Below are 56,622 nucleotides of genomic sequence, written 5' to 3'. Positions count from 1 at the left end.
GATGCGGCAGACCCGTCCGGCAAACGTACCGATGCGATGACGCCGTTGTTCAGGTCTCCGTTGATCGGCGTGGCGGACAGAACGGGCACAGTCATGAACGAGTCATGCTCGTGCCTGCCATCGCCGCTGAACAAAAGCAGGCCGGTCAGAATGGCGAACAGGGCTACAACGCCCAGAACGGCCAACCCCTTGGTCTGAAAAAAAACATAGATCGAGACGGCCCGGTGGGGGCCAAAGACAGTTGAAAGAACGTTCAGCATTGCATCCTGCAGATACAGAAAACCCCGGCCTGATCAGGCCGGGGCCAATTCGGGTCAGGGACGGGTTTCGCCATCCTCGTCTTCGTCGTCGCCGCCGCCTTTGGGCAGGTTGAAGAAGCTGTCCGCGTCGATGATCGGATCGCTGTCTTTCTCATCTTCGCCATCATCGGACAACGAGAATGTTTCCAGACCTTCGATTGCCGTCGGAATTTTCGGTGCGGCGTCCATTTCCAGCGACTGTTCGGTCGAGACCAGCTTGCGGCGCTCATCATCGCTCATCACGCCGCCTTCGGCTGCTTTCTTGGCAGCGGCCTTTTGGACCACAGCATCCAGTTCCGACTGTTTGCAGAGGCCCAGAGCGACCGGATCGATCGGCTGCATGTTGGCGATGTTCCAGTGTGTGCGTTCGCGGATCGACTGGATCGTGGGTTTGGTGGTGCCCACCAGTTTGGCGATTTGGCCATCGCTGAGTTCCGGGTGAAACTTGACCAGCCACAGGATCGAGTTCGGACGGTCCTGACGCTTGGACAGCGGTGTATAACGCGGGCCACGGCGTTTTTCCTCGCCGGTAGCGGCGGGGTTGAACTTGAGCTTCAGCTTGTGCAGTGGGTTGCCCTGCGCCGTGTCGATCTCGTCCTGCGTCAGTTGGTTGTTGGCAATCGGGTCGAAACCTTTGACGCCAGCCGCAACATCTCCGTCTGCGATGCCCTGCACCTCAAGCTCGTGCATCCCCACGAAATCCGCGATCTGCTTGAAGCTGATCGTGGTGTTGTCCACCAGCCATACGGCTGTTGCCTTGGCCATAAGCGGTTTTGCCATCAGCCCGTCTCCTATAAATACATCTGTCCCGTCGCCGGAATTCGGCGGCCCCGTGGTGTTGGGGCAGGTTTCCGTTGTCGGGGAACTTGGGCTGTATATAGTCGCGCATGGGCAAGAAGGGAAGAGGCGAATGCGCTGGGTGGTTCTGGGGCCGGTTTTGTGGATGTTCAGTGCGATGGCGGTGCTGGCGGATGGCGAAAAGGCGGGCGAATTCGACTACTATGTCCTGTCTCTCAGTTGGTCGCCCAACTGGTGCGCGCGCGAAGGCGATGCGCGCGGGTCGGACCAATGCGACGCGCGGCATGACCACGGGTGGATTCTGCACGGGCTCTGGCCGCAGTACCATCAGGGCTGGCCAGCTTTCTGCCGGACCACTGAGGCACCCCCATCGCGCGGCATGACCCGTGAAATGGAAGATATTCAGGGCAGTTCCGGTCTGGCCTGGCATCAGTGGAAAAAACACGGCACTTGTTCCGGCCTTTCCGCGCCCGACTATTTCGCCCTTTCACGGCAGGCCTACGACCGAGTCGAGCGCCCCAAGGTGTTCCGCAAGCTGGACGCATCCGTCAAGCTGCCCGCCTCGGTGGTTGAGGAGGCGTTTCTGAAAGCCAATCCGGGTCTGGAAAGAGACATGGTCACGGTGACCTGCCGGGATGGATACATCGAAGAGGTCCGCCTGTGCCTGTCCCGTGATCTTGATCCCGTGCCCTGCGGTCGGGATGTGATCCGTGACTGCACCGCCAAGGACGCCCTGTTCGATCCGATTCGCTAGAGCTTCTTGTTCTGGCAATCCCGTGCGTATTCCAGTGCCTTGGCGGTCCCTTTTAGGTCAATCGCCATCACCCGCTCACCTGATGGGTTATAGACGGTCATGGTCTTGTTCTTCGCAATGGCATTGACGAAATTCCGGTCGGTGAAAAACACCGTTCCTCCCGGCACACGGTCCTGTCTGAACCCGATCGCCGTGGCATCAAAGCTCTTGCCGTCCAGTTCGAACCGGATCGGATAGCTCTGCCCCGGTTCGATATCACCCCAAGCCTTGTTGTAGACGGTAAAATACCCACGATTGCCCAGCGCGTCATAACCCAGGCGAACAACCGAGAGGTCCTGATAAACCGTCTGGATCAGGCACCCGTTGCCAAGGCTGGGGTCCATCATGATGTTCCAGCCTTCGACAAAGCCCTTGTCGATCAGTTCCTGAGACATAGCGGCAGTTGCGGTGAAGGCGGCAAAGGCAAGGGCGAGAAGGCGGGTCATCGAAAAGCTCCCAAAAAAACGCTGAGTTTATCATTCTTTAGCGCAGTATGGCGGCCAGCCATAGAGGCTTGTCAGAAAGCAGGTGCGGCTAATGCAGTCAAATTCTGCCCCAATTGCTGACAGCCGGGTCACATCAGGATGGTTTCGGAGTTTTGGGAGAGGTGAAAAATGCACCCCTGGGTCCTTGGCAGCTGAAGAAGCTGATCCAAATCCAGCCCTAACCAGATACCCCTGAGCACCAGTGAGGTAACACCATGTGTTACTACAATTGCCGGTGCGTCCTGCTCGTCCAGAAAGGATCGGACTCTTATGGCAATGTCCTCAAAGCTTTCACCGCCAGGACTTTGAAAAAACCAATGATGACTTTCGTACGGGGATTCGATCTGGGTTCGGATGAAATCTCTTGTGGCACCTTCCCATTGGCCAAAGGCTATCTCCATCAACCGATTGTCGGATTTTGCTACCAAATGAGGCGCAATTGCCAGCCTCGCCGTGTGTTGAGCCCGCTCCTGCGGGCTGACGAAAACACGTGAAGGCGCGTTTGGAACGCGGTTGAGGATCTCGTACTGCCTCACCGCCTGAGACTTGCCGGTTTCGGTCAGAGGAGAATCCTTGCGGCCCTGGAATTTACCCAGCTTATTCCACTCGGTTTCACCGTGCCTCAGGACAAAAAGATCGGGGTATTTGTTCAAGAGAATACCTGTGAGAATTTGATGTGTTCCGGTAAAATTCGGTCAACTGGAGCTGAAAAGTGCTACTAGTCTAAATTTCCTTCCGCGCCCGCAGCGCTGCCGTAATTGTCCCGTCATCCAGGTAATCCAGCTCTCCGCCAATCGGCACACCTTGCGCCAGTGAGGTCAGGCGCACCTGTCCCTCCAGCTGATCCGCGATGTAGTGGGCCGTGGTCTGGCCGTCGACGGTGGCGTTCAGCGCCAGAATGACCTCGGATATCCCCTCGGCCGTCACCCGATCCTTGAGGCGCGGAATGCGCAATTCGTCCGGGCCGACCCCGTCCAGCGCCGACAGCGTGCCGCCCAGAACGTGATAGCGGCCTTTGAATACCCCTGCGCGCTCCATCGCCCAGAGGTCGGCCACATCCTCGACCACGCACAACTCTCCGGTAGCGCGGACTTCGTTGTCGCAGATATCGCAGATATCGGTGGTGCCTACATTGCCGCAGTTCAGGCATTCGCGGGCGGTGGCGGCCACCTGCTGCATCGCGTCAGACAGAGGTGTCAGCAGCAGGGCGCGTTTGCGGATCAGGTGCAATACCGCGCGGCGGGCCGAGCGCGGCCCGAGGCCCGGCAGCTTGGCCATCAGGTCGATCAGGTTGTCGATATCGCTGTTCGAACTCACCACGCGTTCTCCTGCAAATGGGCCGGGCACCGATGCCCGGCCATTGATCCGTCAGGAGGGTGTATCAGAACGGCAGCTTGATGTCTTTCGGCAGACCCATGCTTTCAGTGAGTTTTGCCATTTCTTCCTGCGAACGCTCGGCCGCCTTGACCTGCGCGTCCTTGATGGCGGCAAGGATCAGGTCCTCGACCACTTCCTTGTCGTCGCCATTGAAGATCGACGGATCAATATCGAGGCCCTTCAAATCGCCTTTGGCGGATGCGGTTGCCTTGACAAGGCCCGCGCCAGATTCGCCTGTGACCACGATGTTGTTCAGCTCTTCCTGCATCTCGGTCATCTTGGTCTGCAGTTCCTGTGCGGATTTCATCATCTTGGCCATATCGCCCAATCCGCCGAGTCCTTTGAGCATTGGTTTTCTCCTGTATGCCGGTTTGACGCCTAGATACGGGGGGTCAGTGCGCGGCACAAGGGGCAGGGTGGCTCAGATGACGCGCACGGAATTCAGACCATCCGCTTCGGTCACCGAGCAGCAGATCGAGCGTAAAACGCGGGGATGATCATAATCCCACGGGCGACCCCGATGCAGTGTTGCGCGTTCATCCCAGATCAGAACGTCGCCGACCTTCCACTCATGAGAATAAACATATTCAGGGCGCGTGCAGAATTCGATTGCCTCTTCAAGGGTTTGCTGGCTTTCGGAATGACCCATGCCTTCTATGGCAAAGGCGTGCGAGGCGATAAACAGCGCTTCTTCCCTGGTCACCGGATTTGTCCAGATCGCGCGCCATGGCCGGTCGGGCCAGCGGGTCATGCGCGGCAAAGCGGCAAGGTCGGCCGAGATCTTCGACCGGGAATGTGAAAGCCTGTGCCAGATTATGGCATCGCGCAAGGCATCTTTCAGATGGTCCGGCATATCGGCCCATGCCGCACGCGTTGAGGCGATCTGGGTTTCGCCGCCGCTTGGCGGTACGACATGCGCCGTCAGAATGTTGATCAATGCAGGGATCGGCAGAAATGTGCTGTCGGTGTGCCACAACATGTTGGCCTGCAGATCCAGAAGCCGCAGATCGTCCCGGGCTCGCATTCCTTTGTCAGTCTGGTTGGATAGTTCCGAGACCTGAAACTCCAGATCCCGCCCGGCGGCCATGGCTTCGCGATTTTCCAGTGGGCCAAACAATGCGCCAAGGCGCGTGTGATCCGAATCGGAGATCGACTGGCCGGGGAACAGCAGTAGGGAATGCGCCTCGAACGCTGCCCGGATTTCGGGATAGAGGTGGCTTTCCGTCACCTCGCGCAAATCCACGTCGTGAATGGTCAGTCCAAACCTTTGATGCAGCGGGGTTGTTCTCATGTCACTCAAACTCGCAGGGTTTTGGTCAGAGTGAGAGGCGCAGGCCCGGGTTTCAAGCCGGTTTGCGACATCGCTGCAGATGTGTGCAAGACGCGTCAGTCTTCTTCGAATGGATCCCACTCATCCTCGACCTCGGGTAGGGCTTCGGTCTCGACCTTGGCGGCCAGTTGCTCAACGGTCTGAATCTTGGTGATGCGTGCCTTGGGGAACTGCGCCAGCACGGCCTGTACCATCGGATGTTCTCCGGCTTCGGCCCTCAGGGCGAGTTCTGCGGCGTCGCGCAATTCGGCAATCGTCGGCGCGTCGCCGTTCGAGGCGACGGACACCGCCCATCTGTTCCCCGTCCAGCGCTGCAGGGATGAACCCAACCGTTGCGCCAGATCCGTCGGGGCCTGTTCGGTTGGCGTGAATTCGATCCGGCCCGGTTGGTATGATACCAGTCGCACACCGCTTTCCACCTCAACCAGCAGCTTTACGTCGCGGTTCGAGCGGATCAGTTCGACCACATGCTCAAAGGTCGGATAACGCGCCAGGGCCGCCTGCAGTTCCTGCGCCAGAGCGGCTGTCGGTGCACCTCCGCTTCCACGCGGTGGCGGCACATGGGCAGGTGCGGCAACGACACCCGCATTTGTGACGGCAGAACTGTTGCCGTTTACCGGGACGCCACCGCCCGGGCCGCCCGGAGGCGGAGGAGGCGTGTCCTGAAGACGCCGGATCAGTTCCTCGGGGCTGGGCAGGTCGGCCACATGCGTCAGGCGGATAACCGCCATTTCCGCCGCCATCATGGCGTTAGGTGCGGCGGCTACTTCTTCCAGCGCCTTCAACAGCATTTGCCACATCCGGGTCAGCACGCGCATCGGCAGGGCCTGCGCCATCTGCTGGCCGCGGGCGCGTTCGTCCGGTGAAACGGTCGGGTCCTCGGCGGCGTCCGGCGTGATTTTGACCACCGATATCCAATGGGTGATTTCGGCCAGATCGCGCAATACCGCCAGCGGGTCGGCCCCTTCGGCATATTGCGCGCCCAGTTCGGTCAGTGCCCCCGCCGCGTCGCCGCGCAGGATCATGTCAGTCAGATCCAGTACGCGCCCTCTGTCCGCCAGCCCCAGCATCGCGCGTACCTGATCGGCCGAGGTTTCCCCCGCCCCATGAGAAATCGCCTGATCCAGCAGCGATGTCGCGTCACGGGCGGAACCTTCCGCGGCGCGGGTGATCAGGGCCAGTGCGTCTTCGGCGATTTCCGCGCTTTCGGCGCTAGCGATTCTGCGCAACAGGCCAAGCATGTCCTCAGGCTCGATCCTGCGCAGATCAAAGCGCTGGCAGCGGGACAGAACCGTCACCGGAACCTTGCGAATCTCGGTGGTGGCGAAGATGAACTTTACATGCTCGGGTGGTTCCTCCAGCGTTTTGAGCAGCGCGTTGAAGGCGCTGGTCGACAGCATGTGCACTTCGTCGATGATGTAGATTTTATAGCGCGCGCTGGCGGCGCGGTAGCGGACCGAGTCGATGATCTCGCGAATATCGTTGACGCCGGTGCGGCTGGCCGCATCCATTTCCATGACATCAACATGGCGGCCTTCCATGATGGCCGTGCAATGTTCACACTTGCCACAGGGTTCCGTCGTTGGACCGCCTTCACCATCCGGGCCGATGCAGTTCATGCCCTTGGCAATGATCCGTGCGGTGGTGGTTTTGCCGGTGCCCCGAATACCGGTCATGATAAAAGCCTGCGCAATCCGATCGGCTTCGAAGGCATTTTTCAGTGTCCGCACCATCGCGTCCTGACCGACAAGATCGGCAAAGGTTTCGGGGCGGTATTTTCGGGCAAGGACCTGATAGGCCGTGGATGCGGTGTCGGTCATGTCTGCTCTGGCGGATTCGTACTGAAGCCGCAGCGTAGAGCCCCCCGCCGCCCGCGTCCACAGCAGGTCGTTGCGAAATTAATTTGGATAATGCCCGATGCGGGGTAAATTACAGCTGTGGGTAACCGGACGGCCATGACTGACAGGGTCTGTTTGGGGGGAGTTAAATGTCTGAACTGGTGATATACGCCTTGCAGGTCGGCGGCGGAACGCTGGCCATTTCCCCGCTGCCGGGACGTGGCGGAAGATATTCCGAAGATTTGAACACGATTGCCGACTGGCAACCAGGCCTTGTGATCTCGATGACCACCGAGGTTGAGATGATTCAGGAGGGCGCGCGGCATTTTGGCACCGACATTCAAAGCCGCGCCAGCCGCTGGGTGCATCTGCCAGTCGAGGATTTCGGAGCGCCGCCTGCCGAAATTCGCGCGCGATGGCGTGATGCTAGCGCCTCTGCCCGGCAGGCGTTGTCGGGTGGTGGACGTGTGCTGGTGCATTGCAAAGGCGGGTGCGGCCGCTCGGGCATGGTTGCCCTGCGGTTGATGGTAGAGTGCGGCGAAACACCCGCAAAGGCGCTGAGCCGCCTGCGTGCCGTGCGCCCTTGCGCGGTCGAGACCGAAGGGCAGTTGGACTGGGCCACAAAGCCCGCGCAGGCGCACGCGCAGCACTGACAGTAACTTGCGGTGACTTAAGCCGAAGCGTGGGTCGGACCACAGGTGGCGGCGTTGGCTGCTCGAGGCGTCGCCTCTAGAATCGCGCAGGGTGGATTGGTGATCCAACCGGACGGCAGGGATGTTGAGGCCGGATTCAACAGGACATCCGCATAGCGGTCCAGCTGAGCGGTTTCGGTTGCTTCATCCACATCGCAGTACACGCGAATCCGGCTTCCATTTGCGTGAAACCGCGCCGTACAGCCGCCAGGGCAATGTGCAAGTTCAATGTTACCCTCGATCTCGAAGCCGTCCGAAGTTGCCCGGCGAGCCTGTGTGACGGCCTTGGTAAGAGTGTTTGCCATGTGCAACAACGCCGGGCAGGGTTCGCCGGTACGTTGGCAGACCGTGGCTGAAAGCACGTGTGTCTCGGTTTTCAAAATCATGATGCGCCCTCCGCGCGACGGATGGGGCGTTGATCAGGGGAAAGACGGCGCTGTGCGTCAAACCCATTACGGACACCCCGCCCGAATTCGAGTTACAGTTTCGATGGCAGGTCTCCTGACTTGCGGGTCATTGCTTTGCCGACCTTCCCGGCCATTCGGCCAGTGGCATTTCGGCATTGCTCTCCGCCTACAGTTGCGGGGGCAGTCGCGGCATTGGTTCAATTGAACCGCACCGTGTTCCCTTTTCATCCCGTCCGAAGATTCGGCACGGAAACCATCACGCAAGTGCTACCCGCACGGAAGCGCCCGGGTCAACGGAATTCGTCGAACCGCATCATCTTTGGAAGTCCGCGCAGTACGTCCGAATTCTGCCGGGCGCGCGCCAGTTGCCATCCGCCCTGCAGCAGGATGAACAGTGCATCTGCCTGAAGGTCGGGGTCTGGTACGTTCAGGCGCCTTGCGTGGTCTTTCACTTCGGTCATCCAGCCTTCGTACAGATGATAGGCGTGCTCGCGAAATTCGGTGTTCTCGGGCCCTTCGAACAGCGTTGCCGAGATGGGGCAGGTGTCCCAATGCCCTGACTTATCGAAAAGTTTCGCGATCTTGTGGCACAGGGTCTCAACACCTTCTCGAAAGTTCCCGGCGGGCTCAAACGAGGCTGCGATCAGGCGCAGCATGCCATCCGACGCCCATGTCGCGGCAGCAAGCGCCAGATCGGATTTACCGTTCGGAAAGTGATGATAAAGCGAACCCTTGGGCGCATTCGCAGCCATAAGCAATTCAGACAGACCAACGCCATGATAACCCGAACGCTGGAACAGCTCGGCAGCGGTGCGGATCAGGCGGTCTTTGGTCGGAAGCGGACGTTCGGTCATTTGAATTGCATATTGACGAGATTAGACCGATTGGTCCAGAACGAATTGAATGGACCGATTGGTCCAGTGATTGGCGGGGTGTGTGATGTTGGACAGCCAGAACTCGGTAGCAGTCGAAGATTTCAGGTTTCCATCGGGCGGCGCGGAACTTTCGGCCCGCCTGTATTCACCGGCATCTGAACCTTCAGTGGTGGTCGTTCTTAACGGCGCGACGGGTGTACCCAGGGATTATTACAAGCATTTTGCCCGATGGCTGGCAGCGGAAAAGGGAATGGCCTGCCTGACCTATGACTATCGTGATTTCGGCCATTCGCAGACAGGCCCACTAAAGGCGTCCACAGTGACCATGGCAGACTGGGCCCTGATCGATATGCCAGCTGCACGAACTGAGATGCGGCGCAGGTTCCCTAACGCGAAACTGTGGGTCATAGGTCATTCCGTTGGCGGGATGCTTGGGCCGGTGCAACCCGGTATTGAAGAGATCGACCGGATGATCTGCGTCTGCTCGGGTCTGGTGCATCACAGTGATCACCCATGGCCCTATCAGGGACTGGCGCGGCTGTTCTGGTTTGGCCACGCGCCTCTGCTGGTTCGCTTGATGGGGTATCTTCCCGGGCGGATGATCGGGTTTGGCGCGGATTTGCCGCCGCTGGTCTATTGGCAGTGGCGGAAATGGTGCACCTCGCGGCAAAGCTATCTGCCCGAAGCGGGACAGGGCCTGCCAGCAGCGGATTGGGGCCGTTCGGACGCTCAGGTGGAGATGTTTGCCTTTACCGACGATCAGGTGATTCCTCCGAAATGTGTCTGGCGTCTGGCCGATGTCTATGGCCCCGCAGCGCAAAGGCACGAATTGAATCCGGGTGACTTCGGGCTTGAGGACGTTGGGCATCTCGGGGCATTCGCCCGCCGGAATGCAGCCGTCTGGCCTAAGCTGATGGCGTGAATAGTCGGCCACTGTTACGGGCACAAACCGTCAGACCAGCGCGGTTCTTGCGATCACGATTGTAGCAGGAAAAGGTGAGAGGCTGGACATCGACCCAAGCGGGACTCGTTGTGGCTGCTTCCTTCCGGACCTGACCAGGTTGGCGAGGCGCTCGCCCGCGCCAACCTCTCGCAGCCGATATAGGCAACAGATCGGAAAATGGCAACCCGACAACATCAAACGTAATTAGCTTATTAAACCGCGCCAAGGCGTATATGAGGTCTTTTGACATTAGAACGGGCATTGCGCCGCCGGGCCAGCCGTGGCAGCCATTTGCCCGTAACAAATGAGGGCGGGAATGAAACGCGCAGAGCAGGTAACATTCGGCGGATCGGGTCTGGATCGGGCGGCGCATATTCGTAGTGATCCACAGGCGATGGCCAATGCCGTGGTGCATCAGGATGCGCAATGCCTGCTGCTGTGGCGCGGCAAGGTTCTGGTGCAGGGCGAGCGCCTCAATCATCTTGCTTATGTGCGGATGTCTCATCCGCTTGTTACGGCAGGTCCGGGCGGTGCGATGGAAGAGCCGGTTTTACTGGGTGTCGGGAGTGGCGGAGCACCCATTTTTGCTGCTGACATTTCAAACTGGGCAGCCGAAGGGCTTGATCTTTCAGGTGTCGGCAACTTTGTCGATAGAACCGAACAGCAGCACCCGGATTTGCCAGAAGGCCATGTATTTGCCGAACTACGCCGGATCATGACCCGTCTGAATACGCGGGATGCTGAACTGGCGGCCACTGCAAAGGCCGTGATCGGCTGGCATGAAACACACCGGTTCTGTGCCAGATGCGGCGCGCCAAGCCAGATAACGCAGGCTGGATGGCAGCGAAGCTGTCCAGCTTGCAACGGGCAGCACTTTCCCCGCACTGATCCAGTTGTGATCATGCTGATAACGCATGGCGATTCCGTGCTGATGGGGCGGTCGCCCGGTTGGCCTGAGGGGATGTACTCACTGCTTGCGGGATTTGTTGAACCGGGTGAGACGTTGGAGGCCGCAGTGCGGCGCGAGGTCATGGAAGAGGCAGGCGTGCCTGTCGGGCAGGTCGGTTATCTGGCCAGTCAGCCCTGGCCTTTCCCGGCATCCCTGATGTTCGGGTGCCATGGTGAGGCGCTTTCACGCGAGATCAGGATCGATCCGGTTGAGATCGAGGATGCGCTCTGGGTCAGCAAAAGCGAAATGATGCAGGCTTTTGCCGGGGACCATCCCAAGCTATTGCCTGCCCGAAAAGGTGCGATTGCGCATTACCTGCTGCAAAACTGGCTTGCGGATACGCTGGACTGAGGAAAGACTGCACCGCAAAAGAGAGCCGTCAGAAACACGATGCAATTTTCAGCCAGAGAAGATATCGAAGCCCCGATCCACGCCGTTTTCGACATGGTTGCTGATTTCGACCGTTTTGAGCGCATGGCCATCCGGCGCGGGCTCGAAATCCGGCGTATCGGTACTCCGGATCATGATATGGCCGGTACGAGTTGGGAAACGGTGGTCACCATTCGCGGGAAACCGCGCCATGTTAATGTGGTCCTGACCAATTGTGAGGCACCGTCCCTGATGCGTTTCGAGGCCCTGAGCAAAGGCATGAGCGGAGAAACCGTGATCGAACTGATGGCGTTGTCACAACGAAGAACACGATTGAGCATCAATACCTCTATTGCCGCAAAAACGCTGCCGGCACGTTTGTTGCTGCAATCACTGAAACTCGGGCGGTCCCGCATCAAACGTCAGTTTCAGGTTCGCTTTTCCGAGTTCGCGCGGAATCTCGAAGAGCGGAATGCGCACAGGACCTGAAATTGGTCCCTGCACCGCTGCCTGTTAAACTCAGTTTCGGGGGCGTGCTGCCGGGTAAACACCCAGAATTTCGACATTTGTGGTGAAGTGCTCTAATTCATCCATGGCCAGTTTCACGTTCTCGTCATCGGGATGCCCGACGATGTCCGCATAAAACTGGGTGGCCGTGAACGATCCGTCGACCATGTAGCTTTCAAGCTTTGTCATGTTGACGCCATTGGTGGCGAAACCGCCCATCGCCTTGTAAAGCGCTGCCGGGATGTTGCGGACCTGAAAGACGAAACTGGTCAGCATACCGTGTGCGCCGCGGCGCGATTCGTCGGCTTGCCGCGACATGACCAGAAATCGGGTGGTGTTGTCGCCACGATCTTCGATATGGCGGGCCAGAACGTTCAGCCCGTAAATTTCACCTGCAAGCTCGCTTGCCAATGCTGCCGAGTGCTTTTCGGCTTGTTCCGCCACTTCGCGGGCGGCGCGCGCATTGTCCGGGCTGACACGTCCGCGAATGTTGTGCTGACGCAGAAATCCTTCGCACTGGGGCAAAAGGACCAGATGGGAATGCGCTTCGGTAACGTCGCTCAGCGTTGCCCCCGGAACGCCCAGCAGGTTGATGTGAACGCGAACGAAAGCCTCGTCGATGATGTGCAGACCGCTGTGGGGCAGCAGCCGGTGAATGTCGGCAACTCTGCCATAGGTCGAGTTTTCGACCGGCAGCATCGCCAGTTCCGCTTCGCCGGACCGGACCGATTCGATCACGTCTTCGAAGGTACGGCAGGGCAGCGCGTCCATGTCGGGCTTTGCATTCCTGCAGGCCTCGTGACTATAGGCGCCGGGCTCTCCCTGAAAGGCGATGCGATTTGTCATTGGACGATTCCCTGCAACAGGTTATTGATTGGGCGTTTAGTCGCGGTGTCTATACCTTGCCTCTTGCAAGTGGAAGCCTTAGACACCCGCGCAGACAGCTGAAATGGACTCGCGATCAATGTTCGACACGATGACAGTTACCAAGGCCGCTGCCGGCCTGTTTGGCGCCTTTTTGGCGCTGCTCCTGGCCAAATGGGGCGCCGACGTTCTCTATAGTGTTGGGGGGCACGACGCCGAAGCCGCCTATATCATCGAGACCGAAAGCTCGGGTGAAAGCGCTGACGGCGAAGAGGTGGTATTCGAGGAACTGCTGGCCGCAGCCGATCCCGAAAAAGGTGCGCGGGTATTCCGCAAGTGCACCGCGTGTCACAAGCTGGAAAAAGGTGCCAATGGTACCGGTCCGTACCTTTACGGTGTCGTAGACCGCCCGCTGGCCTCAGCCGAAGGTTTCACCGGCTATTCCGCAGGCATGCAGTCGCATGGCGGCAACTGGACGCCGGAAGCACTGGATGCATTCCTGCTCAAGCCGAGCTCGTATATTTCGGGTACATCCATGAGCTTCGCCGGTCTGAGAAAGGCCGAGGATCGGGTCAACCTGATTGCATATCTGCAAACCATTGGCGACTGATCCGGTCACCGGGATTTGAATTGAAAGGCCGCTGCCCCGTGCAGCGGCTTTTTTTGTGCGCGATCAGGGAAAAAAGATCAGCATCAGGTAGACAAGAAACAGGACCAGATGCACGGCGCCCTGCAGGATGCTGGTGCGGGTGCCGCCAAACGTCAGGTTGCAGGTCAGCAGCGTCAGCAACAGCATGATGATCGACGCGTCATCCAGACCCAAAGGCACCGAGAGCCCCATAATCAACCCGACCGAAAGCACGGCCGGAACGGTCATGCCGATCGATGCAAGGGCCGAACCCAGCAACAGGTTGATCGAACGCTGCAGCCGGTTTGCCCGCGCCGCGTTGATTGCAGCCATGCTTTCAGGGGTCAGGATCAGCAGCGCGATCAGCACACCGCCCAACGCCGCAGGCGCGCCAACACCGACAATTCCGAAATCCACCAGTTTTGCCACCCGTTTGGACAACAGGATGATCGGCAGCAAAGTCAGGATCAGGAACACGGCGTGATACGTTCCGGACCTGATCGGGCCATGATGCTCGTGCACGTCATCGGTTGCTGAACTGCGGCTGGGGTTGTCATCCGGAAAGTAGGGCTGTTCGAAAAAGGTTCGGTGCCGGACCGTCTGAATACCCAGAAATACCAGATAAAGAAGGGTCGTCGCGCAGGCAAGGAACATGGCTTGCAGCGGCGCATAGCTGGGATCAGGTGTCGAGGTGGTGAACCGCGGCAGAACCAGCGCCAGTATGGACAGAGGAAACAGAACGGCAAAAAATGCCCGCGCGCCCTGCAGATTGTAGTTTTGTGTCGAATGGCGCAGGCCACCGAACAAGAGGGCCGCTCCGACCAGACCGTTCAGAACGATCATCAGAACCGCGAACATGGTGTCCCGCGCCAACGTCGGGGCCGAGTCGCCTGACAGCATTACCGCAACGATCAGCGACACTTCGATACCGATGACCGAAACCGTCAGGATCAACGTCCCATAGGGTTCGCCCAGCAACTCTGCCAGAGCGTCTGCGTGGCGAACAACGCCGAACGATGCCCATAGAACCGCAATGAACAGACCAAGGAACAGAACCGCCGCGAACAGGGGATTTTGCAGATCCTTCAGCCACAGATCGCCGCCGAACTGAAAGAGTGCGACGGTCAGAACGCCGACGATCAGAGGCGCCTCTTGGCGCAGCATTGTTATCCCTGTTACCTGGGGGTGTGAAAATTTGTTGTCCATGCATTCGCTTTGACACAGATTTGAATGTCAGGAAATTGCGTTAATCCGCCCAAATTAGCTTATAAATCAAACTTCACAAAGCGTTCACGCATTCTAAACTTGCAACTGCCAGTGCTGGACCTTTAGCTAGCGCAAACGAAATAAAGAACGATATCGACCAGAGGAAGAGCCAGATGAAATCCCCCCAAGTGCCGACCGTCGCGCTGAAACCCAAACATCGGGCATGGGCGGCTGCGCTTGGAGTTTCACTTGCGCTGACACTTGCAGCCTCGGGGGAGGTACGCGCCGGGGATGAAGGTATCACACGCAGTCATGGGTATTCTTATTTCGGCAATCTGGATTATCCCGAGGACTATCCGCATCTTGAATACGTCAATCCCGATGCCCCCAAGGGTGGCGAACTGGCGTTGTCGGCATCCGGGACATTCGACTCTCTTAACCCCTATTCCCGCAAGGGGCGCGCCGGAGCACTGACCACACTTCAGTATGACCGTCTGATCGAAAGCACCGATGATAGTGTCGGGCAATATTACGGGGTGCTGGCGGAAAGCCTGGAATACGACGAGGGTCGCAATTACGTCATTTTCCATCTCCGCCCCGAGGCCACATTCTGGGATGGATCTCCGGTCACCGCCGATGATGTCGTGTACAGCCACAGGCTGTTTATCGAACAGGGCTTGCCATCTTATGCGCAGGCCGTGGGCCGGATGGTGACAAACGCCGAAGCGCTGGATGATCACACCGTCAAATTTACCTTCGATCCCGAGGTCACTCGCCGCAGCCTGATCGAGACCGTTGGTTCAACGCCCGTGTTCTCGAAGGCATGGTTCGAGGCTGACGAGTCCCGCCGCCTGGACGAGCCGCGCCTCGAAGTGGCCGTCGGGTCCGGCCCGTACAAGCTGGACAGCTATGACATCAACCGGCGCATTCTGTACAAACGCCGCGATGATTACTGGGGCAAGGACCTGCCGATCAATCGTGGGCGGCACAACTATGACACCATCCGGGTGGAGTATTTCGCCGATCAGACCGCCGCGTTCGAGGCGTTCAAGGCCGGTGAATACACGATGCGGATCGAAAGCGACCCCAAGCTCTGGGCGTCCAGCTATGATTTCCCAAAGCTGACCGAAGGCTCGGTGGTTCAGGATGAAATCCCGGATGGCAGCCCCCCGACGCCGTCGGGTTTCGTGTTCAATCTGGGCAAGCCGCAATTTGCAGACAAGAACGTTCGCAAGGCGCTGGCGCTGGCCTTCAACTTTGAATGGGCCAACGAATCCCTGATGTTCGGTCTGAACTCTCCGCGCAGTTCTTTCGTGGAAGGTACACATCTTGAGGCGAAAGGCACCCCTGAAGGTGCAGAGCTGACATTCCTGCAGTCTCTGGGGGAAGTGGTGCCATCGGAATTTCTGGCTGAGCCGGCTGTCGTCACGCATGAATCCCGGTCCGGACGTTTGAATGACAGGCGTAACCTGCGTCAGGCTTCGAACCTGCTGGACGAGGCCGGTTGGCAGGTGAGCGACGGAAATCTGCGCCGCAACGCGCAGGGGCAGACTCTGAAGGTCAACATCCCCTATCCATCCAATATCCCGACCTCGACCGCGACAATGATCGAGACATTTGTGCAAAACCTACAGGCAATCGGTGTGGACGCTAGCGCGGAAAAGGTGGATCCCGCCCAGTACACTCTGCGCAGTCGCGAGCGGGATTACGACATGGTGTATTCCACGCGCTATGGTTCTTTCCTGTCGACGGGTGGTGGGTTGAGCCAGATGTACGGCTCGGATGAGGCCGCGTTCAGCCTGTTCAACCCCGCCGGTCTGGCCAGCCCTCTGGTCGATGCGATTATCGAAGCATCGTTCGAAACGGAAAATCAGGAAACCCAGGATGCAGCCCTGATGGCGCTTGACCGGGCATTGCGGTATGAGTTCTTCGTCATCCCCGATGGCTATATAGCGGACTACTGGACGGCCTATTACGATATGTACGAATACCCTGAAAACCTGCCCCCGTTCGGTCTTGGCTATCTTGATCTGTGGTGGGTAAACTCCGAGAAACAGGCCGCGCTGAAGGCAAAGGGCGCGCTGCGGTAAAATGGGCGCCTATATTCTCCGCCGCCTGTTGCTGGTTATTCCGACGCTTCTGGGCATCATGATCGTCAACTTCACGCTGGTGCAGTTCGTGCCGGGCGGCCCGGTCGAGCAGATCATCGCCCAGATCGAAGGGCAGGGTGATGTGTTCGCCGGTTTTGCCGGATCGGGCGAAGCCGGGGCCAGCGCCGAACCTGCTGGCGGGTTCGATGACAAATATGTCGGCGCACGAGGTCTGCCGCCTGAATTCATTGCCCAGCTTGAAAAAGAATTCGGGTTCGACAAGCCGCCGCTCGAGCGGTTCCTGTCCATGATGGGCAACTATCTGACGCTGGATTTCGGTGAAAGCTACTTCCGTTCGATCAGCGTGATCGACCTTGTGCTGGAAAAGATGCCGGTATCGATCTCGCTTGGCCTGTGGTCGACCCTGATCGCCTATCTGGTTTCCATTCCGCTGGGTATCCGCAAGGCGGTCCGGGATGGCTCAACCTTTGATACCTGGACCAGTGGCGCGATTATCGTGGCCTACGCTATCCCCGGCTTTCTGTTCGCCATCCTTCTGCTTGTCCTGTTTGCCGGTGGTTCGTACTGGCAGATCTTCCCGCTGCGGGGGCTGACGTCGGACAATTGGGACAGTCTCAGTCTGGTTGGCAAGGTTCTGGATTACTTCTGGCACATCACGCTGCCAGTTGTGGCTTCGACCATCGCCGCCTTCGCGACATTGACGCTGCTGACCAAGAACTCGTTTCTGGACGAGATCAAAAAGCACTATGTCATGACAGCGCGTGCCAAGGGGCTGAGCGAGAGCAAGGTTCTGTATGGTCACGTTTTCCGCAACGCCATGCTGATTGTGATTGCAGGCTTTCCGGCGGTGTTTATCGGGGTCTTCTTCTCGGGCTCGATCATCATCGAAACGATTTTCTCGCTCGACGGCCTCGGTCGTTTGGGGTTCGAGGCCGCCGTCGCGCGGGACTATCCGGTGATCTTCGGGACGCTGTTCATCTTTGGCCTGCTCAGCCTTGTCATCGGTATCATCAGCGACCTGATGTATGTGCTGGTCGATCCGCGCATCGATTTCGAAAAGCGGGAGGGATAAATGGCTCTGTCACCTCTCAACCAGCGCCGCTGGCGCAACTTCCGGCGCAATGGCCGGGCCTTCTGGTCGCTTATCATATTCTCTGTGCTGTTCGGTGTGTCGCTTTTTGCCGAGTTCATCGCCAATGACAAACCGATCCTGGTGAAGTACCGGGGTGAGTTCTTTACTCCGATTTTCAGGTTCTACCCGGAAACGGATTTTGGCGGCGACTTCAAGACCGAGGCGATCTATCGCGACCCCGAGGTCCAGTGCCTGATCGACAGCGGTGGGCTGGAAGACTGCTTTGACGACCCCGAAGGCATCATCGACGAAATTCAGGCGGGGACGTTCGAAGGAGAAGGCTTTGAACGGGGCTGGGCCATCTGGCCGCCCATCCCGTATTCCTTCAACACGTCGGTTGATCGTCCGGGGGCCGCACCGTTGCCACCGAACGGTCAGAACCTGTTGGGCACGGATGATACAAAACGCGACGTTCTTGCCCGCGTGATCTATGGTTTCCGGCTTTCGATTCTGTTTACCCTGCTGGTCACGGGCGTTGCCAGTCTGATCGGTGTGTTTGCCGGTGCCATACAGGGCTTTTTCGGGGGCTGGCTGGATCTGATTTTCCAGCGGATCATCGAAATCTGGTCTGCCACCCCGTCGCTTTACGTTATCATTATTATGTTCGCCATTCTGGGACGAAGTTTCTGGCTGCTGGTCGCGCTAATGATCCTGTTTTCGTGGACCGGTCTGGTGGGCGTGGTCCGGGCTGAATTCCTGCGGGCGCGAAATCTGGAATACGTGCGCGCGGCCAAGGCGCTGGGCGTCGGAAACATGACCATCATGTTCCGCCACATGCTGCCCAATGCAATGGTGGCGACGCTGACTTTCATGCCCTTCATCGTCACCGGCACGATTGGTGGTCTGGCCTCGCTGGACTTTCTGGGTTTCGGTCTGCCATCGTCGGCCCCGTCTTTGGGTGAGCTGACATTGCAGGCGAAACAGAACCTGCAGGCGCCCTGGCTGGCCTTCACCGCCTTTTTCACCTTTGCCATCATGCTGTCGCTTCTTGTCTTCATTTTCGAAGGCGTCCGCGATGCGTTCGACCCGAGGAAGACATTCTCATGAGCCTTCTTGCCGTGAACAACCTCAGGGTTTCATTTCAGCAGGACGGGCGTGTTTCGGCCGCAGTCAAGGGGGTCTCGTTCACCGTTGATCGCGGTGAAACCGTTGCTTTGGTGGGCGAGTCCGGATCGGGCAAGTCGGTCACGGCGCTGTCTACGGTTTCCCTGCTTGGGGAAAGTGCAGCGGTCGAAGGTTCTGTCCTTTATGACGGGCAGGAGATGATCGGCGCATCCGAGCAGCGTCTGATGGATGTGCGCGGCAACGATATCAGCTTTATCTTTCAGGAGCCGATGACCTCGCTCAACCCGCTGCACACGATCCAAAAGCAGATGGCGGAATCTCTGGCACTTCATCAGGGGCTTGTCGGAGATCAGGCGCGTGACCGGATTCTGGAATTGTTGAACAAGGTCGGCATCCGCGATCCCGAAGAGCGTCTGGACAGCTATCCGCATCAGTTGTCCGGCGGGCAGCGCCAGCGCGTGATGATTGCGATGGCATTGGCGAACAAGCCCGACATTCTGATCGCGGATGAGCCGACAACAGCGCTGGACGTAACAATTCAGGCCCAGATTCTGGAGCTTCTGGCGGAATTGCAACGATCTGAAAACATGGGGATGTTGTTCATCACCCACGATCTGGGCATCGTGCGGCGGATTGCCGATCGCGTCTGCGTCATGAAAGATGGCGAGATTGTCGAGACCGGAGAAACCACCGAAATCTTCGACAATCCACAACACCCCTATACCAGAAAGCTGCTGGCCGCCGAGCCGTCGGGCTCACCTGATCCACTGCCCGCTGATGCGGAAGAAATTGCGCGTACCGATCACCTCAAGGTCTGGTTTCCGATCCAACGCGGGTTTTTCAAGCGCACGGTTGGTTACGTAAAGGCGGTGAATGACGCCTCGATTTCCGTTCGGGCAGGTGAAACGCTGGGCATCGTTGGCGAAAGCGGTTCGGGCAAAACAACGCTGGCACTTGCGATCATGCGGCTGATCTCGTCCGAAGGCGGGATTACCTTTCGCGACCGGGATGTGCGGCGATGGTCCACGCGGCAGTTGCGACGCCTGCGCAAGGATATGCAGATCGTGTTTCAAGACCCGTTCGGTTCGTTGAGCCCGCGCATGACGTGCCAACAAATCATCGCAGAAGGGTTGGCCATTCACAACGTGGACCCGCATCGCGAGCCGCGCGAATTGGTTGCCGAAGTGATGGACGAAGTCGGCCTCGACCCGGAGGCGATGGACCGCTATCCGCACGAGTTCTCGGGCGGTCAGCGGCAGCGTATCGCGATTGCGCGGGCGATGGTCCTGCGGCCCAAACTGCTGGTTCTGGACGAGCCGACCAGCGCACTGGACATGACGGTGCAGGTGCAGATCGTCGATTTGCTTCGGAACCTGCAGCGCAAATACGGTCTGGCCTATCTGTTCATATCTCACGACCTGAAGGTTGTGCGGGCGATGTCCCACAACGTGCTGGTGATGAAACAGGGTGACATTGTCGAGATGGGCACTGCCGATGCGCTGTTTGAAAACGCCCAAACCGAATACACCCGCGAACTGATCGCGGCGGCGGGATAGGGCGGGCTTTGTACCCGCCCGCCTGCGCCAAAATCGCCGGTCTTACTTGGCTTTGATTTGCCTCCGCCCGAAGTACGGGCAGAGGCTCCTAGGCGAACCCGTTAATGGGCGTTGGCTTTTTCGCGGGATACCTTTGGCGCCTGACCGCGAAGTTCTTCATAGTGATCAAAGCGGAGTTTTACCCAGCCGGTTCCGCGCGTCGCGCTTGCCAGGGTGCGATGCAACTCATCTTCGGCAACCGCCGGAAGCATTGCGTTGAAGATCTCCCAGCCGGGTGCGTTCGGGTTGCCTTCAAAGCCCAGAACCTGCCCCTGCAACGAGCTAATCGTCGGAACAAGATCGCCAACATATAGTGACGGCAGATGAATTTCAGCATGCAGAATCGGCTGCAGAACCACTGGTTTGGCCTCCGGCAGTGCTTCGCGCACGGCATTCTTTCCAGCCATGCGGAAGGCATAGTCCGAACTGTCGACGCTGTGGTGCTTGCCGTCCTTCAGGGTGACTTTCAGGTCGACCACGGGAAACCCTTGGGGGCCTTGTGCAAGCGCATCTTCGGCACCGTGCTGAACCGACGGGATATAGTTCTTTGGAACCGCACCGCCCTTGACCACATCGTCAAACTCAAACCCCGATCCGCGCGGCATGGGCGTGATCGAGATCACCACATCGGCAAATTGCCCTGCGCCCCCCGATTGCTTGCGATGGCGATGTCGATGCTCGACCGGGGACTGAATTGTCTCTCTGTAGGCGGTTTCGACCGGTTCGGCCTCGATCTCGATACTAAAGTCCTCGGCTAGTTTGGCGGTGATGCGACGCATGTGCTGCGGCCCCTGAGTGCCGATAACCGCATGTCCGCTGTGCTCGTCCTGACTGAGGTGCAGGCCCGGGTCGATTTCGTCCAGCCGGGTCAAAGCGTTGGACAGACGCACATCGTCACGTTCATGAGTGGGCGAGACAACCTGTCGGAACCCGGACGGGTGTGAACTGGCCCATTCCGGCAAAGGCGTCGCGTCAGCGCTGTCATACAGGCTGCCGGGGTTGAGGTGATCGGATTTCACCGCCAGACCAATCTGCCCCGCCTCAAGCGAGCCGATCTGAGTTTTGGCGTCAAGCGTTGTGAGATTGCCCACGGATTCTCCACCAAGGTTTTCGTGTGCCTTGACCCCTTTCCCAAGCCCGCGCAGGACGATGATCTTGCCGATATGTTTTTTCACATCGGCAAAACCAGCGATGGCACGGGCGTTGTCGGCGGCTTCGTCCCGGCCTGCGGCAATGTCAAATTCGGGTGCCTCGTGCCGCAGCGCCTTCATCAGGCGGGTCAGGCCGTTGCCATGGCTGGCCGCACCCAGACAGGCCGGTATCAGTTGGTGATTCTGCAGGACCTGCGCGGCAAGATCGTAAATTTCTGCGCTCGGCGGCTGCTTGTCCTCGATCAGTTGCTCCAGAAGATTGTCATCGAAATCTGAAAGCGTCTCCAGCAGTTCTGTCCGGGCCTCCTGTTCCCGGTCTTCTGCGTTTTGAGGCAATTCGATCAGGGCCGAGGGCTGCCCTTCCTGATATTTCCACGCGCGTTCCGAGATCAGGTCGACGGCCCCGATCACCTGATCGCCGTCACGGATAGGAACCTGACGAAGCGTGATGTGATGCGTGCAATAGGTCTGGAGCGACGAAATGATGTCGCGGACCCGTCCGTTGGGGCTGTCCATTCGGTTAATGAACAGGAAACAGGGAATACCCGCCTCTTCCACCAACCGCAGATAGGGTGCGCACAAGACTGCTGCGTCAGGGTCCGGCGGTATAACCACCACCGCAGCATCGGAAATTGCCATGGCAGGCCCGACATAGGCCAGCGCATCGCCGCCCCCGTCCACGTCGATGGCGCACCACGGCTCGCCCAAATAAGAAAAACCGTGCAAGTGCACGGTTCCGGATACGTCAAATGTGGTTGGCCGGCCGTCGAGGCGGCTGATGGCCTCGACCAGTGTGGATTTGCCTGACTGGCTGGGGCCGAGGACGGTAAAGACGCGCATGGGTGCTGTCCCTCTCTCTGGTTGCAGTTCCGCTGCACGAAAGGGGCGTCGAACGCGATTGCGTCGGCTCAATCTGTCTGTAACTCGGCCTGCCTCGGGTAAGGGAAAAACTATGCCCCCGTGTCCTGAGTGTGGGAAATACCCAAGGCACGCGTCAAGCCCCCCTGCCAATTTTGGAGAAGTTGGCGGTGTTGGCCGCCAATCCCGTTGGTTTCAGATCGCCGAACTGTGACCCGCCTTGCTGAGGTCATATGCGTCAAAGCTTCCGGCGATCATTCGGGTCAGCGGTCGCGCTTCGGGCGGAATGGAAAGCCCGTTTTCCGAGACCCGCAGCAACCCCTCAAAGTCACGGTTGGCGGTTTCAAACATTGCGTTCAGCTCTGCCGCGGAAATCCGGTGGTCGCGCAGAATTTCCGCAGAGTCGATCCGGAAATCGCACATCAAAGCCTCGATCAGTCTTGCACGCAGGACGTCCTGCCCTTTGAAAAGGTGCCCACGGGATGTTGAAAAACGCCCCTCCCGGATCGCCTTGGTATGGGCAGATGTTGCCGGCGCGTTCTGCGCATAGCCTTGCGGAAAACGCGATATGGAACTGGCGCCGACACCAATCAGTATGTCGGCCTGATCATCGGTATACCCCTGAAAGTTCCGTTTCAGGCGACCAGCCCGCAATGCGCGGGTTAACCCGTCCTCCTGCGTGGCAAAGTGGTCAATACCGATCTCGGCGTAGTTATCCCACATGAACAGGCGGCGCGCGGTGTCGAACAGGTCCAGCCGCTGTTCGGGGGTTGGCAGGGCGTCCGACGGAATCAGCTGCTGGCGCTTTGCCATCCATGGAACGTGAGCATATCCATACAGCGCCACCCGGTCCGGGTTGAGCGACAACAGCTTTTGCACGCTTTCCGTCATGCGCGCTTTGGTCTGATGCGGCAGACCATACAGAATGTCGGCGTTCAGGCTGGAAATGCCGCGCGCGCGAATCATGTCAGCGGCCTTGCGCGTGGTGTCATAGCTTTGGATACGGCCGATGGTCTTTTGAATTTCATCGTCGAAATCCTGCACCCCGATCGAGGCACGGTTCATCCCTGCCTCGGCAAGGGCGTCCAGACGCCCTTCGTCGATTTCGTTCGGATCGATCTCGACCGAGAATTCCGCATCTGGCCCTAGCGGAACAATATCCAGAATGCGGGCTGCAAGATCGCGCATCAGGTCGGGATTCAGCAAGGTCGGTGTACCGCCGCCCCAGTGCAGGCGGGACAATGTCACCCCCTCTGGCAGGCGTTCAGCAAGCATGTCCAGTTCCGCTTTCAGCACATCCACGTAGGCGATCACTGGATTGTCGGTTTGCGTGCCTTGTGTCCGGCAGGCGCAGAACCAGCACAGCCGACGGCAGAACGGAACATGGATATAAAGCGATACGGCGCTGCCGGGTTTGATGCCGGAAATCCAGTCGCCAAACATCTCTGGCCCCACGTCGTTGTTAAAGTGGGGGGCGGTCGGGTAGCTCGTGTAGCGCGGAACTTTCGCGTCAAAAAGTCCGAGCTTGGCCAATTGTGGTTTCGCTATCATGTCGATACCGTTATGTGATGGCTGGTTCAGGTACCTTGACCGAGATCAAGTGGAAACGCGCATGACCCTACAAGTCCAGTTTGACCATTCGAATTGCGGCGACTGTCCGATCCGACATCGGGCGGTCTGCGCCCATTGCGACCGCGATGAACTCGAAGATCTTGAGGAAATCAAGTATTACCGCAGTTTCGAAGCGGGCCAGACGATCATCTGGTCCGGGGATCAGATGAACTTTGTGGGTTCGATGGTGCAGGGAATCGCCTCACTGACGCAGACCATGGAGGACGGGCGCACCCAGATGGTGGGTCTGTTGCTGCCCAGCGACTTTGTCGGCCGCCCCGGGCGCGACGCTGCACCTTATGACGTGCAGGCCACGACCGACGTGGTGATGTGCTGTTTCCGAAAGAAACCGTTTGAGGAATTGATGGGGCGCACGCCGCATATAGCCCATCGTTTGCTGCAGATGACGCTGGACGAGCTTGACGCTGCGCGCGAGTGGATGCTGGTGCTGGGCCGCAAGACAGCGCGGGAAAAGATTGCAAGCCTCTTGTCCATCATAGCCCGCCGGGATGCATCGATCGGAAAAGGCGGCATGACCGGCCCGATCGTGTTCGATCTGCCCCTGACCCGCGAGGCGATGGCCGATTACCTGGGGCTGACACTGGAAACCGTAAGCCGCCAGATTTCGGCCCTCAGGAAAGAAGGCGTTATCAGCCTTGAGGGTAAGCGTCACGTCACCGTCCCGGACATGGGCCGCCTTATGGAAGAGGCCGGTGACGATACGGATGGCGGCTTTCTGGTCTAGTCAAAGCCTTTCAGCCAATTGACCACGCGATCAGCCGGAGATTTCGGCCTGATTCGACGTGGGCTCCAAAGTTTCAGGCTGTCAGGCAACTCAACACGCGTATTGAACGGGGCAACCAGTTGGCCGCTGCGCAAATACGGCGCGATCAGCGCCTCGTGCCCGATCAGAACGCCCGCGCCGTTGACGGCCTCCTCTACGGCCAGCGACGGCGTGGAAACTGGATAGAATAGGTTATTCGCAACGGTTTCATCATTGTCACCGCCAAAGACAGAAACAGATCATAGAGTGCGCGTATTGGTTTGATGGTACTTCTTCCTCAGTCAGTGACACTTCAATTTTCGGTGCGGCTTGCCGCAACACTCAATGGATCGGGCCCAGATTTTTTGGAAAACTGATTTGTATGCAAGCCGGGACTTTCGCATTCTGACCGCAACAAAACGGAGGTTCAGATGCCACAGCTTGCCCACCGCCCCTGGGTGCCGTCCCATTGTGAAGATTATATCCAGACAATCGCTGCGAATACCGCCGGCGCCGATCCGGCGTCCGTCCAGAACCGGCTGGATGAACTGGTCCGGCGCAACACCGAAATTCATGATGCAGAGTGTTTTAACCTCAACCCGGCAACGAATGTAATGAACCCGCGGGCCGAGGCGATACTGGCCAAGGGTCTGGGCAGCCGACCGTCGCTTGGCTATCCCGGTGACAAATACGAGATGGGACTGGAAGCCATCGAAGAGATCGAGGTTATCGCAGCCGAGCTTGCAGCACGGGTTTTCAACGCGCGTTACGCGGAAATTCGGGTGGGTTCCGGGGCATTGGCCAACCTCTATGGATTTATGGCGCTTTCCAAACCGGGCGACATAATCATCGCGCCGCCCGCATCCATCGGTGGGCATGTTACACACCACTCCGGCGGTTGTGCCGGGCTGTACGGCCTCAACACGCTAAATGCACCGGTGGACGCAGATGGCTACAGCCTTGACCTGGATGGATTGCGCGCGCTGGTCCGGGACCGCCAGCCGCGGCTGATCACGGTGGGGGGGTCGCTGAACCTGTTTCCGCATCCCGTTGCCGCTGTGCGCGAGATTGCGGACGAAGTTGGCGCAAAGGTCTTGTTCGACGCCGCTCATCAGTGTGGCGTCATCGCCAGCGGTGCCTGGGCAAATCCGCTGGACGAGGGGGCGCATCTTATGACGATGAGTACCTACAAAAGCCTTGGTGGCCCAGCCGGTGGCCTGATCGTGACCAATGAGGCAGACATTGCCGAGCATCTGGATGCAATCGCCTTTCCTGGCATGACCGCTAATTTCGATGCGGCAAAATCGGCAGCTTTGGCGGTCTCGATGCTGGACTGGATAGAATTCGGTGCAGATTACGGCCAGGCGATGATTGAACTGGCGCAGGCATTGGCCGGGGAACTGGCAGCACAGGGTCTGCCGGTGTTCCAGGGCAAGGGCGGCGCCACCGCATCGCACCAGTTTGCGATTGAGGCAGAAGGCTTCGGTGGCGGTCAGGCCGCGTCAAAGACGCTGCGGCAAGCTGGCTTTCTTGCCTGCGGGATCGGGTTGCCCATCGCGCCTGTCGCGGGAGACATGAACGGTCTGCGCATCGGAACGCCCGAACTGGTTCGGCGCGGGGTGACCCCAGAGCATGCCAACAAGCTTGCGGCGTTGATCTCGCACGGGCTGACCAGCGATGATCCTGCCTCGGTCGCGGTGCAAACGCGGGAATTGCGGGGGCAGTTTCAGGGAATGCACTACGTTCGGGCGTGACCTGCGCGCCTTCCCGTGATCTGATAGACCCGAGTTTGCAGGATATTGGGAGGCGAGAATGGAATTTGGAAGCCTGTTGGCAATGCTCTTTGTCGGGGCCATCGCAGGATGGTTGTCGGGCAAGATCATGGAGGGGCGCGGTTTCGGCCTGATCGGCAATGTCATCGTCGGGATTGTTGGCGCGTTTCTGGCGGGAACTCTGTTTCCGGCGCTGGGGTTCTCGGTCGGGGGCGGGATGATCTCCTCGATAATCTATGCGACGATCGGAGCGGTGATCCTGCTTTTCCTCATCGGGTTGATCCGCAAAGCCTGAGAATAGAAAAACCGCCCGGCTTGGGCGGTTTTCTTGCTTGCAAAGCGCCTGTCTCGGTCAGTGCGCGAGGAAAACCGGCACGGTGCATTGTTCCAGCATGTTCCGGGTCGCTCCGCCCAATATCGCCTCCCGGAACCTTGAATGGCCATAGGCGCCCATGACGATCATGTCAGCCTCGGTGTCCACGGCATGGCGGTTCAGAATATCCGACACCCGCGTCATCGTCTTGCTCAGAACATCGATTTCGCATTTCACGCCGTGCCGCGCCAGCATCTGGGACAGCATCCCGCCCGGGTCCGAGCGATCAGGCCCGTGGCGTGGTGGGTCGATGACAACGATACGCGCCAGCTCGGCCTGTTTCAGAAACGGCATCGCGCAGCGGATGGCACGCATCGCCTCGACGCTTTCGTTCCAGCCGATCAGAATTGTGCGGGGCGTCGAAATCGGTTCGAAATCGTCCGGCACGACCAGAACCGGCGCGTGCCCTTCGAACATGGCGGCTTCGACGATGGGTTCCGCCTCGGCACCGTGTCCCTCACCGTAGGGGCGGGGCAGGACGACAAGATCGGAAAACCGCGCCCGGTGCGCCACGTGGCGACCGATATCCGCAATTTGCGCGACACCGCTTTCCGCTGACCAGCGCACGCCGGATTTGCCCAGATAATCCTGCGCAAACGCCAGTATCTCGTCGGCCTCTGCATTGGCGCGGCTGAGCGTTTCCTGCAGGATCAGTGCGTTCGCGCCGGCATAGTAATACCCTGTCTGACTGCGATCGACCCCAAGGCAAAGCGCCTCGGCGTGGCCTTCCTGCGATGCCGCCAAAGCCGTCAACTGCGCAAGCGCGGGTTTGGCCAGGGTCGTTTCCGTCATGACGGTGAGAAGGGATTTGTAAGACATCTCTACCTCGTGGTTCGGGTGCTTTGTCACATGCGACCAGTTTTCCCATTCATGGGATTATGCGTGTCACAGAATTCAGGTTATTGTTTTGATACAGATCAAAGCAACAGATGCCCCTATTCTACAATACAGCAGCCAGTCTAATAAGTCTGGCGCGACGCGAGAATCGCGCGGGGCATGGCAAAGGGACGCAATATGTCGAATTATATCAAGCTGATCGCGCTTGGTCTGGTCGCGCTATTCGCAGCGATCGGAACCAACTATGCGCGGGATTTGGCGTATCAGGTGCATGCGATACTGGTGATGCTGATCGCCGGTGGGTTGTTCATCTGGACGCTGCGCAACACTGAAGAGCCAGATATTCTTGTTGATCGCTCGGCGGAATACATGGATGACGTTATCCGCTATGGCGTGATTGCCACCGCGTTCTGGGGTGTTGTCGGTTTCATCGCCGGTACCTTCATTGCGTTTCAGTTGGCTTTCCCGTCGCTCAATTTCGAATGGGCACAAGGTTATCTGAACTTTGGACGGCTGCGCCCGCTGCACACTTCGGCGGTGATCTTTGCCTTTGGCGGCAACGCCTTGATTGCGACCTCGTTCTATGTGGTGCAACGCACCAGCGCGGCACGCCTTTGGGGCGGCAATCTGGCGTGGTTCGTGTTCTGGGGCTATCAGCTGTTCATCGTGCTGGCCGCGACCGGCTACGTTCTGGGTGGTACCCAGTCCAAGGAATATGCCGAGCCGGAATGGTATGTTGACCTGTGGCTGACCATTGTCTGGGTTGCTTATCTGGCCGTGTTCCTCGGTACGATCATCAAACGGAAAGAACCGCACATCTATGTGGCCAACTGGTTCTATCTGGCGTTCATCGTCACCGTCGCCATGCTGCACCTGGTCAACAACATGACCATCCCGGTCAGCATCTGGGGTTCTAAATCGGTCATCGTCTGGTCCGGTGTTCAGGACGCCATGATCCAGTGGTGGTACGGCCACAACGCTGTGGGCTTCTTCCTGACCGCGGGCTTCCTGGGCATGATGTACTACTTCATCCCGAAGCAGGCCGAGCGTCCGGTGTTCTCGTACAAGCTGTCGATCATCCACTTCTGGGCGCTGATCTTCCTGTATATCTGGGCCGGTCCGCACCACCTGCATTATACCGCGTTGCCTGACTGGGCTTCGACGCTTGGCATGGTGTTCTCGGTCGTGCTGTGGATGCCGTCATGGGGTGGTATGATCAACGGTCTGATGACCCTGTCGGGTGCCTGGGACAAGCTGCGCACCGATCCCGTGATCCGCATGATGGTGATCTCGGTCGGGTTCTACGGCATGTCCACCTTTGAAGGTCCGATGATGTCGATCCGCGCCGTGAACAGCCTGTCTCACTATACCGACTGGACAATTGGTCACGTGCACTCGGGCGCGCTGGGCTGGAACGGCATGATCACCTTTGGTGCGCTGTACTTCCTGGTGCCTGTCCTGTGGAAGCGTGAGCGTCTGTACTCGCTGCAGTTGGTCAGCTGGCACTTCTGGCTCGCCACCATCGGTATCGTGCTCTACGCCGCGTCGATGTGGGTGACCGGCATCATGGAAGGTTTGATGTGGCGCGAAGTGGACGCCAACGGTTTCCTTGTGAACTCGTTCGCCGACACCGTGGCCGCCAAGTTCCCGATGTATGTGGTGCGCGCTCTGGGTGGTGTTCTGTTCGTCGCCGGTGCCGTGATCATGTGCTACAACCTGTGGATGACTGTGCGGAAAGCGCCGGCCAAAGAGGCCAGCCTGACCGTCGCGGTCCCGGCTGAATAAGGAGGGCCGGAGCAATGGCAATTCTCGACAAACACAAGATCCTCGAGACCAACGCGACCCTCCTGCTGGTGTTCAGCTTTTTGGTTGTGACCATCGGTGGCATCGTTCAGATCGCACCGCTGTTCTATCTGGAAAACACCATCGAGAAGGTGGAAGGGATGCGCCCCTACACCCCTCTCGAAATGGCGGGGCGCGAGATTTATCTGCGTGAAGGCTGCTATGTCTGCCACAGCCAGATGATCCGCCCGATGCGGGATGAGGTGGAACGCTATGGCCACTATTCGCTGGCGGCTGAATCGATGTATGATCATCCGTTCCAGTGGGGTTCCAAACGGACAGGGCCTGATCTGGCGCGCGTTGGTGGCCGCTATTCGGACGAATGGCATGCAGACCACCTGCGCGATCCCGAAGCGGTGGTGCCCGAGTCGGTGATGCCAAAATACGGCTTCCTCGAAAGAACCAAGCTGAACGGCAAATACATCGGCGACATCATGGCGGCCAACGCTCTGGTCGGTACCCCGTATACCGATGAGATGATCGAAAACGCCGTCGCCGACTTCCGGGCACAGGCGGATCCGGACAGCGACTATGACGGTCTGCTTGAACGCTATGGCGACAAGGTGAACGTGCGCAACTTTGATGGCCGTCCCGAGCTGACCGAAGCTGATGCACTGATTGCTTATCTCCAGATGCTGGGAACGCTGGTCGATTTTTCGACCTTCGTCCCGGACGCGAACCGCTGAGGAGGGTGTAATGGAAGAATATACAATCCTCAGACAATTCGCGGACAGCTGGATGTTGCTGGTGCTGTTCGTCTTTTTCATTGGCATCGTCATCTGGGTTTTCCGCCCCGGTGCCAGCAAGGAATACAAGGACACAGCCAACATCCCGTTCCGGCATCAAGATAAACCCGCCACATCCAAGGAGGCGCGGCAATGAGCAAGACACCTGAAAAACAGCCGGGTGACCCCAACACGACCGGCCACAGCTGGGATGGAATCGAGGAATTTGACAACCCGATGCCGCGCTGGTGGCTGTGGACCTTTTACGTCACGATCATCTGGGGCGTGATCTATACCATCCTCTATCCGGCATGGCCGTTGGTGAACCACGCAACTGCCGGTGTTCTGGGCTGGTCCTCGCGGGCCGACGTGAATGCCGAAATCACCGCTGTGGAAGAGGCGAACGCCTCGATCAATGACCGGCTGGCGTCGGTGGAACTGGCCGCAATTCAGAACGATCCCGAACTGAACAACTATGCCATTTCGTCAGGCGCCGCCGTTTTCCGGACCTGGTGTGCGCAATGTCACGGGTCAGGCGCGGCCGGGGCGAAAGGCTATCCGAACCTGCTGGATGACAGCTGGCTTTGGGGCGGCGATATCGACAGTATCTACTTCACTGTCGCTCACGGCATCCGCAACGAAGAAAGCGATGATGCACGGTATTCGCAGATGCCCGCATTCGGTCGAGACGAGTTGCTGGGCAGCGAGGAAATCGATCAGGTCGTGAACTATGTCATGTCCCTGTCCGGCGAACCAAAGGACGCTGGCGCGGTTGAGGCCGGTTCGGTGGTCTTTGCCGACAACTGTGCATCCTGCCACGGCGAGGATGGGACAGGTGATCGTGAACAGGGCGCGCCAAACCTGACGGATGCGATCTGGCTCTATGGCGGGGATTACGACACGCTGACTGACAGTGTCTATAACAGCCGCTTTGGTGTGATGCCTGCCTGGAACAATCGCCTGACCGAGGCGCAGGTTCGCGCCGTATCCACTTACGTCCATCAGCTGGGCGGCGGTGAATAAGAAATAAGAACACCTTCGGGCGGCTTGCGCCCGAAGGCTGAGGCACCGGCTGTTCCATCTGTTCGCGCGTTTCCTGAACAGCCGGTGCCGATTTTTCCAGACTACTGACCTATGTCCATCCGGTCCAGACACCAGTCACACCGGGAATCCCTGTCAGAGATTATTCAAACCCACGTTCCATCTGATGCGGAAATTGCGGCGCGCGCCCGACCACCAGCGGCGCGGTTTCGCAGTCTTTTTTCTGGGTGCGTCCGTTACCCGGGGGCGATCAAAGCCGGTCGCGGTCATATAGGTTTTTGCATAGATCGATAGCATGTCCACTCTCCGATTTGCAGTGTTGCCGTTGCTAAGAGGATTGATCTTCGGCGCCCGAAATGCGACTCAATTCGCATTGCTATATGTAAGTAGGAGTTACATATGGACTGGATGAAGCTTCCACCTTTGGCGTCGCTCAGGGCGTTTTCGGCCTTTGCGGAAAAGGGAAATATCGTGCAGGCCGGGCAGGCATTGAATGTCAGTCACGCTGCCATCAGCCAACAACTCAGGGTGCTTGAAAGACATCTTGGTACAACCTTGTTGGACCGGTCCGGCAAAACACTGAAAATGACCGAAGAAGGACGGCGGCTTGCCAACGCTCTGGAGCTCGGTTTCGGGGCCATCTGGTCCGTAGTCGGCGACCTGATTCAGTCGGGCAAGGATCGTCCGGTCCATGTGTCCCTTACTGCGGCCTTTGCGGCCTCGTGGTTGATGCCGCGTCTGTCAACATTTCAGGTCGCACACCCCGAGATTGACCTGATACTCGACCCGAGCCCGGCGCTGGTGGAATTGCGCCCGGGTGGTGTCGATCTGGCAATCAGGCATGGCGCAGGTGGATGGCCAGGGGTCGAGGCGCAGATGCTTCTGAAAACGCCCATGGTCATCGTCGCCGCCCCTTCTTTGCTTGACGGCAGGACATCGGTGTCCGCATCCGAACTGGCGGAGCTGCCCTGGCTTGAGGAGGTCGGCACTACCGAAGCCACCACCTGGCTGGCCTCGCACGGCGTTCAACACGGGCCGAAAGCAGGGCGGATCGCCTTGCCGGGCAACTTGCTGCTGGAGGGTGTGCGGGCAGGTCAGGGCGTAACTGTCACCGTGCGACATTTCGTCGAACCAGAGATCGAATCCGGCCAGCTTGTCGAGCTGTATTCTCAGCCGGATCAGCGCGGCTATCACATCATTACAGGGCTTTCACCACTGCGGCCGCCGGTCAGGACCTTCATCGCGTGGCTGAAACGTCAGGCCCTTGAACCATAATAAAAGGTGTCCACACGATGCGCTTTTTGACCCATGTCAAAGTTGCGTCATGTATGATCTGGAAGAAGACGCTTTCATATAAGCCAGTTCTGGAGCCTGCCCCGTGAGCGATTCCGATCCCGCCCCCAGCCTATACGCCGCCAGGGAGCCCATCTTTCCAAGGCGTGTGTCCGGACAGTTCCGCAACCTCAAATGGATCATCATGGCGGTGACCCTGGGTATCTATTATCTGACGCCCTGGATTCGCTGGGATCGCGGTCCCAGCCTGCCGGATCAGGCGGTGCTGCTGGATATGGCCAATCGACGTTTCTACTTCTTCTGGATCGAAATCTGGCCACATGAATTCTATTTCGTGGCCGGCCTGCTGATCATGGCCGGGTTGGGCCTGTTTTTGTTTACGTCTGCCCTTGGGCGTGTCTGGTGCGGGTACGCCTGCCCTCAGACCGTCTGGACCGACCTGTTCATCCTGGTCGAGCGTTGGATCGAAGGTGACCGGAACGCACGCCTGCGGCTGCACCGGCAGAAAAAGCTGGATGCGCGAAAAGTCCGGCTGCGGCTGACGAAATGGGCGGCATGGTTCCTGATCGGCCTCGCCACCGGCGGGGCCTGGGTATTCTATTTTGCCGATGCGCCGACGCTAGCGCGCGATCTGGTGACCGGCAACGCACATCCGATCGCTTACACCACGATGTTGGTACTGACCGGCACGACCTTTTTCTTTGGCGGTTTTGCCCGCGAACAGATCTGTATCTACGCCTGCCCGTGGCCGCGGATTCAAGCGGCGATGATGGATGAGGATACGCTGGTTGTCGGGTATCGCGAATGGCGGGGCGAGCCGCGCGGAAAAGGTAAGCGCACGGCGGATTCCGAACTGGGTGACTGCATTGACTGCATGGCCTGCGTCAATGTCTGCCCGGTCGGCATCGACATTCGCGACGGTCAGCAGCTTGAGTGCATTACCTGCGCGCTGTGTATCGATGCCTGCGATGACATGATGGCCAAGATCGGCAAACCTCGTGGTCTGATCGACTATATGGCGCTCAGCGATGAAGAACGGGAGCGTTCGGGTCATAAGCCCAAGAACGTGTGGAAACACATCCTGCGTCCCCGCACGATCATGTATACCGTTCTTTGGTCTCTGATCGGGTTTGCCTTGCTGTTTGCCCTGTTCATCCGCTCGGATATCGATCTGACGGTCGCACCGGTTCGCAACCCAACCTTCGTGACCCTGTCCGACGGTTCGATCCGAAATACGTATGATGTGCGCCTGCGCAACAAACACGGAGAAGAGCGGCCCTTCCAGCTGTCTCTCAGCGGTGATCCTTCCATGCAGCTTCAGATCGAGGGTGTGGAAGGTGATACCGTCACAGTTACCGCTGACACGGCACAGCTGACCCGTGTATATATCGTGACACCCAAAGAGGCTTTGCCCTCCAGCGCGGCCAATACACCCGTGCGGATTTGGGTTGAGGATCTGAACAGCGGAGAACGGGCGTCCAAGGACACTACGTTCAACGGGAAAGGCAATTGAAGGTGACAGAACGCCGTTTCACAGGAAAGCACGCGCTGGCCCTTTTTGTCGGGGCCTTCGGCGTCATCATCGCAGTAAACCTCGTGCTCGCTTACAGCGCAGTAAAGACGTTTCCTGGACTTGTGGTCAAAAACTCGTATGTCGCCAGTCAGGATTTCAATGAACGCCTGAGCGAGCAGAGAGCGCTTGGCTGGTCCGTGAGCGCCGACCTGACAGGTGGGTTGGTCATTCTGAAGTTCACCGACGACCTGGGCGCCCCGGTCGAAGTCGCCGATTTGCAGGTTGTGATCGGCCGCGCCACACATGTGCGCGACGATTTCACTCCCGAGTTTACCTTTGATGGCGTGGCCTATGTCGCCAAAGCGGAATTGGGCAAGGGAAACTGGAACATCCGGCTGGCGGCAAAGTCGTGGGACGGTGCCGATTTCACTCAGCGCATTCCGCTATACGTGAAAGGGTGACGTGATGGCTGCGGATGTCAGTTCTGGCACAGCGGCTTGCCCCGGATGCCTTGCGGCGCCGACCGAACCCGCAAGGCCAATCCCGGAAGACGTGCAAATTGCGCTGTCGCTGCCCGGTATTCACTGTTCGGCCTGTATCGCCACCGTCGAGCGGGTGCTGAACGCCTGTCCGGGCGTCGGGAACGCAAGGGTGAACCTCACCCTGAAGCGTGCGATGATTCAGGCCGAGCCCGGTATTCAGGCATCTGATCTGATCCCCGTGCTTGAAGGCGCCGGGTACGAGGCGCATGAACTGGACCCCGGAGCATTGTCGGCCACACAAACGGACCGGGCCGGACGTGATCTGCTGATGCGGCTGGCGGTCGCCGGTTTCGCGTCGATGAATGTCATGCTGCTGTCCGTCTCGGTTTGGTCCGGCGCGACGGATGCGACCCGCGACATGTTCCACTGGATTTCGGCAGCCATAGCACTGCCCGCAATCGCGTTTTCGGCAAAACCGTTCTTTATGAATGCATGGTCGGCGTTGCGGGTCAGGCGGCTGAATATGGACGTGCCGATTGTTCTGGCGATCCTTCTGGCTCTGGTCACGTCCCTGTGGGAAACGGCGCTGAGCGGCGAGCATGCCTATTTCGACGCGGCGCTGACCCTTACGTTTTTCCTGCTGGCGGGGCGCTATCTGGATTATCGCACCCGTGCTGCGGCCCGGTCTGCCGCCGAAGAGCTGACCGCGCTGGAGGTTCCCCGGGCAACGAGGCTTGTGAATAGCGTTGAGGAAGAGGTTGCCGTTGCCTCACTGAACGTAGGCGATCTGATTTTGGTGCGCCCGGGCGGCCGGATGCCGGTGGATGGCGAGATCGTGTCGGGGCAGTCGGAACTCGACCGTTCTCTTCTGACAGGTGAGACGCTGCCGGTTTTTGCCGAGGCCGGGCTGAAGGTCAGCGCGGGCGAAGTCAACCTGACCGGCCCGCTGACGATCCGTGCAACAGCTGTTGGTGAAGACACGTCGCTGCACCGGATGGCCGATCTTGTTGCCATCGCGGAATCGGGCCGTTCGCGTTACACGTCGCTGGCGGACAAGGCGGCCAAACTGTATGCACCAGGTGTGCACATCCTGTCTGCGCTAAGCTTTGTTGGCTGGTACATATATTCCGGTGACATCCGCACAGCACTGAACATTGCGGCGGCTGTTCTGATCATTACATGCCCCTGTGCTTTGGGTCTGGCTGTTCCGGCTGTCACAACCGCAGCCTCAGGCCGCTTGTTTCGGCGCGGCATGCTGATCAAGCACGCGACGGCCATTGAGCGGCTGGCCGAGGTGGATACCGTTGTTTTCGACAAGACCGGCACTCTGACCGCAGGCACACCGGAATTGACCAACCTTGGGGATAACGCGCGTGGTGATCTTGAGGTTGCGCTTGCATTGGCTGACGCGTCCTCGCATCCGCTGTCAGTGGCCTTGTCCAAGACGGCCCGTGAGGCCGGCATTAAGCCAGCAAATGTTCAGGAGATCGCTGAAGTCCCCGGTTTCGGCACCGAAGGGATGTTTCGGGGCCAGCGTGTGAGATTGGGCCGGGCCGCTTGGACGGGGGGAGAGCAGGGGGCCCAAACGGCGGCATGGCTGGCAGTTGGGACGCAGGCGCCGGTCGCATTTCTGTACTCGGATGCGTTGCGGCCGGGCGCAGAGAGCGCTGTGAATGCGTTCAGGACTGCTGGCAAGTCCGTTCTTCTGGTTTCAGGCGATTCTCAGGGCGCAGTTCAGGCCCTTGCTGATCGTCTGGGGATTGCAGACTGGGTTGCCGAGGCGCTTCCACAGGACAAAGCCCGTTATGTTCAGAAACTGGGGGATCAGGGGCAGAAGGTTCTCATGGTCGGGGATGGCCTGAACGATACCGCCGCGCTGGCGGCGGCGCATGTGTCGATCTCGCCCGCTTCGGCGCTGGATGCAGCACGGGTTGCTTCGGATATCGTCCTGCTGGGCAACGACCTGTCACCGATTTCTGATGCGTGTGACACGGCCGTCAGGGCAACCCGGCGGATCAGAGAGAACTTTCGGATTGCCACTGTTTACAACGTGATTGCGGTCCCTCTGGCGGTCGCGGGGCTGGCAACGCCACTGATTGCCGCATTGGCGATGTCGACCTCATCGATTACAGTATCGTTGAACGCTTTGCGCTTAAGGTGACGTGATGGAAGTGCTGGCTTATCTGATCCCTATTTCGCTGTTGTTGGGCGGCGTCGGTCTGGTTGCGTTCATCTATACCGTGCGCACAAATCAGTATGAGGACCCTGAAGGGGATGCCCGGCGTATACTCAGCGATGAATGGGATGATCGCCCGAAACCATGATCTGCCGCAGAAATCACAATCGCACCACGCGATAGCCACCCTTGAAATTGCCGCAATGCCCGGCTATGTCCGGCCCATCCGCTAGCAGAGAGTTATGCCAAATGGCCACCATCAACCCGATCCAGTTCATTCAGCAGGTCCGCGCCGAAGTTGCAAAGGTCGTCTGGCCTACCCGTCGCGAGGTGCTGTTGACTACGGTCATGGTGTTCATCATGGCGGCGCTGACGGCTGTTTTCTTTGCTTTGGTCGATCTTGGTATCCGCGGCGGTCTGCAACTGATTCTCGGCGCCTTCGGTTAAGCCCTGATAAATGGCTGCGGCCCGAGCCTGACTCCATGGTGCGTTCACCTTTGTGATACCCATTGCCCCTTGCGCAATGCGCCGTGTGAGAGTAGTTGACGCGGTAACTTTCGGGACAGGCGTGCGGCGATTCGGGTTGCGCGCCGCTTTTTGTTCCGGACAGCGCGGCGGGGCCGCGAATGGATTTCAATAACGGGTGCGTTCGCAATGTGAATGCGCCAAAGGTAAACAAGGACGGCAAGTTCATGGCGAAACGGTGGTACTCGGTCAGCGTTCTTTCCAACTTTGAAAAGAAGATCGCAGAACAGATCCGCACGTCCGTGGCCGAGCAGGGCCTTGAGGACGATATCGACGAAGTACTGGTGCCCACCGAAGAGGTGATCGAAGTGCGCCGCGGTAAAAAGGTCACGACCGAACGCCGTTTCATGCCCGGCTATGTGCTGGTGCATATGGAAATGTCCGACCAAGGATATCACCTGGTCAATTCGATCAACCGCGTCACCGGTTTTCTGGGCCCGCAGGGTCGCCCTATGCCGATGCGCGACGCCGAGGTGAACCAGATCCTCAACCGTGTTCAGGAAGGTGAGGAAACGCCCAAGCTGATGATCAGCTTCGAGGTGGGCGAGAAGGTCAAGGTCAACGACGGCCCGTTCGAGGATTTCGACGGCATGGTCGAAGGCGTGGACGACGAGAACCAGAAACTGAAAGTTTCTGTTTCGATCTTTGGCCGGGAAACTCCGGTCGAACTGGATTTCATGCAGGTCACGAAGCAGTCGTGATATGCTGAATTGAGGATTTTCGTACGAAAATCCTCGCACATTCGTGGAAGGCGGCCGTCACGCGTGAGGGCACCGAACCACGGGCAAACCTGTCCGGCCATCGCGATGGTCCGGATGCTATAAAAGGAGAAACCAAATGGCCAAGAAGCTTGCTGGTACAATGAAGCTGCAGGTTCCTGCAGGTCAGGCGAACCCCTCGCCGCCAGTTGGTCCGGCGCTGGGTCAGCGCGGCATCAACATCATGGAATTCTGCAAGGCGTTCAACGCCAAGACCGCAGACATGGAGCAAGGCGCGCCTTGCCCGACCGTGATCACCTACTATCAGGACAAGTCCTTCACCATGGACATCAAGACGCCGCCCGCGTCTTATTACCTGAAAAAAGCTGCTGGTCTGAAGCCGGTCGGCAAGCGTAACCGCCCCCGTGGCGCGGAAAATCCCGGTCGTGAGACCGTGGCCACCGTGACCTCGAAGCAGGTTCGTGAAATCGCCGAAGCCAAAATGAAAGATCTGAACGCCAACGACGTCGAAGGCGCAATGCAGATCATCCTGGGCTCGGCCCGCTCCATGGGCATCGAGGTGAAGTAAGATGGCAAAACTCGGTAAACGTACCCGCGCTGCGCGCGAAGCTGTCGCTGGCAAGGAAAACCTGTCGGTCGAAGAAGCAGTTGCCCTGGTCAAGGCCAACGCAACCTCGAAATTCGACGAAACCATCGAAATCGCACTGAACCTGGGCGTTGACACCCGTCACGCAGACCAGATGGTTCGTGGCGTTGTCGGCCTGCCGAATGGCACCGGCAAAGCGATGCGCGTTGCTGTTTTTGCTCGCGGCCCCAAGGCGGACGAAGCGAAAGAAGCAGGCGCGGATATCGTTGGCGCAGAAGACCTGATGGAAACCATCCAGGGCGGCACCATCGAATTCGACCGCTGCATCGCAACCCCGGACATGATGCCGATCGTCGGTCGTCTGGGTAAGGTTCTGGGCCCTCGCAACCTGATGCCGAACCCCAAAGTCGGCACCGTGACAATGGACGTGAAAGCGGCCGTGGAAGCAGCCAAGGGCGGTGAAGTTCAGTTCAAGGCGGAAAAAGGCGGCGTTGTGCACGCCGGTGTTGGCAAAGCGTCATTCGACGAAGCCAAGCTGGCGGAAAACGTCCGTGCTTTCGTCTCGGCTGTTGCCAAGGCCAAGCCGTCGGGCGCCAAAGGCACCTACATGAAGAAAATCGCGCTGAGCTCGACCATGGGTCCTGGTGTGACTCTGGATGTGGCTGCCGCTTCGGGCGAATAAGCCCAAGCGTTCAGGTTTGAAGATTTGATCCCGGGTGGTGCGAACTGCCCGGGATTTTCTTTGAGAAATGCGCGCGCCCCTTCGGTCTTCGCGAGCAGTCCGGTTCGAGACCCGCGCGACGTGGCGCGGGATTGCGCATTTACCGCAAGGGCCGGCCCCCGAAGAAGCTCTGCCGTTTTGCCGCGGTCGTTCTAGCTTGCGTAATCCGGGCTTCGCTTGTCCAGCATCCGGAGCAGACCGGGCCATTCAGTTTTGCCGTTGTAGTTGTAGTGTTCGGATGCCGCCATCTGGTCCTGGTAACGGGCCACTTTCTGCGGGTCGATCAGGTGCAGGTCGCGCCCCATGGACAGCGTCCTGATCTGGGTAGAGCAGGTCTGACGCAGGAAATAGGCGCGGAAAAAGGCCGCTGCCGCCGTTTCACCCAACGCGTAATATCCGTGGTTGCGGCTGATCAGTATCTGATTTTGCCCCAACGTCCGGACGAAATGCGCTCCGAAGGCGTCATCTTCCTCGAACTCGTACTCGATATAGCCGGTGATGTGCCCCAGATACACGGCGGGCTGGTTCAGGGGCAGCAGGCCGTCCTTGACCGACCCGACGGCCATCACCTCTTCCTCATGACCGTGTACGAAAAAGTTGGTCTCGGGGCGCGAACCCAGAATCCATTGGCAAAGGTTTTGCACGCCGTCGTTCAGCCAGGGGGCATCTGCCGCCACAGGCTGGCCGTTGGCGGTGATTTTGACCATGTCGGATGCGCGCGCTTCCTCCCAGAACATTCCATACGGATGTACGAGGTAGTGATCGGGCTGGTCCGGCACCCGCGCGCAGACCGCGCCGTTGGCAAGGTCCGACATGCCGTAATGCGCGATAATGCGGAACAGGGCCGCAAGTTCGACGCGTGCCTGCCATTCGGCTTCGGAACACTCTTGCGGCTTCAACTGATATGTGGCGGTCATGGGCGTTCCTTTCCTGTGGCCCGGTGTTCCAATGAGCCCGGCGCTCTGAATTTTTCGGATCATGGGCCTTGCGTCTGCATCAAAACCGACATTCGGCACAATTATCCGGATGGCGCCTTTGTCGTCAGGCCGATATGCGGGCCGCGGTTTATCCCTGCGTTATCTTTGGCCGGCCTGAATTTACCCCTTGGAAACCCCCGCTATCTGGCCTAAGTAGGGCTGCGGAATAAAGCGTGCGATTCGTCGTGCGCTTTATTTCGTTTCGTCCAAGACGGTGGGTGGGTCCGTTCGGTCCCTTAATTCCCTGCCTGAGACGGGAAAGACCAAAGAATTCGAGGGTCCATCCCTCGGGCGAATTTTGGCTCAACCCCGTAACAACGGACCTGAACGCCGGGGCGTAAGCCGCGGCAAATATGAGCCGGGGTGAGATATCATCCCTAACTTGGAGAGAACTGTGGATAGAGCCCAGAAAGAGAAAGTGGTCGAGGAACTCGGCCAGATCTTCGAAAGCTCTGGCGTCGTTGTGGTTGCCCACTACGTCGGTCTGACAGTTGCCGAGATGCAGGACCTGCGCGCGCGTGCACGCGAAGCGGGTGGGTCTGTGCGTGTTGCCAAGAACAGGCTCGCCAAAATCGCCCTCGAGGGTAAGCCGTGTGCAAGCATGGCCGACCTGCTGACGGGTATGACCGTTCTGACCTATTCCGAGGACCCCGTGGCAGCAGCCAAGGTGGCCGAGGACTTCGCCAAGGAGAACAAGAAGTTCGAAATCCTTGGCGGTGCAATGGGCGAGAACGCTCTGGACCGTGCCGGCGTCGAAGCCGTGTCGAAAATGCCGTCGCGCGAGGAGCTTATTGCTACCATCGCTGGCATGATCGGCGCACCTGCTTCGAACATCGCTGGCGCAATTGGCGCACCTGCAAGCAACATCGCAAGCATCCTGTCCACCATCGAAGAGAAGGCGGAAGCTGCGTAAGCGGTTGGCACTGAATGATCTGCGTGGGGTGAACACCCTGACGTTGGAACACACACTGTAAACGGAAAGAGCTGATACTATGGCTGATCTGAAAGCACTCGCTGAAAGCATCGTGGGTCTGACCCTGCTGGAAGCACAAGAACTGAAAACCATCCTCAAAGACGAGTACGGCATCGAGCCCGCAGCAGGCGGCGCAGTTGTCATGGCTGCTGCTGGCGACGCCGGTGGCGCTGCTGAGGAAGAAAAAACCGAATTCGACGTCGTTCTGAAGAACGCCGGCGCTTCGAAAATCAACGTGATCAAAGAAGTTCGCGGCATCACCGGTCTGGGCTTGAAAGAAGCCAAGGAACTGGTCGAAGCCGGCGGCAAGATCAAAGAAGGCGTGTCGAAAGACGAAGCCGAAGAAGTCAAAGGCAAGCTGGAAGCAGCTGGCGCAGAGGTCGAACTGGCCTAAGCCCTTTGTCTGGTGCGTCGCTGATGCACCGCAGAATTTGGCTGGGTCCGGAGAAATCCGGGTCCAGCCGAACCTGTCTTAGAAAGGGCCTCATGATCTGGGGCATTTTCTAAGACGCGGTTCGCGGATCGGGAGGCCGCCACTCGGGACGGTGGCCATGAATTGATCCGGACGTGTCGTCTCTAATGTGCAAGGCGCCGGGGCCCGACGGTGTCTTTGCCCGCTGAGAACATCGAAAGGTGACATCTGACATGGCTCAAACGTTCCTTGGCCAGAAACGTCTTCGTAAATATTACGGCAAAATCCGCGAAGTGCTGGAGATGCCGAACCTCATTGAGGTCCAGAAATCTTCTTATGATCTTTTCCTGCGCTCCGGCGATGCAGAGCAGCCCACTGACGGCGAAGGCATCAAAGGCGTGTTCCAGTCGGTTTTCCCGATCAAGGATTTCAACGAAACCTCCGTTCTGGAGTTCGTGAAATACGATCTGGAAAAACCCAAATATGACGTCGAAGAGTGCATGCAGCGCGACATGACCTACAGCGCGCCGCTCAAGGTCACTCTGCGTCTGATCGTGTTTGATGTCGACGAAGATACTGGCGCCAAGTCGGTCAAGGACATCAAGGAACAGGACGTGTTCATGGGCGACATGCCCCTGATGACGCCGAACGGGACGTTCATCGTGAACGGCACCGAACGTGTGATCGTGTCCCAGATGCACCGTTCGCCCGGCGTGTTCTTCGACCACGACAAGGGCAAGACCCATTCCTCGGGCAAACTGCTGTTTGCCTGCCGCATCATCCCGTATCGCGGCAGCTGGCTGGACTTTGAGTTCGACGCCAAGGACATCGTGTTCGCCCGTATCGACCGTCGCCGCAAACTGCCTGTGACGACCCTGCTTTATGCGCTGGGTCTGGATCAGGAAGCGATCATGGACGCCTATTACAACACCGTGTCCTACAAGTTGGACAAGAAGAAGGGCTGGGTCACGCCGTTCTTCCCCGAGCGTGTGCGCGGTACCCGTCCTACCTATGATCTGATCGACGCGAAATCCGGTGAAGTGATTGCCGAAGCAGGTAAGAAGGTCACTCCGCGCGCGGTCAAGAAGCTGATCGATGAAGGCAGCGTCACTGACCTGCTGGTTCCGTTCGATCACATCGTTGGCAAATACGTCGCCAAGGACATCATCAATGAAGAAAACGGCGCGATCTATGTCGAAGCCGGTGATGAACTGACGCTGGAATATGACAAGGACGGCGATCTGATCGGCGGCACTGTCAAAGAGCTGATGGATGCGGGCATCACCGACATTCCGGTTCTGGACATCGACAACGTCAACGTCGGCCCCTACATGCGCAACACCATGGCTCAGGACAAGAACCTGAACCGTGAAAGCGCGCTGATGGACATCTACCGCGTCATGCGCCCGGGCGAGCCGCCCACCGTCGAGGCTGCGTCGGCCCTGTTCGACACCCTGTTCTTCGACAGCGAGCGTTATGACCTGTCCGCCGTTGGCCGGGTAAAGATGAACATGCGTCTGGCTCTGGATGCGCCGGACACCCTGCGCACGCTGCGTCGCGAAGACATCGTGGCCTGCATCAAGGCGCTGGTGGAACTGCGTGACGGCAAGGGTGACATCGACGACATCGACCACCTCGGCAACCGTCGTGTGCGTTCGGTCGGTGAACTGATGGAAAACCAGTACCGCGTCGGCCTGCTGCGCATGGAGCGCGCGATCAAAGAGCGTATGTCGTCGGTCGAGATCGATACTGTCATGCCGCAGGACCTGATCAATGCGAAACCGGCTGCGGCTGCTGTTCGCGAATTCTTCGGCTCTTCGCAGCTGTCGCAGTTCATGGACCAGACCAACCCGCTGTCCGAGGTTACCCACAAACGCCGTCTTTCGGCGCTTGGCCCGGGTGGTCTGACGCGTGAGCGTGCGGGCTTTGAGGTTCGCGACGTGCACCCGACCCACTATGGCCGGATGTGCCCGATTGAAACGCCCGAAGGTCCGAACATCGGTCTGATCAACTCGCTGGCCACCTTTGCCCGCGTGAATAAGTATGGCTTCATCGAAACACCTTATCGCGTTGTTAAAGACGCCGAGGTGACCGATGAGGTCCACTACATGTCCGCGACCGAGGAAATGCGTCACACCGTGGCGCAGGCGAACGCGACACTGGATGCGGATGGCAAGTTCATCAACGATCTGGTTTCGACCCGTCAGGCCGGTGACTACACCCTTGCTCCGCGCGAGAATGTGGACCTGATCGACGTTTCGCCGAAACAGCTGGTTTCGGTTGCTGCATCGCTGATCCCGTTCCTTGAAAATGACGACGCCAACCGCGCTCTGATGGGCTCGAACATGCAACGTCAGGCGGTTCCGCTGCTGCGGGCCGAGGCGCCGCTGGTCGGTACCGGAATCGAGGAAAAGGTTGCGATCGACTCGGGCGCTGCAATTCAGGCGAAACGCGCAGGTATCATCGACCAGGTCGATGCCCAGCGTATCGTTATCCGCGCCACCGAGGATCTGGAACTGGGCGACGCTGGCGTTGACATCTATCGTCTGCGCAAATTCCAGCGTTCGAACCAGAACACCTGCATCAACCAGCGTCCGCTGATCAAGGTGGGTGACACCGTCCAGAAGGGCGAGGTCATTGCCGACGGTCCGTCGACCGATATGGGTGAACTGGCCCTTGGTAAGAACGTGGTCGTCGCGTTCATGCCGTGGAACGGTTACAACTACGAAGACTCGATCCTGATCTCGGAGCGTATCGCGCGTGACGACGTCTTTACCTCGGTTCACATCGAGGAATTCGAAGTCGCCGCCCGTGACACCAAGCTGGGTCCGGAAGAGATCACCCGCGATATCCCGAACGTCGGTGAAGAAGCGCTGCGTAACCTCGACGAGGCGGGCATCGTTTACATCGGTGCGGATGTTGAACCGGGCGATATTCTGGTCGGCAAGATCACTCCGAAGGGCGAAAGCCCGATGACCCCGGAAGAAAAGCTGCTGCGTGCCATCTTTGGTGAGAAAGCATCTGACGTGCGCGACACCTCGCTGCGCGTGAAGCCGGGCGATTACGGTACTGTGGTCGAGGTCCGCGTCTTCAACCGTCACGGCGTCGAGAAAGACGAACGTGCGCTGCAGATCGAGCGTGAGGAAGTCGAACGTCTGGCCCGTGACCGGGACGACGAACTGGCAATCCTTGACCGCAACATCTATGCGCGTCTGCAGGGCATGATCCTGGGTAAAACCGCTGTCAAAGGCCCGAAAGGCGTCAAGGCAGGGTCGGTGATCACCGAGGAGCTGCTGGAAACCCTGACCCGTGGTCAGTGGTGGCAGCTGGCGCTGGAAGACGAGCAGGACGCGCAGGTTGTCGAGGCTCTGAACGAACAGTACGAAGTGCTCAAACGTGCTCTGGACGCCCGTTTCGAGGACAAGGTCGAAAAGGTCCGCCGCGGCGACGACCTGCCGCCGGGTGTGATGAAGATGGTCAAAGTCTTCATCGCTGTTAAGCGCAAGCTGCAGCCGGGCGACAAGATGGCCGGTCGTCACGGGAACAAGGGTGTGATCTCCAAGGTTGTTCCGATGGAAGACATGCCGTTCCTGGCCGATGGTACGCCGGTCGACTTCTGTCTGAACCCGCTGGGTGTGCCTTCGCGTATGAACGTAGGCCAGATCCTTGAAACCCACATGGGTTGGGCCGCACGCGGTCTGGGTCTGAACATCGACGAGGCACTGGGTGAATATCGCCGTTCCGGCGACCTGACCCCGGTCCGCGAGGCGATGAAGCTAGCCTATGGCGAGGATGTCTACGAAGAAGGCATCAGCGGCATGGACGAAGGGCACCTGATCGAGGCAGCGGGCAACGTGGCCCGTGGTGTTCCGATCGCGACCCCGGTCTTTGACGGCGCGAAAGAGGCGGATGTCAACGACGCGCTGGTACGTGCGGGCTTCTCGGAAAGCGGTCAGTCGGTTCTGTTCGACGGTCGCACCGGTGAGCAGTTTGCACGTCCGGTGACCGTGGGCATCAAGTACCTGCTGAAACTGCACCACCTGGTGGACGACAAGATCCACGCGCGTTCGACCGGGCCGTACAGCCTGGTTACCCAGCAGCCGCTGGGCGGTAAGGCGCAGTTCGGTGGTCAGCGCTTTGGTGAGATGGAGGTCTGGGCTCTGGAAGCTTACGGCGCCGCCTACACCCTGCAGGAGATGCTGACGGTGAAATCGGATGACGTCGCCGGCCGGACCAAGGTCTATGAGTCGATCGTCAAGGGCGAGGATAACTTTGAAGCGGGCGTACCGGAATCGTTCAACGTTCTGGTGAAAGAAGTCCGTGGCCTCGGCCTGAATATGGAACTCCTGGATGCGGAGGTTGAGGAGTAAGGGTGCTGCCCTTTCTCCCGTCCCCCCTTCCGCAAGATTTGAGGTAACAAATGAACCAGGAAATCACCAACAACCCGTTCAACCCGCTGACGCCGCCGAAAGTTTTCGACGAGATCAAGGTCTCGCTGGCGTCGCCTGAGCGGATCCTGTCTTGGTCCTATGGCGAGATCAAGAAACCCGAAACCATCAACTACCGGACGTTCAAGCCCGAGCGTGACGGCCTGTTCTGCGCACGTATCTTTGGCCCGATCAAAGATTACGAATGTCTGTGCGGCAAATATAAGCGGATGAAGTATCGCGGCGTTGTCTGCGAAAAATGCGGTGTGGAAGTCACCCTGCAGAAAGTCCGCCGCGAGCGTATGGGCCACATCGAACTGGCCGCGCCCGTCGCACACATCTGGTTCCTGAAGTCGCTGCCGTCCCGCATCGGTCTGATGCTGGACATGACGCTGCGCGATCTGGAACGCGTTCTGTACTTTGAAAACTACGTCGTCATCGAGCCCGGTCTGACCGACCTGACCTACGGCCAGATGCTGACCGAAGAAGAGTACATGGATGCGCAGGATGCCTATGGCATGGACGCGTTCACCGCGAATATCGGTGCCGAAGCCATTCGTGAGATGCTGGCCCAGATCGATCTGGAAGCCGAAGCCGAGCAGCTGCGCGCTGATTTGGCCGAAGCAACCGGCGAGCTGAAGCCCAAAAAGATCATCAAACGTCTGAAGGTTGTTGAATCATTCCTCGAGTCGGGTAACCGCCCCGAGTGGATGGTGATGACCGTGATCCCGGTTATCCCGCCGGAACTGCGTCCGCTGGTTCCGCTGGATGGTGGCCGTTTCGCGACTTCGGATCTGAACGATCTGTATCGCCGCGTCATCAACCGGAACAACCGTCTGAAGCGTCTGATCGAACTGCGCGCGCCTGACATCATCGTCCGCAACGAAAAGCGGATGCTGCAGGAATCCGTGGACGCCCTGTTCGACAACGGCCGTCGTGGCCGCGTGATCACCGGTGCCAACAAGCGCCCGCTGAAATCGCTGTCGGACATGCTTAAAGGTAAGCAGGGTCGCTTCCGTCAGAACCTTCTGGGTAAGCGCGTCGACTTCTCGGGCCGTTCGGTCATCGTGACCGGCCCGGAACTCAAGCTGCACCAGTGTGGCCTGCCCAAGAAGATGGCGCTGGAACTGTTCAAGCCGTTCATTTACTCGCGCCTTGAAGCCAAGGGTCTGTCTTCGACTGTTAAGCAGGCGAAGAAGCTGGTCGAGAAAGAGCGTCCCGAAGTGTGGGATATCCTCGACGAGGTGATCCGCGAGCACCCTGTCATGCTGAACCGTGCGCCTACGCTGCACCGTCTTGGCATTCAGGCGTTCGAGCCGGTTCTGATCGAAGGTAAAGCCATCCAGCTGCACCCGCTGGTCTGTTCGGCCTTTAACGCCGACTTCGACGGTGACCAAATGGCTGTTCACGTTCCGCTGAGCCTTGAAGCACAGCTGGAAGCCCGTGTTCTGATGATGTCGACGAACAACGTTCTGTCGCCTGCAAACGGCGCACCGATCATCGTTCCTTCGCAGGACATGATCCTGGGTCTCTACTATGTGACCCTGGAACGCGAAGGCATGCCGGGTGAAGGCAAGGTCTTTGGTTCGATCGACGAAGTTCAGCATGCGCTGGACGCGGGTGAGGTGCATCTGCACACGAAAATCACCGCGCGGATCACGCAGATCGACGACGAAGGCAACGAAGTTCAGAAGCGTTATGAAACCACTCCGGGCCGTCTGCGTCTGGGTGCGTTGCTGCCGATGAACAACAAGGCGCCTTTCGATCTGGTAAACCGCCTGCTGCGGAAAAAAGAAGTGCAGCAGGTGATCGATACCGTCTACCGCTACTGCGGTCAGAAAGAGTCGGTTATCTTCTGTGACCAGATCATGTCGATGGGCTTCAAAGAGGCGTTCAAGGCCGGTATCTCGTTCGGCAAGGACGACATGGTGATCCCCGATGGCAAATGGGGCATCGTGGACGATACCCGTGGTCAGGTTAAGGACTTTGAACAGCAGTACATGGACGGCCTGATCACTCAGGGCGAAAAGTACAACAAAGTCGTCGACGCCTGGTCCAAGTGTAACGACCGTGTCACCGAAGCGATGATGAGCACGATCTCATCCTCCGAACGTGACGCCGCGGGTGCCGAACAGGAACCGAACTCGGTCTACATGATGGCCCACTCGGGTGCGCGTGGCTCGGTCACGCAGATGAAGCAGCTGGGCGGCATGCGCGGCCTGATGGCCAAGCCGAACGGCGACATCATCGAAACGCCGATCATCTCGAACTTCAAGGAAGGTCTGACCGTTCTCGAATACTTCAACTCGACCCACGGCGCCCGTAAGGGTCTGTCGGATACCGCTCTGAAGACGGCGAACTCGGGCTACCTGACCCGTCGTCTGGTGGACGTGGCGCAGGACTGCATCGTTCGTGAGATCGACTGCGGAACCGAGCGCGCGATCACTGCGGAAGCAGCGGTTAACGACGGTGAGGTTGTCGCTTCGCTGGCCGAACGTGTGCTGGGCCGTGTCTCGGCCGACGATGTTCTGCGTCCGGGTACGGACGAGGTGATCGTGGCCGCTGGTCAGCTGATCGACGAACGCATGGCCGACACCATCGATGAAGCCGGTGTTGCGTCGATGCGCATCCGTTCGCCTCTGACCTGTGAGTCCGAGGAAGGCGTTTGTGCAACCTGCTACGGCCGTGACCTTGCACGCGGTACCATGGTGAACACGGGTGAGGCTGTCGGCATCATCGCCGCTCAGTCCATCGGTGAACCCGGTACGCAGCTGACGATGCGGACCTTCCACATCGGTGGTGTTGCGCAAGGTGGTCAGCAGTCGTTCCAGGAAGCCAGCCAGGACGGTGTGGTTGTCTTTGAGAACCCGCAGATTCTGGTCAATTCCGCAGGCGAAAGCCTGGTCATGGGCCGGAACATGAAGCTGGTGATCAACGACGAACACGGCGAAGAGCGTGCCAGCCACAAGCTGGGCTACGGCTCCAAGCTGTTCGTCAAGGACGGCACCAAGGTTGCGCGTGGCGACAAGCTGTTCGAGTGGGATCCCTACACCCTGCCGATCATCGCTGAAAAAGCCGGTACCACGAAATATGTCGACCTTGTTTCGGGCATCGCTGTCCGTGACGAGACCGATGAAGCAACCGGTATGACCCAGAAGATCGTGATCGACTGGCGCGCGGCCCCCAAAGGCAGCGACCTCAAGCCCGAGATCATTCTGGTCGGTGAAGATGGCGAGCCGGTCCGCAACGATGCGGGCAACCCGGTTCACTATCCGATGTCGGTGGATGCGATCCTGTCGGTCGAAGATGGTCAGACCATTGAAGCCGGTGACGTTGTTGCGCGTATCCCGCGTGAAGGCGCCAAGACCAAGGACATCACCGGTGGTCTGCCGCGTGTGGCCGAACTGTTCGAAGCCCGTCGTCCGAAAGATCACGCGATCATCGCAGAAGCCGATGGTTACGTGCGCTTTGGCCGCGACTACAAGAACAAGCGCCGCATCAGCATCGAACCGGCGGACGAGTCGCTGGAGCCGATCGAGTATATGGTGCCCAAGGGCAAGCATATCCCGGTCGCGGAAGGTGACTTCATCCAGAAGGGTGAATACCTGATGGACGGTAACCCGGCTCCGCATGACATCCTGTCCATCATGGGTGTCGAAGCGCTGGCGGATTACATGATCGACGAGGTGCAGGACGTTTATCGTCTGCAGGGCGTGAAGATCAACGACAAGCACATCGAAGTCATCGTGCGCCAGATGCTGCAGAAGTGGGAGATCCTGGATTCAGGCGACACCACCCTGCTGAAAGGCGAGCATGTCGACAAGCAGGAGTTTGACGCAGCCAACGAGAAGACACTCTCGCGCGGTGGACGTCCGGCTCAGGGCGAACCGATCCTCTTGGGGATCACCAAAGCCTCGCTGCAGACACGTTCGTTCATCTCGGCGGCGTCGTTCCAGGAAACCACCCGCGTGCTGACCGAAGCTTCGGTTCAGGGCAAGAAGGACAAGCTGGTTGGCCTGAAAGAGAACGTCATCGTTGGACGTCTGATCCCTGCCGGTACCGGTGGTGCGACACAGCGTGTCCGCCACATCGCCCAGCAGCGCGACAATGTGGTGATCGAGGCACGTCAGGAAGAGGCAGAGGCCGCAGCGGCCCTTGCAGCACCGATCATGGAAGACGACATCATCGGTGATGAGCTGGACGTACTGGTCGAAACTCCGGAAAGCCGCGAGTAACTGACGTCAGATACTTACCGGAAAGGCCCCGCAATTTGCGGGGCCTTTTCTATTGGGGCCAGCGTTTTCGAGCTTGGTTTGTTTGGTGCGGTAGACGTCGCAAAGCGGTCTTTCACAGTGATGGTCGCAAGGCCCGGCTGGCTTAGGTGCCTCTAGCTACTTCCCGCTTGTTCCGCATAAGACTTGGCGTCAAACCAACCCTGCGAAGACTGAACCTTCAAATCGGCATTCAAGTCCCATTCTTCCCAACCATGGATCTTTAGTGGCCGGTCAGTAGCAGCATCGTGCCCTGTAAACGTCCACAAAAATAGAACATGATCTTCCGAGATGCGTACATCATCGCATGTCAGCGACAAGTCAGGCACATCCCTGAAAAAACCAGCCGCCATGTCACGCACGCGGGAATTTCCAGACCATGGTTCACCTCGGTTGATCACGATTTCACCATTCTGTGCATAGAATGATGCGACAGCATCCGGAGACTTCGAGTTCCACGCCTTTGTATAGCTCTGCGCCATCTGCATTATTGTTGTCGGGTTCATCTTGTACTCCTCTTGGATTTTCATGCGACTAAATCATCGAAAATTCGGAGTAATTGCGCTTGAGGATGGGGTGTGGAAACGCTTAGGATTTTATTGTGATTTACACTGCTTCAACACGAGACTCTGGCCGAGGCGCTGAGAGGTACATGTTTGGTGAGTTCACACTGGACGTAAATCGGCACACGCTGACAAAGTCTCGCGAAGCAGTGCCAATTGAGCCAAAAGTCTTCGATCTTCTCAGACTCCTTCTTGAAAACGCGGGCGAGCTGATTACGCGCGACAGATTGATTGCCGAGATTTGGAAGGGTCGCGTGGTTTCGGACTCCGCGATTAGCGCATGCGTCGCATCGGCGCGTCGCGCAGTAGACGACGACGGGCAAAAGCAAGCTGTTATCAGAACGGTCGCGCGGCGCGGTTTTACTTGTTGTGCAGTTGTTGAAGCTGAGATCGTGGACGCACCACACCCCCAAAGAACACTGGCGCCAAGACTCCAATTCACGAAGAGCCGAGAGCAAAAGTCCCTTGCTTATGCGATGGCGGGCGATGGTCCGCCAATCATCTACACAACCTTCGGAGGGACCAGTATCGAAGCGAATTGGTCCTCGCCGTTTTTCCGCCCGCTATTTGATGCCATCTGCGCGCAAAACACACTGGTCGTCTTTGACGAAGTTGGTAGTGGTCAATCCGAATTGGATATGGCGTCCGCAGGGGTTGAGGCTGTGGCACACGAAATTCTGAGCGTCGCCGATGCTGCGGGCCTTGATCGTTTCGGGCTGTTTAGCCAATCCGGTTCTGCACTGTCTGCAATCTACCTTGCGGCCAACTTTCCAGAACGTGTTTCAGCAATGGTTCTGAATGGAGGATACGCCGAAGGGCGCAATCTTCGGCCAGAAGCTAGCGGCACAAAAGAAATGTTTGGCATGATCTCTGAGGCTTGGGACAAACCGGATAGCAACTTTCTTCTCGCGTACTCGTTGCTTTATTTCCCGGAAGGTCCACTTGACTTGGCCAAGGACATTGTCGAGATCATGAATGAAGCGTGCCCTGCCGAGAATATTTTGAGAATGCGGCAGGCTATGAACAACGCTTCAGTGGTTGACCTGCTTCCACAAGTGCAGTCCCCAACACTAATCGTGCATGCGCGCAGAGACACGATCCACCCTCTTGAACAAGCGCGAATGCTGGCGGCCGGCATTCCTGAATCCCAGCTTCTTATCCTTGATTCCGCAAATCATGTTCCAATGCCTTACAGTCCGGATTGGGAGGCATTCTTGGAGGCAACGATCAGCTTTTTGAATGCGTGAACCGATCCAGCTTTTGGGGATTGGTGCCACCTAACAGTTGTCTGAAATTCGCATTGGTCCGATCTGCGTGGGGATATTGACAGTTGGCGTTAGACATTTGACCAATACTCAATACCTGAATCTCCGGACTTTGACTGAATGACACCCAACGTGAAAGGCGCCCTCTTGATGATGGGCAGCATGGCGGCGTTTACCGTGAACGATACACTGGTAAAGCTGGTCGGCCAGGATATGCACCTGTTTCAGCTGGTCACCATGCGCGGCGTTCTGGCGACGGTTCTGATCTATATTCTGGCGCGGCATCTGGGCGCGCTGCACCTGAACTTTCCGCGGCATGATCGCTGGCTTGTCGCCATCCGGTCGGTTTGCGAACTGTTGGCCACGCTCTTTTTCCTGACTGCGCTGATGCATATGCCTTTGGCTAACGTCACGGCGGTGCTTCAGGCCCTGCCTCTGACCGTCACTCTGGGGGCTGCGTTGTTTTTTGGGGAAACCGTGGGCTGGCGCAGAAAAATCGCCATTGGTGTCGGCTTCCTCGGAATGCTGTTGATCGTCCGCCCGGGGCCGGACGGATTCAGCATTTATGCCGTCTATGCATTGATTACGGTGGCTGTGATCACCGTACGGGACCTGATAACGCGGCGCATGTCGGTCGAGGTTCCGTCCATGGTCGTGACGCTGGCGGCTTCGCTAACCATTACGCTCAGCGCCGGAGTGGCCTCTGCGGTGACCGGCTGGACGCCGGTGACGGTGGGTACCGGTATTTTGATTGCTTCTGCGGCACTGCTTGTACTGCTGGGTTACCTATTCAGCGTCATGGTCATGCGCGTGGGTGAGGTGGGTTTCGTAGCACCGTTTCGTTATTCCGGCGTTCTCTGGGCATTGGGTCTGGGATGGCTGGTCTTTGGTGACTGGCCGGATTCGATCACGATGCTGGGTGCGGTGCTGGTGGTGGGCGCGGGCCTGTTCACCCTGTTCCGGGAACGTGTCAGCAAGGACGGGGCGCAGGCAGACTGAAATCCAGCACCGTCTTGCAATGCCGGTAAGATGCCCTCATAAGCGCGCGAACCGGTCCTTACGGCCCCTGTTCAGGCGCGGCTGTTGACACCCGGTCCGACTCCCCCTATACGCGCGTCATCTCGGTTCAGGGGGCCGCCCCGAAGCCGATTCCAGTAATGAACTGGTCAAGGCCCGGACAATTTTGCAGTTCGCGCCCTCTGATAACCAACCGCGACGTTCACCTCGGAATGGGAACGCTCGCGGGTTTTGCGCTTGTGGACGCACGAGTGCAGCAAATTTAACCGCACGCATCACGCGTGCATGCCATGTGTGTTGCAAAACGGGGATATAACCGGAATGCCAACGATCCAACAGCTGATCCGCAAGCCGCGGCAGCCGAAAGTAAAACGCTCGAAGTCCATGCACCTGGAGCAGTGCCCGCAGAAGCGCGGCGTTTGCACCCGCGTGTACACCACCACACCGAAGAAACCGAACTCGGCTATGCGTAAGGTTGCCAAAGTGCGCCTGACCAACGGGTTCGAGGTCATCTCGTACATCCCCGGTGAAAGCCACAACCTGCAGGAACACTCGGTTGTTCTGATCCGTGGCGGCCGTGTAAAAGACCTTCCCGGTGTGCGTTACCACATCCTGCGCGGTGTTCTGGATACTCAGGGCGTCAAAGACCGTAAGCAGCGTCGTTCGAAATACGGCGCGAAGCGTCCCAAGTAAGAAGGAGAGGCTGATATGTCACGTCGTCACGCCGCCGAAAAACGCGAAGTTCTGCCTGACGCCAAATTTGGCGACAAGGTTCTGACCAAATTCATGAACAACCTGATGATCGACGGCAAGAAGTCGGTCGCAGAGCGCATCGTCTACAACGCCTTTGACCGCGTTGAGACCAAGATCAAGCGCGCCCCTGTCGAAGTGTTCCACGAAGCGCTCGACAACATCAAACCGTCGGTCGAGGTTCGCTCGCGCCGGGTTGGTGGTGCAACCTATCAGGTTCCGGTCGAAGTTCGCCCCGAGCGCCGCGAAGCACTGGCCATCCGCTGGCTGATCACTGCTGCGCGCGGCCGCAACGAAAACACCATGGAAGAGCGCCTTGCAGGCGAGCTGCTGGACGCCGTTCAGTCCCGCGGTACCGCCGTGAAGAAGCGCGAAGACACCCACAAGATGGCCGAGGCGAACAAAGCCTTCAGCCATTACCGTTGGTAATTCCAGAGGCTTATCAAAATGGCACGCGAATATACACTCAACCACTACCGTAACTTCGGTATCATGGCGCACATCGATGCGGGTAAGACAACCTGCTCGGAACGCATCCTGTATTACACCGGCAAATCCCACAACATCGGTGAGGTGCACGATGGTGCAGCCACCATGGACTGGATGGAGCAGGAGCAGGAACGCGGCATCACCATCACTTCGGCTGCGACCACCACCTTCTGGGAGCGCACCGAAGACGGTCAGACTGCTGACTCGCCCAAGCACCGCCTGAACATCATCGACACCCCCGGCCACGTTGACTTCACCATCGAAGTTGAACGCTCGCTGGCGGTTCTCGACGGTGCCGTCTGCGTTCTGGACGCAAACGCCGGTGTTGAGCCTCAGACCGAAACCGTGTGGCGTCAGGCTGACCGCTACAAGGTTCCGCGCATGGTTTTCGTCAACAAGATGGACAAGATCGGCGCGGACTTCTTCAACTGCGTTCGCATGATCGAAGACCGCACCGGCGCCCGCGCGGTTCCGGTTGGTATTCCGATCGGCGCCGAGTCCGAGCTGGAAGGTCTGGTTGACCTGGTCACCATGGAAGAATGGCTGTGGCAGGGCGAAGACCTGGGCGCAAGCTGGGTCAAAGCTCCGATCCGCGACAGCCTGAAAGACATGGCTGACGAATGGCGCGGCAAGATGATCGAAGCGGCCGTCGAAATGGACGACGACGCGATGATGGAATATCTGGAAGGCAATGAGCCCGACGTTCCGACCCTGCGCGCCCTGCTGCGCAAAGGTACTCTGGAAATCGCGTTCGTTCCGGTTCTGGGCGGTTCGGCGTTCAAGAACAAAGGCGTTCAGCCGCTGCTCAACGCTGTGATCGACTATCTGCCCAGCCCGCTGGACGTTGTCGACTACATGGGCTTCAAACCCGGCGACGAGGACGAAGTTCGTGACATCGCACGTCGTGCCGATGACGACATGGCCTTCTCGGGTCTGGCGTTCAAAATCATGAACGACCCCTTCGTTGGCTCGCTGACCTTCACTCGGATCTACTCGGGCACCATGACCAAGGGTGACTCGATCCTGAACTCGACCAAAGGTAAGAAAGAGCGCATCGGTCGTATGATGATGATGCACTCCAACAACCGGGAAGAGATCGAAGAAGCGTTTGCAGGCGACATTATCGCGCTGGCGGGTCTGAAAGACACCACCACCGGTGACACCCTGTGTGACGCGAAGGATCCGGTGGTTCTGGAAACCATGACTTTCCCCGATCCGGTGATCGAGATCGCGGTCGAGCCCAAAACCAAGGGCGACCAGGAAAAGATGTCCCAGGGTCTGGCCCGTCTGGCCGCCGAAGACCCGTCCTTCCGCGTGGAAACCGACCTGGAATCGGGTCAGACCATCATGAAGGGCATGGGCGAACTTCACCTGGACATCCTGGTGGACCGTCTCAAGCGCGAGTTCAAGGTCGAGGCGAACATCGGTGCACCTCAGGTGGCATATCGTGAAACCATCTCGATGCCTGTCGAACACACCTACACCCACAAGAAACAGTCGGGTGGTTCGGGTCAGTTCGCCGAAGTCAAGCTGGAGATCCAGCCGACCGAGGCGGGCGAAGGCTATTCGTTCGAAAGCCGCATCGTTGGTGGTGCTGTTCCGAAGGAATACATCCCCGGTGTTGAAAAAGGCATCAACTCGGTCATGGACAGCGGCCCGCTGGCTGGCTTCCCCGTGATCGACTTCAAGGTTGCCCTGCTGGACGGTAAGTTCCACGACGTTGACTCGAGCGTTCTGGCGTTCGAAATCGCATCGCGGATGTGTATGCGTGAAGGCATGCGCAAAGCTGGCGCGAAACTGCTGGAACCGATCATGAAGGTCGAAGTGATCACCCCGGAAGAATACACCGGCGGTATCATCGGCGATCTGACCTCGCGTCGGGGCCAGGTATCTGGTCAGGAACCGCGCGGCAACGCAATCGCGATCGACGCGTTTGTTCCGCTGGCGAACATGTTCGGCTACATCAACACCCTGCGTTCGATGTCGTCGGGCCGTGCCCAGTTCACCATGCAGTTCGACCACTACGATCCGGTTCCGCAGAACATCTCGGACGAGATTCAGGCGAAATACGCATAAGCGAAGATTTGAGGGAGCTCGGTTAACGGGCTCCCTTCATTACCGAAAAAGGAGGCCATCATGGCAAAGGAAAAGTTTGAGCGTACAAAACCGCACGTCAACATCGGCACGATTGGCCACGTTGACCATGGTAAAACGACGCTGACCGCAG

Annotated in this window: 54 protein-coding genes, 1 other RNA gene and 1 riboswitch (1 of these 56 only partly in view); of the genes, 36 read left to right on the top strand and 19 right to left on the bottom strand. The window is 58.5% G+C overall.

The window, feature by feature from the left end:
• A protein-coding gene (locus ACR0NA_RS21155; RefSeq protein WP_480732469.1) for a hypothetical protein crosses the window boundary here: on the bottom strand, positions 1-260 show its 5' portion. It extends 130 nt beyond the left edge of the window; the window shows 260 of its 390 coding nt (coding positions 1-260); it begins with the start codon at positions 258-260; its stop codon lies off the left edge, out of view.
• Positions 261-314: 54 nt separating this feature from the next.
• A complete protein-coding gene (locus tag ACR0NA_RS21150; RefSeq protein ID WP_480732467.1) occupies positions 315-1,079 on the bottom strand; it encodes a DUF1013 domain-containing protein in 765 nt (254 codons plus the stop codon).
• A 130-nt stretch (positions 1,080-1,209) separates the two neighbouring features.
• Between ACR0NA_RS21150 and ACR0NA_RS21145 the strand changes: the two genes are divergently transcribed.
• Positions 1,210-1,851, top strand: a complete 642-nt coding sequence (locus ACR0NA_RS21145; protein WP_480732465.1) for a ribonuclease T2 family protein — start codon at positions 1,210-1,212, stop codon at positions 1,849-1,851.
• Here ACR0NA_RS21145 and ACR0NA_RS21140 read toward each other — a convergent pair.
• The 6 genes from ACR0NA_RS21140 to ACR0NA_RS21115 all read right to left on the bottom strand — a co-directional run bounded on the left by ACR0NA_RS21140 (position 1,848) and on the right by ACR0NA_RS21115 (position 6,902).
• Complete coding sequence (locus ACR0NA_RS21140) at positions 1,848-2,336, bottom strand: hypothetical protein (RefSeq protein WP_480732463.1); 489 nt, start codon at positions 2,334-2,336, stop codon at positions 1,848-1,850. The genes ACR0NA_RS21145 and ACR0NA_RS21140 overlap by 4 nt on opposite strands.
• A gap of 128 nt (positions 2,337-2,464) precedes the next feature.
• Positions 2,465-3,028 (bottom strand): histidine phosphatase family protein, encoded by a 564-nt coding sequence (locus ACR0NA_RS21135; protein ID WP_480732461.1) that lies wholly within the window; start codon positions 3,026-3,028, stop codon positions 2,465-2,467.
• 70 nt (positions 3,029-3,098) lie between these two features.
• On the bottom strand, positions 3,099-3,692 hold the full coding sequence (gene recR / locus ACR0NA_RS21130; RefSeq protein WP_480732459.1) for a recombination mediator RecR: 594 nt from the start codon (positions 3,690-3,692) through the stop codon (positions 3,099-3,101).
• Between the two features lie 64 nt (positions 3,693-3,756).
• Entirely contained in the window at positions 3,757-4,101 is a 345-nt protein-coding gene (locus tag ACR0NA_RS21125) for a YbaB/EbfC family nucleoid-associated protein (RefSeq protein ID WP_170657202.1), read from the bottom strand.
• 72 nt (positions 4,102-4,173) lie between these two features.
• Positions 4,174-5,043 carry a TauD/TfdA dioxygenase family protein gene (locus ACR0NA_RS21120; RefSeq protein WP_480732456.1) on the bottom strand — a complete coding sequence of 290 codons (870 nt, stop codon included), beginning with the start codon at positions 5,041-5,043 and terminating at the stop codon, positions 4,174-4,176.
• 95 nt (positions 5,044-5,138) lie between these two features.
• Positions 5,139-6,902: a DNA polymerase III subunit gamma/tau gene (locus ACR0NA_RS21115; protein WP_480732453.1), complete on the bottom strand. Its 1,764-nt coding sequence runs from the start codon at positions 6,900-6,902 to the stop codon at positions 5,139-5,141.
• A gap of 167 nt (positions 6,903-7,069) precedes the next feature.
• On the opposite strand from ACR0NA_RS21115, the gene ACR0NA_RS21110 reads away from it, so the two are divergent.
• Positions 7,070-7,573, top strand: a complete 504-nt coding sequence (locus ACR0NA_RS21110; protein ID WP_480732451.1) for a protein-tyrosine phosphatase family protein — start codon at positions 7,070-7,072, stop codon at positions 7,571-7,573.
• Positions 7,574-7,590: 17 nt separating this feature from the next.
• Here ACR0NA_RS21110 and ACR0NA_RS21105 read toward each other — a convergent pair whose 3' ends face one another.
• Positions 7,591-7,998 (bottom strand): hypothetical protein, encoded by a 408-nt coding sequence (locus ACR0NA_RS21105; RefSeq protein ID WP_480732449.1) that lies wholly within the window; start codon positions 7,996-7,998, stop codon positions 7,591-7,593.
• Between the two features lie 88 nt (positions 7,999-8,086).
• Positions 8,087-8,292, bottom strand: a riboswitch (cobalamin riboswitch).
• A gap of 17 nt (positions 8,293-8,309) precedes the next feature.
• The gene (locus ACR0NA_RS21100) at positions 8,310-8,873 is read right to left on the bottom strand and encodes a TetR/AcrR family transcriptional regulator (protein ID WP_480453155.1); all 564 of its coding nucleotides are present in this window, start codon (positions 8,871-8,873) and stop codon (positions 8,310-8,312) included.
• Between the two features lie 85 nt (positions 8,874-8,958).
• Between ACR0NA_RS21100 and ACR0NA_RS21095 the strand changes: the two genes are divergently transcribed.
• Positions 8,959-9,816: an alpha/beta hydrolase family protein gene (locus ACR0NA_RS21095; RefSeq protein WP_480732446.1), complete on the top strand. Its 858-nt coding sequence runs from the start codon at positions 8,959-8,961 to the stop codon at positions 9,814-9,816.
• 72 nt (positions 9,817-9,888) lie between these two features.
• On the opposite strand, the gene ffs is transcribed toward ACR0NA_RS21095, so the two are convergent.
• Positions 9,889-9,987: signal recognition particle sRNA small type (gene ffs / locus ACR0NA_RS21090), an RNA gene on the bottom strand.
• A gap of 166 nt (positions 9,988-10,153) precedes the next feature.
• Between ffs and nudC the strand changes: the two genes are divergently transcribed.
• Together nudC and ACR0NA_RS21080 are read left to right on the top strand one after the other, a co-directional pair.
• Positions 10,154-11,137, top strand: coding sequence for an NAD(+) diphosphatase (gene nudC, locus ACR0NA_RS21085; RefSeq protein WP_480732443.1), 984 nt, complete (start codon positions 10,154-10,156; stop codon positions 11,135-11,137).
• Between the two features lie 39 nt (positions 11,138-11,176).
• Complete coding sequence (locus ACR0NA_RS21080; RefSeq protein WP_480732441.1) at positions 11,177-11,644, top strand: SRPBCC family protein; 468 nt, start codon at positions 11,177-11,179, stop codon at positions 11,642-11,644.
• 30 nt (positions 11,645-11,674) lie between these two features.
• On the opposite strand, the gene ACR0NA_RS21075 is transcribed toward ACR0NA_RS21080, so the two are convergent.
• Positions 11,675-12,508 carry a prephenate dehydratase gene (locus ACR0NA_RS21075; RefSeq protein WP_480732438.1) on the bottom strand — a complete coding sequence of 278 codons (834 nt, stop codon included), beginning with the start codon at positions 12,506-12,508 and terminating at the stop codon, positions 11,675-11,677.
• Between the two features lie 118 nt (positions 12,509-12,626).
• On the opposite strand from ACR0NA_RS21075, the gene ACR0NA_RS21070 reads away from it, so the two are divergent.
• The gene (locus ACR0NA_RS21070) at positions 12,627-13,136 is read left to right on the top strand and encodes a c-type cytochrome (RefSeq protein WP_170657225.1); all 510 of its coding nucleotides are present in this window, start codon (positions 12,627-12,629) and stop codon (positions 13,134-13,136) included.
• Between the two features lie 63 nt (positions 13,137-13,199).
• Here the strand turns inward: ACR0NA_RS21070 and ACR0NA_RS21065 are convergent, their stop codons facing one another.
• The gene (locus tag ACR0NA_RS21065) at positions 13,200-14,318 is read right to left on the bottom strand and encodes a calcium:cation antiporter (RefSeq protein ID WP_480732436.1); all 1,119 of its coding nucleotides are present in this window, start codon (positions 14,316-14,318) and stop codon (positions 13,200-13,202) included.
• 215 nt (positions 14,319-14,533) lie between these two features.
• Here ACR0NA_RS21065 and ACR0NA_RS21060 point away from each other — a divergent pair, with 215 nt between their 5' ends.
• Genes ACR0NA_RS21060 through ACR0NA_RS21045 form a run of 4 tightly spaced genes read left to right on the top strand, consistent with a single transcriptional unit; the run spans position 14,534 to position 20,224 of the window.
• On the top strand, positions 14,534-16,450 hold the full coding sequence (locus tag ACR0NA_RS21060; protein WP_480732434.1) for an extracellular solute-binding protein: 1,917 nt from the start codon (positions 14,534-14,536) through the stop codon (positions 16,448-16,450).
• Position 16,451: 1 nt separating this feature from the next.
• A complete protein-coding gene (locus tag ACR0NA_RS21055; protein ID WP_170657177.1) occupies positions 16,452-17,543 on the top strand; it encodes a microcin C ABC transporter permease YejB in 1,092 nt (363 codons plus the stop codon).
• Positions 17,544-18,650, top strand: coding sequence for an ABC transporter permease (locus ACR0NA_RS21050; protein WP_480453162.1), 1,107 nt, complete (start codon positions 17,544-17,546; stop codon positions 18,648-18,650).
• Positions 18,647-20,224: an ABC transporter ATP-binding protein gene (locus ACR0NA_RS21045; protein ID WP_480732431.1), complete on the top strand. Its 1,578-nt coding sequence runs from the start codon at positions 18,647-18,649 to the stop codon at positions 20,222-20,224. The genes ACR0NA_RS21050 and ACR0NA_RS21045 overlap by 4 nt, the downstream gene beginning before the upstream one ends.
• A 101-nt stretch (positions 20,225-20,325) precedes the next feature.
• Here the strand turns inward: ACR0NA_RS21045 and ACR0NA_RS21040 are convergent, their stop codons facing one another.
• Together ACR0NA_RS21040 and hemN are read right to left on the bottom strand one after the other, a co-directional pair.
• A complete protein-coding gene (locus ACR0NA_RS21040; RefSeq protein WP_480732429.1) occupies positions 20,326-22,254 on the bottom strand; it encodes an elongation factor G in 1,929 nt (642 codons plus the stop codon).
• A gap of 213 nt (positions 22,255-22,467) precedes the next feature.
• Positions 22,468-23,823 (bottom strand): oxygen-independent coproporphyrinogen III oxidase, encoded by a 1,356-nt coding sequence (gene hemN, locus ACR0NA_RS21035; protein ID WP_480732427.1) that lies wholly within the window; start codon positions 23,821-23,823, stop codon positions 22,468-22,470.
• 61 nt (positions 23,824-23,884) lie between these two features.
• Between hemN and fnrL the strand changes: the two genes are divergently transcribed.
• From fnrL to ACR0NA_RS21020, 3 genes are all read left to right on the top strand, one after another.
• Positions 23,885-24,628, top strand: coding sequence for a transcriptional regulator FnrL (gene fnrL / locus ACR0NA_RS21030; protein WP_480732425.1), 744 nt, complete (start codon positions 23,885-23,887; stop codon positions 24,626-24,628).
• A gap of 449 nt (positions 24,629-25,077) precedes the next feature.
• Complete coding sequence (locus ACR0NA_RS21025) at positions 25,078-26,400, top strand: aminotransferase class I/II-fold pyridoxal phosphate-dependent enzyme (protein ID WP_480732423.1); 1,323 nt, start codon at positions 25,078-25,080, stop codon at positions 26,398-26,400.
• Between the two features lie 58 nt (positions 26,401-26,458).
• A complete protein-coding gene (locus tag ACR0NA_RS21020; protein ID WP_170657161.1) occupies positions 26,459-26,713 on the top strand; it encodes a GlsB/YeaQ/YmgE family stress response membrane protein in 255 nt (84 codons plus the stop codon).
• A gap of 57 nt (positions 26,714-26,770) precedes the next feature.
• Here ACR0NA_RS21020 and ACR0NA_RS21015 read toward each other — a convergent pair whose 3' ends face one another.
• On the bottom strand, positions 26,771-27,610 hold the full coding sequence (locus ACR0NA_RS21015; RefSeq protein ID WP_170657159.1) for a universal stress protein: 840 nt from the start codon (positions 27,608-27,610) through the stop codon (positions 26,771-26,773).
• A gap of 195 nt (positions 27,611-27,805) precedes the next feature.
• Between ACR0NA_RS21015 and ccoN the strand changes: the two genes are divergently transcribed.
• From ccoN to ccoP, 4 genes are read left to right on the top strand one after another with little or no spacing between them, the layout of a single operon-like run.
• Positions 27,806-29,413 (top strand): cytochrome-c oxidase, cbb3-type subunit I, encoded by a 1,608-nt coding sequence (gene ccoN, locus ACR0NA_RS21010; protein WP_170657156.1) that lies wholly within the window; start codon positions 27,806-27,808, stop codon positions 29,411-29,413.
• Between the two features lie 14 nt (positions 29,414-29,427).
• Positions 29,428-30,156 (top strand): cytochrome-c oxidase, cbb3-type subunit II, encoded by a 729-nt coding sequence (gene ccoO, locus ACR0NA_RS21005; RefSeq protein WP_170657153.1) that lies wholly within the window; start codon positions 29,428-29,430, stop codon positions 30,154-30,156.
• A 10-nt stretch (positions 30,157-30,166) separates the two neighbouring features.
• Positions 30,167-30,352, top strand: a complete 186-nt coding sequence (locus ACR0NA_RS21000; protein WP_170657151.1) for a cbb3-type cytochrome c oxidase subunit 3 — start codon at positions 30,167-30,169, stop codon at positions 30,350-30,352.
• The gene (ccoP, locus tag ACR0NA_RS20995) at positions 30,349-31,218 is read left to right on the top strand and encodes a cytochrome-c oxidase, cbb3-type subunit III (protein ID WP_170657148.1); all 870 of its coding nucleotides are present in this window, start codon (positions 30,349-30,351) and stop codon (positions 31,216-31,218) included. Before ACR0NA_RS21000 ends, ccoP begins: the two co-directional genes overlap by 4 nt.
• 153 nt (positions 31,219-31,371) lie before the next feature.
• Here ccoP and ACR0NA_RS20990 read toward each other — a convergent pair whose 3' ends face one another.
• Complete coding sequence (locus ACR0NA_RS20990; protein WP_480732419.1) at positions 31,372-31,533, bottom strand: hypothetical protein; 162 nt, start codon at positions 31,531-31,533, stop codon at positions 31,372-31,374.
• A gap of 102 nt (positions 31,534-31,635) precedes the next feature.
• Here ACR0NA_RS20990 and ACR0NA_RS20985 point away from each other — a divergent pair, with 102 nt between their 5' ends.
• From ACR0NA_RS20985 to rplA, 9 genes are all read left to right on the top strand, one after another.
• Positions 31,636-32,511: a LysR family transcriptional regulator gene (locus tag ACR0NA_RS20985; RefSeq protein WP_480732417.1), complete on the top strand. Its 876-nt coding sequence runs from the start codon at positions 31,636-31,638 to the stop codon at positions 32,509-32,511.
• 103 nt (positions 32,512-32,614) lie between these two features.
• A complete protein-coding gene (ccoG, locus tag ACR0NA_RS20980; RefSeq protein ID WP_480732413.1) occupies positions 32,615-34,042 on the top strand; it encodes a cytochrome c oxidase accessory protein CcoG in 1,428 nt (475 codons plus the stop codon).
• A 2-nt stretch (positions 34,043-34,044) separates the two neighbouring features.
• Positions 34,045-34,503: a FixH family protein gene (locus ACR0NA_RS20975; RefSeq protein WP_480732411.1), complete on the top strand. Its 459-nt coding sequence runs from the start codon at positions 34,045-34,047 to the stop codon at positions 34,501-34,503.
• Between the two features lie 4 nt (positions 34,504-34,507).
• Positions 34,508-36,685, top strand: a complete 2,178-nt coding sequence (locus tag ACR0NA_RS20970; RefSeq protein WP_480732409.1) for a heavy metal translocating P-type ATPase — start codon at positions 34,508-34,510, stop codon at positions 36,683-36,685.
• A gap of 4 nt (positions 36,686-36,689) precedes the next feature.
• The gene (gene ccoS / locus ACR0NA_RS20965) at positions 36,690-36,848 is read left to right on the top strand and encodes a cbb3-type cytochrome oxidase assembly protein CcoS (RefSeq protein ID WP_170657130.1); all 159 of its coding nucleotides are present in this window, start codon (positions 36,690-36,692) and stop codon (positions 36,846-36,848) included.
• A gap of 101 nt (positions 36,849-36,949) precedes the next feature.
• Positions 36,950-37,147 carry a preprotein translocase subunit SecE gene (gene secE, locus ACR0NA_RS20960; protein WP_170657127.1) on the top strand — a complete coding sequence of 66 codons (198 nt, stop codon included), beginning with the start codon at positions 36,950-36,952 and terminating at the stop codon, positions 37,145-37,147.
• Between the two features lie 245 nt (positions 37,148-37,392).
• A complete protein-coding gene (gene nusG, locus ACR0NA_RS20955; RefSeq protein WP_480732475.1) occupies positions 37,393-37,926 on the top strand; it encodes a transcription termination/antitermination protein NusG in 534 nt (177 codons plus the stop codon).
• A 136-nt stretch (positions 37,927-38,062) separates the two neighbouring features.
• On the top strand, positions 38,063-38,512 hold the full coding sequence (gene rplK, locus ACR0NA_RS20950; RefSeq protein ID WP_037314971.1) for a 50S ribosomal protein L11: 450 nt from the start codon (positions 38,063-38,065) through the stop codon (positions 38,510-38,512).
• A 1-nt stretch (position 38,513) separates the two neighbouring features.
• Positions 38,514-39,212 (top strand): 50S ribosomal protein L1, encoded by a 699-nt coding sequence (rplA, locus tag ACR0NA_RS20945; protein ID WP_170427361.1) that lies wholly within the window; start codon positions 38,514-38,516, stop codon positions 39,210-39,212.
• A 191-nt stretch (positions 39,213-39,403) separates the two neighbouring features.
• On the opposite strand, the gene ACR0NA_RS20940 is transcribed toward rplA, so the two are convergent.
• Positions 39,404-40,168: a class II aldolase/adducin family protein gene (locus tag ACR0NA_RS20940; protein ID WP_480732405.1), complete on the bottom strand. Its 765-nt coding sequence runs from the start codon at positions 40,166-40,168 to the stop codon at positions 39,404-39,406.
• A gap of 454 nt (positions 40,169-40,622) precedes the next feature.
• Here ACR0NA_RS20940 and rplJ point away from each other — a divergent pair, with 454 nt between their 5' ends.
• The 4 genes from rplJ (at position 40,623) to rpoC (ending at position 50,275) form a co-directional block, all read left to right on the top strand.
• On the top strand, positions 40,623-41,141 hold the full coding sequence (rplJ, locus tag ACR0NA_RS20935; RefSeq protein WP_170657118.1) for a 50S ribosomal protein L10: 519 nt from the start codon (positions 40,623-40,625) through the stop codon (positions 41,139-41,141).
• A gap of 79 nt (positions 41,142-41,220) precedes the next feature.
• Positions 41,221-41,595, top strand: a complete 375-nt coding sequence (gene rplL / locus ACR0NA_RS20930; RefSeq protein WP_170657115.1) for a 50S ribosomal protein L7/L12 — start codon at positions 41,221-41,223, stop codon at positions 41,593-41,595.
• Positions 41,596-41,846: 251 nt separating this feature from the next.
• On the top strand, positions 41,847-45,983 hold the full coding sequence (gene rpoB, locus ACR0NA_RS20925; RefSeq protein WP_170657112.1) for a DNA-directed RNA polymerase subunit beta: 4,137 nt from the start codon (positions 41,847-41,849) through the stop codon (positions 45,981-45,983).
• 50 nt (positions 45,984-46,033) lie between these two features.
• Positions 46,034-50,275 carry a DNA-directed RNA polymerase subunit beta' gene (gene rpoC / locus ACR0NA_RS20920; protein ID WP_480732403.1) on the top strand — a complete coding sequence of 1,414 codons (4,242 nt, stop codon included), beginning with the start codon at positions 46,034-46,036 and terminating at the stop codon, positions 50,273-50,275.
• 152 nt (positions 50,276-50,427) lie between these two features.
• Here the strand turns inward: rpoC and ACR0NA_RS20915 are convergent, their stop codons facing one another.
• Positions 50,428-50,817 carry a nuclear transport factor 2 family protein gene (locus tag ACR0NA_RS20915; RefSeq protein ID WP_480732401.1) on the bottom strand — a complete coding sequence of 130 codons (390 nt, stop codon included), beginning with the start codon at positions 50,815-50,817 and terminating at the stop codon, positions 50,428-50,430.
• A 146-nt stretch (positions 50,818-50,963) separates the two neighbouring features.
• On the opposite strand from ACR0NA_RS20915, the gene ACR0NA_RS20910 reads away from it, so the two are divergent.
• From ACR0NA_RS20910 to ACR0NA_RS20885, 6 genes are all read left to right on the top strand, one after another.
• Entirely contained in the window at positions 50,964-52,121 is a 1,158-nt protein-coding gene (locus tag ACR0NA_RS20910) for an alpha/beta hydrolase (RefSeq protein ID WP_480732399.1), read from the top strand.
• 138 nt (positions 52,122-52,259) lie between these two features.
• Complete coding sequence (locus ACR0NA_RS20905; RefSeq protein WP_480732397.1) at positions 52,260-53,138, top strand: DMT family transporter; 879 nt, start codon at positions 52,260-52,262, stop codon at positions 53,136-53,138.
• Positions 53,139-53,477: 339 nt separating this feature from the next.
• A complete protein-coding gene (gene rpsL / locus ACR0NA_RS20900) occupies positions 53,478-53,849 on the top strand; it encodes a 30S ribosomal protein S12 (RefSeq protein WP_005621086.1) in 372 nt (123 codons plus the stop codon).
• A 15-nt stretch (positions 53,850-53,864) separates the two neighbouring features.
• Positions 53,865-54,335, top strand: a complete 471-nt coding sequence (gene rpsG, locus ACR0NA_RS20895) for a 30S ribosomal protein S7 (RefSeq protein WP_170446863.1) — start codon at positions 53,865-53,867, stop codon at positions 54,333-54,335.
• A gap of 18 nt (positions 54,336-54,353) precedes the next feature.
• Positions 54,354-56,471, top strand: coding sequence for an elongation factor G (gene fusA, locus ACR0NA_RS20890; RefSeq protein WP_170657096.1), 2,118 nt, complete (start codon positions 54,354-54,356; stop codon positions 56,469-56,471).
• A gap of 60 nt (positions 56,472-56,531) precedes the next feature.
• Positions 56,532-56,622 (top strand): GTP-binding protein (locus ACR0NA_RS20885; protein WP_215675807.1); only part of this gene is annotated, 91 nt, incomplete at its 3' end.

Source organism: Ruegeria sp. C11, assembly GCF_056537725.1.
This window is presented reverse-complemented; position numbering and strand designations above follow the sequence as displayed.

Coding starts and splice junctions, on each gene's coding strand:
- ACR0NA_RS21150 (WP_480732467.1), bottom strand. CDS start 1,079: ATGGCAAAACCGCTTATGGCCAAGGCAACAGCCGTATGGCTGGTGGAC.
- ACR0NA_RS21145 (WP_480732465.1), top strand. CDS start 1,210: ATGCGCTGGGTGGTTCTGGGGCCGGTTTTGTGGATGTTCAGTGCGATG.
- ACR0NA_RS21140 (WP_480732463.1), bottom strand. CDS start 2,336: ATGACCCGCCTTCTCGCCCTTGCCTTTGCCGCCTTCACCGCAACTGCC.
- ACR0NA_RS21125 (WP_170657202.1), bottom strand. CDS start 4,101: ATGCTCAAAGGACTCGGCGGATTGGGCGATATGGCCAAGATGATGAAA.
- ACR0NA_RS21120 (WP_480732456.1), bottom strand. CDS start 5,043: ATGAGAACAACCCCGCTGCATCAAAGGTTTGGACTGACCATTCACGAC.
- ACR0NA_RS21115 (WP_480732453.1), bottom strand. CDS start 6,902: ATGACCGACACCGCATCCACGGCCTATCAGGTCCTTGCCCGAAAATAC.
- ACR0NA_RS21110 (WP_480732451.1), top strand. CDS start 7,070: ATGTCTGAACTGGTGATATACGCCTTGCAGGTCGGCGGCGGAACGCTG.
- ACR0NA_RS21105 (WP_480732449.1), bottom strand. CDS start 7,998: ATGATTTTGAAAACCGAGACACACGTGCTTTCAGCCACGGTCTGCCAA.
- ACR0NA_RS21100 (WP_480453155.1), bottom strand. CDS start 8,873: ATGACCGAACGTCCGCTTCCGACCAAAGACCGCCTGATCCGCACCGCT.
- ACR0NA_RS21095 (WP_480732446.1), top strand. CDS start 8,959: ATGTTGGACAGCCAGAACTCGGTAGCAGTCGAAGATTTCAGGTTTCCA.
- nudC (WP_480732443.1), top strand. CDS start 10,154: ATGAAACGCGCAGAGCAGGTAACATTCGGCGGATCGGGTCTGGATCGG.
- ACR0NA_RS21080 (WP_480732441.1), top strand. CDS start 11,177: ATGCAATTTTCAGCCAGAGAAGATATCGAAGCCCCGATCCACGCCGTT.
- ACR0NA_RS21075 (WP_480732438.1), bottom strand. CDS start 12,508: ATGACAAATCGCATCGCCTTTCAGGGAGAGCCCGGCGCCTATAGTCAC.
- ACR0NA_RS21070 (WP_170657225.1), top strand. CDS start 12,627: ATGTTCGACACGATGACAGTTACCAAGGCCGCTGCCGGCCTGTTTGGC.
- ACR0NA_RS21065 (WP_480732436.1), bottom strand. CDS start 14,318: ATGCTGCGCCAAGAGGCGCCTCTGATCGTCGGCGTTCTGACCGTCGCA.
- ACR0NA_RS21060 (WP_480732434.1), top strand. CDS start 14,534: ATGAAATCCCCCCAAGTGCCGACCGTCGCGCTGAAACCCAAACATCGG.
- ACR0NA_RS21055 (WP_170657177.1), top strand. CDS start 16,452: ATGGGCGCCTATATTCTCCGCCGCCTGTTGCTGGTTATTCCGACGCTT.
- ACR0NA_RS21050 (WP_480453162.1), top strand. CDS start 17,544: ATGGCTCTGTCACCTCTCAACCAGCGCCGCTGGCGCAACTTCCGGCGC.
- ACR0NA_RS21045 (WP_480732431.1), top strand. CDS start 18,647: ATGAGCCTTCTTGCCGTGAACAACCTCAGGGTTTCATTTCAGCAGGAC.
- ACR0NA_RS21040 (WP_480732429.1), bottom strand. CDS start 22,254: ATGCGCGTCTTTACCGTCCTCGGCCCCAGCCAGTCAGGCAAATCCACA.
- hemN (WP_480732427.1), bottom strand. CDS start 23,823: ATGATAGCGAAACCACAATTGGCCAAGCTCGGACTTTTTGACGCGAAA.
- fnrL (WP_480732425.1), top strand. CDS start 23,885: ATGACCCTACAAGTCCAGTTTGACCATTCGAATTGCGGCGACTGTCCG.
- ACR0NA_RS21025 (WP_480732423.1), top strand. CDS start 25,078: ATGCCACAGCTTGCCCACCGCCCCTGGGTGCCGTCCCATTGTGAAGAT.
- ACR0NA_RS21020 (WP_170657161.1), top strand. CDS start 26,459: ATGGAATTTGGAAGCCTGTTGGCAATGCTCTTTGTCGGGGCCATCGCA.
- ACR0NA_RS21015 (WP_170657159.1), bottom strand. CDS start 27,610: ATGTCTTACAAATCCCTTCTCACCGTCATGACGGAAACGACCCTGGCC.
- ccoN (WP_170657156.1), top strand. CDS start 27,806: ATGTCGAATTATATCAAGCTGATCGCGCTTGGTCTGGTCGCGCTATTC.
- ccoO (WP_170657153.1), top strand. CDS start 29,428: ATGGCAATTCTCGACAAACACAAGATCCTCGAGACCAACGCGACCCTC.
- ACR0NA_RS21000 (WP_170657151.1), top strand. CDS start 30,167: ATGGAAGAATATACAATCCTCAGACAATTCGCGGACAGCTGGATGTTG.
- ccoP (WP_170657148.1), top strand. CDS start 30,349: ATGAGCAAGACACCTGAAAAACAGCCGGGTGACCCCAACACGACCGGC.
- ACR0NA_RS20990 (WP_480732419.1), bottom strand. CDS start 31,533: ATGCTATCGATCTATGCAAAAACCTATATGACCGCGACCGGCTTTGAT.
- ACR0NA_RS20985 (WP_480732417.1), top strand. CDS start 31,636: ATGGACTGGATGAAGCTTCCACCTTTGGCGTCGCTCAGGGCGTTTTCG.
- ACR0NA_RS20970 (WP_480732409.1), top strand. CDS start 34,508: ATGGCTGCGGATGTCAGTTCTGGCACAGCGGCTTGCCCCGGATGCCTT.
- ccoS (WP_170657130.1), top strand. CDS start 36,690: ATGGAAGTGCTGGCTTATCTGATCCCTATTTCGCTGTTGTTGGGCGGC.
- secE (WP_170657127.1), top strand. CDS start 36,950: ATGGCCACCATCAACCCGATCCAGTTCATTCAGCAGGTCCGCGCCGAA.
- nusG (WP_480732475.1), top strand. CDS start 37,393: ATGGCGAAACGGTGGTACTCGGTCAGCGTTCTTTCCAACTTTGAAAAG.
- rplK (WP_037314971.1), top strand. CDS start 38,063: ATGGCCAAGAAGCTTGCTGGTACAATGAAGCTGCAGGTTCCTGCAGGT.
- rplA (WP_170427361.1), top strand. CDS start 38,514: ATGGCAAAACTCGGTAAACGTACCCGCGCTGCGCGCGAAGCTGTCGCT.
- ACR0NA_RS20940 (WP_480732405.1), bottom strand. CDS start 40,168: ATGACCGCCACATATCAGTTGAAGCCGCAAGAGTGTTCCGAAGCCGAA.
- rplL (WP_170657115.1), top strand. CDS start 41,221: ATGGCTGATCTGAAAGCACTCGCTGAAAGCATCGTGGGTCTGACCCTG.
- rpoB (WP_170657112.1), top strand. CDS start 41,847: ATGGCTCAAACGTTCCTTGGCCAGAAACGTCTTCGTAAATATTACGGC.
- rpoC (WP_480732403.1), top strand. CDS start 46,034: ATGAACCAGGAAATCACCAACAACCCGTTCAACCCGCTGACGCCGCCG.
- ACR0NA_RS20915 (WP_480732401.1), bottom strand. CDS start 50,817: ATGAACCCGACAACAATAATGCAGATGGCGCAGAGCTATACAAAGGCG.
- ACR0NA_RS20910 (WP_480732399.1), top strand. CDS start 50,964: ATGTTTGGTGAGTTCACACTGGACGTAAATCGGCACACGCTGACAAAG.
- ACR0NA_RS20905 (WP_480732397.1), top strand. CDS start 52,260: ATGACACCCAACGTGAAAGGCGCCCTCTTGATGATGGGCAGCATGGCG.
- rpsL (WP_005621086.1), top strand. CDS start 53,478: ATGCCAACGATCCAACAGCTGATCCGCAAGCCGCGGCAGCCGAAAGTA.
- rpsG (WP_170446863.1), top strand. CDS start 53,865: ATGTCACGTCGTCACGCCGCCGAAAAACGCGAAGTTCTGCCTGACGCC.
- fusA (WP_170657096.1), top strand. CDS start 54,354: ATGGCACGCGAATATACACTCAACCACTACCGTAACTTCGGTATCATG.